The sequence below is a fragment of the Acinetobacter sp. YH12137 genome, from assembly GCF_013418535.1.
Lineage (GTDB): Bacteria > Pseudomonadota > Gammaproteobacteria > Pseudomonadales > Moraxellaceae > Acinetobacter.
In genome coordinates this window covers 1-57,671 of sequence record NZ_VPBW01000001.1, presented here as the reverse complement: position 1 = coordinate 57,671, position 57,671 = coordinate 1, and the positions used below count along the sequence as shown (strand labels likewise).

Annotated in this window: 46 protein-coding genes and 8 tRNA genes (1 of these 54 running past the window's edge); 18 read left to right on the top strand and 36 right to left on the bottom strand. The window is 42.8% G+C overall.

All coding sequences use genetic code 11. The features are described from left to right. The 3 genes from FTU72_RS00270 to FTU72_RS00260 form a co-directional block, all read right to left on the bottom strand. A protein-coding gene (locus FTU72_RS00270; protein ID WP_103799665.1) for an MgtC/SapB family protein crosses the window boundary here: on the bottom strand, positions 1-193 show its 5' end (the start). It extends 431 nt beyond the left edge of the window; only the first 193 of its 624 coding nucleotides appear in the window; it begins with the start codon at positions 191-193; its stop codon lies off the left edge, out of view. Between the two features lie 89 nt (positions 194-282). Beyond that, on the bottom strand, positions 283-813 hold the full coding sequence (locus FTU72_RS00265; protein WP_159123391.1) for a YaeQ family protein: 531 nt from the start codon (positions 811-813) through the stop codon (positions 283-285). A 67-nt stretch (positions 814-880) separates the two neighbouring features. Next, positions 881-1,918 (bottom strand): GTP-binding protein, encoded by a 1,038-nt coding sequence (locus tag FTU72_RS00260; RefSeq protein ID WP_180052318.1) that lies wholly within the window; start codon positions 1,916-1,918, stop codon positions 881-883. 393 nt (positions 1,919-2,311) lie between these two features. On the opposite strand from FTU72_RS00260, the gene FTU72_RS00255 reads away from it, so the two are divergent. Continuing rightward, positions 2,312-2,566 carry a hypothetical protein gene (locus FTU72_RS00255; RefSeq protein WP_034170131.1) on the top strand — a complete coding sequence of 85 codons (255 nt, stop codon included), beginning with the start codon at positions 2,312-2,314 and terminating at the stop codon, positions 2,564-2,566. 327 nt (positions 2,567-2,893) lie between these two features. Continuing rightward, entirely contained in the window at positions 2,894-4,498 is a 1,605-nt protein-coding gene (locus tag FTU72_RS00250) for a bifunctional 3-(3-hydroxy-phenyl)propionate/3-hydroxycinnamic acid hydroxylase (RefSeq protein ID WP_180052319.1), read from the top strand. A 61-nt stretch (positions 4,499-4,559) separates the two neighbouring features. Here the strand turns inward: FTU72_RS00250 and FTU72_RS00245 are convergent, their stop codons facing one another. The 7 genes from FTU72_RS00245 to FTU72_RS00215 all read right to left on the bottom strand — a co-directional run bounded on the left by FTU72_RS00245 (position 4,560) and on the right by FTU72_RS00215 (position 10,488). After that, positions 4,560-5,174: a glutathione S-transferase family protein gene (locus FTU72_RS00245; protein ID WP_171505579.1), complete on the bottom strand. Its 615-nt coding sequence runs from the start codon at positions 5,172-5,174 to the stop codon at positions 4,560-4,562. Positions 5,175-5,297: 123 nt separating this feature from the next. Then, positions 5,298-6,194 (bottom strand): LysR substrate-binding domain-containing protein, encoded by an 897-nt coding sequence (locus tag FTU72_RS00240; RefSeq protein ID WP_180052320.1) that lies wholly within the window; start codon positions 6,192-6,194, stop codon positions 5,298-5,300. Between the two features lies 1 nt (position 6,195). Then, a complete protein-coding gene (locus FTU72_RS00235; protein ID WP_180052321.1) occupies positions 6,196-7,398 on the bottom strand; it encodes an MFS transporter in 1,203 nt (400 codons plus the stop codon). A 41-nt stretch (positions 7,399-7,439) separates the two neighbouring features. Continuing rightward, on the bottom strand, positions 7,440-8,003 hold the full coding sequence (locus FTU72_RS00230; protein WP_180052322.1) for a TetR/AcrR family transcriptional regulator: 564 nt from the start codon (positions 8,001-8,003) through the stop codon (positions 7,440-7,442). 141 nt (positions 8,004-8,144) lie between these two features. Beyond that, the gene (locus FTU72_RS00225) at positions 8,145-8,666 is read right to left on the bottom strand and encodes an acyl-CoA thioesterase (protein ID WP_004784949.1); all 522 of its coding nucleotides are present in this window, start codon (positions 8,664-8,666) and stop codon (positions 8,145-8,147) included. A gap of 316 nt (positions 8,667-8,982) precedes the next feature. Beyond that, positions 8,983-9,159 carry a hypothetical protein gene (locus FTU72_RS00220; protein ID WP_162835329.1) on the bottom strand — a complete coding sequence of 59 codons (177 nt, stop codon included), beginning with the start codon at positions 9,157-9,159 and terminating at the stop codon, positions 8,983-8,985. Between the two features lie 333 nt (positions 9,160-9,492). Then, positions 9,493-10,488, bottom strand: coding sequence for a patatin-like phospholipase family protein (locus tag FTU72_RS00215; protein WP_180052323.1), 996 nt, complete (start codon positions 10,486-10,488; stop codon positions 9,493-9,495). Positions 10,489-10,609: 121 nt separating this feature from the next. Here FTU72_RS00215 and chrA point away from each other — a divergent pair, with 121 nt between their 5' ends. Next, positions 10,610-11,824 (top strand): chromate efflux transporter, encoded by a 1,215-nt coding sequence (gene chrA, locus FTU72_RS00210; RefSeq protein WP_180052324.1) that lies wholly within the window; start codon positions 10,610-10,612, stop codon positions 11,822-11,824. Positions 11,825-11,876: 52 nt separating this feature from the next. Here the strand turns inward: chrA and FTU72_RS00205 are convergent, their stop codons facing one another. Together FTU72_RS00205 and gltS are read right to left on the bottom strand one after the other, a co-directional pair. Further along, complete coding sequence (locus FTU72_RS00205; protein WP_159123382.1) at positions 11,877-13,352, bottom strand: sodium:alanine symporter family protein; 1,476 nt, start codon at positions 13,350-13,352, stop codon at positions 11,877-11,879. 42 nt (positions 13,353-13,394) lie between these two features. Beyond that, entirely contained in the window at positions 13,395-14,633 is a 1,239-nt protein-coding gene (gltS, locus tag FTU72_RS00200) for a sodium/glutamate symporter (protein ID WP_034701739.1), read from the bottom strand. A gap of 926 nt (positions 14,634-15,559) precedes the next feature. On the opposite strand from gltS, the gene FTU72_RS00195 reads away from it, so the two are divergent. Next, the gene (locus FTU72_RS00195) at positions 15,560-16,267 is read left to right on the top strand and encodes a nitroreductase (protein WP_180014575.1); all 708 of its coding nucleotides are present in this window, start codon (positions 15,560-15,562) and stop codon (positions 16,265-16,267) included. A 79-nt stretch (positions 16,268-16,346) separates the two neighbouring features. On the opposite strand, the gene FTU72_RS00190 is transcribed toward FTU72_RS00195, so the two are convergent. Further along, entirely contained in the window at positions 16,347-17,558 is a 1,212-nt protein-coding gene (locus FTU72_RS00190) for a multidrug effflux MFS transporter (RefSeq protein ID WP_180052325.1), read from the bottom strand. A gap of 145 nt (positions 17,559-17,703) precedes the next feature. On the opposite strand from FTU72_RS00190, the gene yccS reads away from it, so the two are divergent. The 4 genes from yccS (at position 17,704) to FTU72_RS00170 (ending at position 24,303) form a co-directional block, all read left to right on the top strand. Further along, on the top strand, positions 17,704-19,878 hold the full coding sequence (gene yccS, locus FTU72_RS00185) for a YccS family putative transporter (RefSeq protein ID WP_159123379.1): 2,175 nt from the start codon (positions 17,704-17,706) through the stop codon (positions 19,876-19,878). An 85-nt stretch (positions 19,879-19,963) separates the two neighbouring features. Continuing rightward, positions 19,964-20,524, top strand: coding sequence for a YcxB family protein (locus FTU72_RS00180; RefSeq protein WP_004784963.1), 561 nt, complete (start codon positions 19,964-19,966; stop codon positions 20,522-20,524). A 184-nt stretch (positions 20,525-20,708) separates the two neighbouring features. Further along, a complete protein-coding gene (locus tag FTU72_RS00175) occupies positions 20,709-23,411 on the top strand; it encodes a sulfite reductase flavoprotein subunit alpha (RefSeq protein ID WP_180052326.1) in 2,703 nt (900 codons plus the stop codon). A gap of 97 nt (positions 23,412-23,508) precedes the next feature. Further along, positions 23,509-24,303: a YdcF family protein gene (locus tag FTU72_RS00170; protein ID WP_034590168.1), complete on the top strand. Its 795-nt coding sequence runs from the start codon at positions 23,509-23,511 to the stop codon at positions 24,301-24,303. 17 nt (positions 24,304-24,320) lie between these two features. Here the strand turns inward: FTU72_RS00170 and FTU72_RS00165 are convergent, their stop codons facing one another. From FTU72_RS00165 to FTU72_RS00115, 11 genes are all read right to left on the bottom strand, one after another. Then, complete coding sequence (locus tag FTU72_RS00165; RefSeq protein WP_004784968.1) at positions 24,321-24,782, bottom strand: DUF2750 domain-containing protein; 462 nt, start codon at positions 24,780-24,782, stop codon at positions 24,321-24,323. Positions 24,783-24,852: 70 nt separating this feature from the next. Continuing rightward, positions 24,853-24,928: transfer RNA gene (locus FTU72_RS00160), tRNA-Val, on the bottom strand. Between the two features lie 101 nt (positions 24,929-25,029). Further along, positions 25,030-25,106, bottom strand: a tRNA-Asp gene (locus FTU72_RS00155). 23 nt (positions 25,107-25,129) lie between these two features. After that, positions 25,130-25,205: transfer RNA gene (locus FTU72_RS00150), tRNA-Val, on the bottom strand. 30 nt (positions 25,206-25,235) lie between these two features. Then, positions 25,236-25,312: transfer RNA gene (locus FTU72_RS00145), tRNA-Asp, on the bottom strand. Between the two features lie 13 nt (positions 25,313-25,325). After that, positions 25,326-25,401, bottom strand: a tRNA-Val gene (locus tag FTU72_RS00140). 21 nt (positions 25,402-25,422) lie between these two features. Then, a tRNA-Asp gene (locus tag FTU72_RS00135) sits at positions 25,423-25,499 on the bottom strand. 49 nt (positions 25,500-25,548) lie between these two features. Further along, a tRNA-Asp gene (locus FTU72_RS00130) sits at positions 25,549-25,625 on the bottom strand. 30 nt (positions 25,626-25,655) lie between these two features. Then, positions 25,656-25,731, bottom strand: a tRNA-Val gene (locus FTU72_RS00125). Between the two features lie 510 nt (positions 25,732-26,241). Then, positions 26,242-26,754, bottom strand: coding sequence for a cell wall-recycling L,D-carboxypeptidase ElsL (elsL, locus tag FTU72_RS00120; protein ID WP_180052327.1), 513 nt, complete (start codon positions 26,752-26,754; stop codon positions 26,242-26,244). Then, positions 26,751-27,188: a YbaN family protein gene (locus FTU72_RS00115; protein WP_125278257.1), complete on the bottom strand. Its 438-nt coding sequence runs from the start codon at positions 27,186-27,188 to the stop codon at positions 26,751-26,753. Before FTU72_RS00115 ends, elsL begins: the two co-directional genes overlap by 4 nt. Positions 27,189-27,276: 88 nt before the next feature. On the opposite strand from FTU72_RS00115, the gene FTU72_RS00110 reads away from it, so the two are divergent. The 3 genes from FTU72_RS00110 (at position 27,277) to dapE (ending at position 29,677) form a co-directional block, all read left to right on the top strand. Next, positions 27,277-28,152, top strand: coding sequence for a DUF1853 family protein (locus FTU72_RS00110; protein ID WP_004784973.1), 876 nt, complete (start codon positions 27,277-27,279; stop codon positions 28,150-28,152). Positions 28,153-28,267: 115 nt separating this feature from the next. Continuing rightward, positions 28,268-28,417 (top strand): entericidin A/B family lipoprotein, encoded by a 150-nt coding sequence (locus tag FTU72_RS00105; protein ID WP_004784975.1) that lies wholly within the window; start codon positions 28,268-28,270, stop codon positions 28,415-28,417. A 123-nt stretch (positions 28,418-28,540) separates the two neighbouring features. Further along, positions 28,541-29,677: a succinyl-diaminopimelate desuccinylase gene (gene dapE / locus FTU72_RS00100; RefSeq protein WP_004784977.1), complete on the top strand. Its 1,137-nt coding sequence runs from the start codon at positions 28,541-28,543 to the stop codon at positions 29,675-29,677. Between the two features lie 60 nt (positions 29,678-29,737). Here dapE and FTU72_RS00095 read toward each other — a convergent pair whose 3' ends face one another. The 6 genes from FTU72_RS00095 to pilG all read right to left on the bottom strand — a co-directional run bounded on the left by FTU72_RS00095 (position 29,738) and on the right by pilG (position 38,317). Continuing rightward, positions 29,738-30,196, bottom strand: a complete 459-nt coding sequence (locus tag FTU72_RS00095; protein ID WP_004784978.1) for a hypothetical protein — start codon at positions 30,194-30,196, stop codon at positions 29,738-29,740. Continuing rightward, entirely contained in the window at positions 30,197-34,714 is a 4,518-nt protein-coding gene (locus tag FTU72_RS00090; protein ID WP_180052328.1) for an Hpt domain-containing protein, read from the bottom strand. Positions 34,715-34,881: 167 nt separating this feature from the next. Then, positions 34,882-36,951 carry a methyl-accepting chemotaxis protein gene (locus tag FTU72_RS00085; protein WP_180052329.1) on the bottom strand — a complete coding sequence of 690 codons (2,070 nt, stop codon included), beginning with the start codon at positions 36,949-36,951 and terminating at the stop codon, positions 34,882-34,884. A gap of 46 nt (positions 36,952-36,997) precedes the next feature. Then, a complete protein-coding gene (locus FTU72_RS00080) occupies positions 36,998-37,534 on the bottom strand; it encodes a chemotaxis protein CheW (protein ID WP_159123371.1) in 537 nt (178 codons plus the stop codon). 5 nt (positions 37,535-37,539) lie between these two features. Further along, a complete protein-coding gene (locus FTU72_RS00075) occupies positions 37,540-37,908 on the bottom strand; it encodes a response regulator (RefSeq protein WP_004784985.1) in 369 nt (122 codons plus the stop codon). Between the two features lie 25 nt (positions 37,909-37,933). Beyond that, the gene (gene pilG, locus FTU72_RS00070) at positions 37,934-38,317 is read right to left on the bottom strand and encodes a twitching motility response regulator PilG (RefSeq protein WP_180011986.1); all 384 of its coding nucleotides are present in this window, start codon (positions 38,315-38,317) and stop codon (positions 37,934-37,936) included. 283 nt (positions 38,318-38,600) lie between these two features. Here pilG and FTU72_RS00065 point away from each other — a divergent pair, with 283 nt between their 5' ends. The 4 genes from FTU72_RS00065 (at position 38,601) to FTU72_RS00050 (ending at position 45,366) form a co-directional block, all read left to right on the top strand. Next, positions 38,601-39,245: a hypothetical protein gene (locus tag FTU72_RS00065; RefSeq protein ID WP_159123370.1), complete on the top strand. Its 645-nt coding sequence runs from the start codon at positions 38,601-38,603 to the stop codon at positions 39,243-39,245. A 51-nt stretch (positions 39,246-39,296) separates the two neighbouring features. Further along, complete coding sequence (locus tag FTU72_RS00060; RefSeq protein WP_166139290.1) at positions 39,297-40,424, top strand: efflux RND transporter periplasmic adaptor subunit; 1,128 nt, start codon at positions 39,297-39,299, stop codon at positions 40,422-40,424. Between the two features lie 18 nt (positions 40,425-40,442). Further along, the gene (locus FTU72_RS00055) at positions 40,443-43,550 is read left to right on the top strand and encodes an efflux RND transporter permease subunit (RefSeq protein WP_180052330.1); all 3,108 of its coding nucleotides are present in this window, start codon (positions 40,443-40,445) and stop codon (positions 43,548-43,550) included. A gap of 97 nt (positions 43,551-43,647) precedes the next feature. Beyond that, on the top strand, positions 43,648-45,366 hold the full coding sequence (locus FTU72_RS00050; protein WP_180052331.1) for a proline--tRNA ligase: 1,719 nt from the start codon (positions 43,648-43,650) through the stop codon (positions 45,364-45,366). 57 nt (positions 45,367-45,423) lie between these two features. Here the strand turns inward: FTU72_RS00050 and FTU72_RS00045 are convergent, their stop codons facing one another. From FTU72_RS00045 to FTU72_RS00020, 6 genes are all read right to left on the bottom strand, one after another. Continuing rightward, on the bottom strand, positions 45,424-46,839 hold the full coding sequence (locus FTU72_RS00045; RefSeq protein ID WP_180052332.1) for a hypothetical protein: 1,416 nt from the start codon (positions 46,837-46,839) through the stop codon (positions 45,424-45,426). A 16-nt stretch (positions 46,840-46,855) separates the two neighbouring features. After that, on the bottom strand, positions 46,856-49,030 hold the full coding sequence (locus FTU72_RS00040; RefSeq protein ID WP_159123365.1) for a DUF6160 family protein: 2,175 nt from the start codon (positions 49,028-49,030) through the stop codon (positions 46,856-46,858). 29 nt (positions 49,031-49,059) lie between these two features. Then, the gene (locus FTU72_RS00035; protein WP_166139299.1) at positions 49,060-49,776 is read right to left on the bottom strand and encodes a hypothetical protein; all 717 of its coding nucleotides are present in this window, start codon (positions 49,774-49,776) and stop codon (positions 49,060-49,062) included. An 11-nt stretch (positions 49,777-49,787) separates the two neighbouring features. Continuing rightward, positions 49,788-51,857, bottom strand: a complete 2,070-nt coding sequence (locus FTU72_RS00030) for a hypothetical protein (protein ID WP_159123363.1) — start codon at positions 51,855-51,857, stop codon at positions 49,788-49,790. Positions 51,858-52,091: 234 nt separating this feature from the next. After that, complete coding sequence (gene dcd / locus FTU72_RS00025; protein ID WP_004785008.1) at positions 52,092-52,661, bottom strand: dCTP deaminase; 570 nt, start codon at positions 52,659-52,661, stop codon at positions 52,092-52,094. Between the two features lie 122 nt (positions 52,662-52,783). Continuing rightward, on the bottom strand, positions 52,784-53,377 hold the full coding sequence (locus tag FTU72_RS00020; protein WP_166139304.1) for a LysE family translocator: 594 nt from the start codon (positions 53,375-53,377) through the stop codon (positions 52,784-52,786). A gap of 647 nt (positions 53,378-54,024) precedes the next feature. Here FTU72_RS00020 and FTU72_RS00015 point away from each other — a divergent pair. The 3 genes from FTU72_RS00015 to FTU72_RS00005 are packed head-to-tail and all read left to right on the top strand — an operon-like array spanning position 54,025 to position 57,526. Further along, on the top strand, positions 54,025-55,029 hold the full coding sequence (locus tag FTU72_RS00015) for a TAXI family TRAP transporter solute-binding subunit (protein ID WP_180052333.1): 1,005 nt from the start codon (positions 54,025-54,027) through the stop codon (positions 55,027-55,029). Further along, on the top strand, positions 55,029-55,514 hold the full coding sequence (locus FTU72_RS00010; protein WP_180052334.1) for a DUF1850 domain-containing protein: 486 nt from the start codon (positions 55,029-55,031) through the stop codon (positions 55,512-55,514). Before FTU72_RS00015 ends, FTU72_RS00010 begins: the two co-directional genes overlap by 1 nt. Then, positions 55,511-57,526, top strand: a complete 2,016-nt coding sequence (locus tag FTU72_RS00005) for a TRAP transporter permease (protein ID WP_180052335.1) — start codon at positions 55,511-55,513, stop codon at positions 57,524-57,526. Before FTU72_RS00010 ends, FTU72_RS00005 begins: the two co-directional genes overlap by 4 nt. Positions 57,527-57,671: the final 145 nt, after the last annotated feature.

Sequence of the window (57,671 nt, the reverse complement as noted above, 5' to 3'; positions counted from 1 at the left end):
TAAGGATATTGGCTGCAATCCGATCCTGACTATCCAGACCAATTTTGATTGACATAATCGTGAACAAGCAGGAACTCAGACTGACCATGATCATAGTCCGCAAACCGGCAGACTTACTGCGATATTCGCGTTCTGCACCAATAATTGCACCAATACCGAGGGCAATGAGCAAACGATAAAGATCCGGATGCATATATTTATCCCTGTTTCATTTTTATTATTGTCAGGTATACGCAATTTCTGAATCAGGATACAAGCCGAGACTTGCATCCTTATTGGCTGTTATTGTAACTGTTCCCATTCAATTACAGCTTGGGCCTGATCACCGATCAAGGTCCACTCACCATCCATAACATTTAGTTGCAGCTGCATGGTACGTTCACATAACTGTTGTACCGCTTCAGTGCTGGCAGTTGAAATTTTCCAGACCTCAACATTCGACAGCGTTTTCAGTTTGGAATTACGTTTATACCATTCATCAACTGAAGAACCATAAGCAACTACTGCGACCTGTTTGCAACGTGCGCTGGCTTTTTTGACTTTATCTTCGTCAGGACAACCCACTTCGATCCATTTCAATAATTGGCCAGTCAGGTCTTTTTCCCACAGCGCTGGCTCATCAGTCTCAAACAGATCCTTGGTAAATTCAAGCGCCTCGCCAGCAAAACGTGCATAAGCCAAAACACGTACCATCAGACGTTCAATGGTTTCCGAAGGATGCAGCGCCATCGTCAACTGATAGTCTTCATAACGATGGGTATCCATATCGGCAACGTTCAAATCTGCCTTATAAATTGTCGCTTTTAACGCCATAATACAATCCTCAAATTTGGCGCCTAGCATATAAGATTTATTGCATTTTTGCTGAACAGATTTCATCTTATCCAGCTATTTTCAACACGCAGATTCGAAGTGATTTTTCCTGAACAATCCGGCATTGCATTAAGGCGGTTTCAAATTCCAGCCAGTCACGTGAGGTCTGGTAAATCACTTCTACCCGGTTATCAATGCCTTCTTCGGCAGACTGATAATTAAACTGATCAGGATTGAAATTAAAGCTTTTCCAGCCCTGATTGGTATTAAAAATCCCTTTGATTCTGAGCCAATCCTGCTGCTCACAAAGCAGATCCAGCAGATCATAAAAATCAAACTGCCAGCGTTTTGGCAATTTCCAACCTGCCACCTGATAGCCTTGTGCACTTTCAACATAATGATAAGGCAACTGATGTACGACAGCCGGCACCTCTCCCAACACTTGGCGCTGTTGCTTGAGCAGTGGCTGAATCTGACGTGAAGTACCCTGATAATCCTGTTTGATTTGCTCAATATCCAGCTGTCCGTTTTCTATCATCAGCCAGTGCTGGGCATATGGCTGATACTCAGACTTGAGTTCAGTTAAAGCAGCATGATCAGTTTCAGTCATCAAATCAGCATGGGAAATAACCACGATATTGGCAACTTTCAGCTGATCCGCATACAGGTTCTGATGCGTCCAGTCCCGATCATGTAAACGTGAGCCATCGACTACCGTGACCAAAAATTGCATCTTTAAATGGCTTTGCCAATGCGGTTCGGTGAGCTGTTCCAGCAGTTGCCCGGGATGTCCGAGTCCTGTAGGCTCAATAAACAGTCGGTCCGGTTTGGTTTCTGACAATAGCCGGGATAAAGCAATCTGCATCGGCAACTGACTGCTACAACATAAACAGCCACCCAGCAATTCTTTTACTGCATAGCCCTGATCCTGAGGTAATAACTGCTGGTCAACGCCAATCTGACCAAATTCATTCATCAGCACAGCCCAGACTTCTTGCTCCGGTTTCTGGCTCAGTAAATATTTTAATAAAGTGGTTTTACCAGCACCCAAGAATCCGGAAATGATGTGTACAGGAATAGGCTGCTGAGCGGCAAGAACTTTCAAAATTGATTCTCTCTCAAAGATAGAATTAGAATGAGTAAACCTGACTATTATAGAACACTGGACTCTTGCAAAAATGTTCATTCTTGGATGATTAGATTCTATTTATCTCGGTTCAAATAAAAATAACAGTCTGTAGTAAGTACTTTTTAACCGTTAACTAGTTCACTTAAACGCTATATTTGAAATATTTACACACATTTCCAGCTAACAATTTCCTATACATTTAACAGAAGAAAACAAATTTACAATGATTGTATTTGCTTGGTTAACAGCTTCGTGCGGCTTTTGTTAATTGCTTTGCTCCATAAAATTTTCATGCTTAGGATGAATTCCTGCCGGATTGATGTGATGGTCATTCGGCAGTTTATAAATGTAATAAAAAGGATGCTCAACATGAAATATGCACAAATCTTACTTGCAACAACGCTTACTGCAGCCGCAGCTACCAGTTTTGCAGCAAACAACACCACTGACACGAAGACCACTGAGGAACAGAAAGTCACTGTGACAACTCAGGAACTTCCTGCAACGAATAACCCAAATCCAAATGTAACCACAGCTGGACCTGCTGACCAGCCTGCTGCGTCTGAAGCTGCTACAGAAGACAAAGATGGTAAAAAAACGACTAAGTCGACATCGACTCGCTAATCAGGTTTAAAGCAACATCTGGTATAGTAAATCTCCAGTAGGTTCAACCTATGCTGCCGGATGTAGACTAAGGCTGAATCATGCAACTGCGTGATTCAGCTTTTTTATACCTTATAGGCTATTCACTATAGCCAGAAATGATCATAGGATTCATTCATCTTATGAATAAATTTAAATATTATTATTTATTATCAATAACTTATTAAAATAAAATTCTTTTCAACTAAATCTTTTTGATAGACATGACCTACTATGGACTAGCTTGTTTAGCGCTATTGATTGTTCCTTAATAGTCTCAATCCTGAATTGATGGAATGGACATTCGCGATGAGCAATACAAATTACACCACTGAAGTGGCGATTTTGGGGGCTGGCCCAGTAGGCTTAACGATTGCCAACTATTTAAGCAAACAGGGTATACAAGTCACCTTAGTTGAACAGCTAGATAGTCTGATCGATTATCCGCGTGCCATCGGCATTGATGATGAATCCTTGCGTACCATTCAATCTTTGGGACTGGTTGATCAGGTCTTGCCGCATACTACCCCGAATCATGCCATGCGCTTCCTGACACCCAAAGGCCGTTGCTTCGCAGACATTCAGCCACTGACTCGTGAATTTGGTTTCTCCCGCCGTAATGCTTTCATTCAACCTCAAGTAGATAATGTTCTGCTAGAAGGCCTCAAACAATATAAAAAAACTGAAGTACTTTTCTCTCGCCATCTGGCACATTTCAGCCAGGATGCTGAGGGTGTAACTTTAAATGTTCAAACTAAAGACGGTGGCGCGGAAGTTGTACATGCTCAATATCTGATTGCTTGTGATGGTGGAAACTCTTATGTACGCCGTACGCTGAATATTCCATTTGAAGGTGAAACTGCACCAAATCAGTGGATCGTGATTGATATCGATAATGACCCATTGGCAACCCCACATATTTATCTATGCTGTGACCCGGTGCGTCCTTATGTATCAGCTGCCCTGCCGCATGGCATTCGCCGCTTCGAATTCATGGTTATGCCAGGCGAAACTCAGGAAGAACTCAGTAAACCGGAAAATATTGCCAAGCTGCTGTCTAAAGTTTTACCGAATACCGATGGAATCGAAGTAATTCGTCAACGTGTCTATACCCACAATGCACGTATTGCAGATAAATTCCGTGCTGACCGTATCCTGCTTGCTGGTGATGCTGCGCACATCATGCCGGTATGGCAAGGCCAAGGCTATAACAGCGGTATGCGTGATGCCTTTAACCTGGCCTGGAAAGTTGCATTGGTGATCCAGGGTAAAGCAAGCCATGAATTACTGGACTCTTACCAGGTAGAACGTAAGGATCATGCCAAGGCGATGATCGATCTTTCAGTCATGGCAGGCCACGTCCTTGCTCCACCAAAAAAATGGCAAGGCTTTGTTCGTGACGGTATTGCTTACGCATTGAACTATATCAAGCCAATCAAACAGTACCTGCTGGAAATGCGCTTTAAGCCTATGCCGAAGTATCATGATGGTGCCCTGCTGGCCAATACTCAGAAAGACTCTCCAGTCGGCAAGATGTTCATTCAGCCGCAGGTGAAACTGGAGTCTGATGAAACTGTATTGCTGGATGAAGTGATTGGCAATGACTTTGCCATCATTGCCTGGGGGGTGGATCCGAAATGGGGCTTAAGCAAGCAAACGATACAACAGTGGAAAAAACTTGGCGTAAAATTTATCCAGGTTATTCCTACAGTTCAATTGTCTAATCAACATCGTAAGCAATACGAAGATGTGATCACCATTGGTGATATCGGTACGGACATTCGTACCTGGTTCGGCAAGACCAAGGACTCTATCGTCATCCTGCGTCCAGACCGCTTCGTGGCAGCCTTAGCGATTCCTCAATCTATAGAAAGCACAAGTCAGGCGCTATTTAACAAGCTCCATGTCAAATAATTGACCTCAGTCAAAAAAACCACGCTACGGCGTGGTTTTTATTTATAGATGAACATAGAAGCTAAGTTCGGTATTGCTCAAACCATGAAATATCTTTGAGAGAATCACGACGTGCCATTTGCTGTAGGAAAGGTTTAAATTCTTCCAACGGCGGCAAAATTTTGGTACTAATTGCGAAGATCAGACAATAGGCCACATATAGATCTGCAGCAGAAACTTTTTCACCTAAAAGATAAGGCTTGGCCTGCGACAAACCTCGTTTAAAAAAATCAAATACCGCGGCTTCGTTACCAAAACTTAAACTGGTTCGGACCTTTTCAATCTGTTCTTGAGATACTTGTAAATTTTTTACATCAATATATTCAGTCAGTGGCCCATGACAGAAGAAAATCCATTTTAAATAAGTACCACGCTTGGGATCATCTAAAGCGGGTGCCAATCCTTTGTCCTGATACTTATCTGCCAGATAGATGATAATAGCCGCCATTTCTGAAATTACGACGCCTTGATCAACCAGACAGGGAACTTTACCCATCGGATTGATCTGAAGATATTCAGGTTGATGCATATCTTTAAAAGGAACTTCCACCTGCTCAAGCTGGTCTTCAATCTGTAGTTCTTTAAGGATAGGCAGCAAGGTCATGCCGCGTGACTGAGGGTTGTTATAGAGCTTCATCATTCTGCTTCAACCGATTTCTTATTTTTTGAATTTCAGTATAAAGCGATTTTCCTCTGCGATTAAAAAGCATGTGCTACAGATCATTTCTGTAGCACATTTCATTTATGGAAAATCAATAGTTTACTTAAAAAGGTCTACACAAAACTTTTCTTTGAGCACTTTCAGAATCAGTTCAATCGCAGGATGCTGGTTATTTTTACGGTAACTGACATAGAGAGCAATCATCGGTAAAGGTTCCAGCGTTTTCTTCACCACAATATTATCGCCGAGTAAAGGAATCACATAGGCTGGTACCAGACTCCAGCCAACCCCCATGCCGACCAGATTGACATTCAGCAGAATATTGGTGGAATACTGCACCACATTCACGTTCAGTTTCGACTGCCTAAAGAAATCATCAATAATCTTATGCAGCTGTGGTGAGGCTTGTTCATCACTAATCACAAAGTCCTGATTTTCAAACTTCTTGATGCTGACATAGGGCATTTCTGCGACCGGAGAATTTTTCGGCACAATCAGCGTCAGTGGCTCATCAAAAATCTGAACGGACTCAAACTCATCCGACTGATCTCGGTAGCGGGTAAAGGCAATATCAATACTGCCCTGTCTCAGCGCGCTAAACTGTTCTGCATCGGTCAGGCTATGAAACAGTGCTTTCAGTTCAGGAAAATGTGCACGGATATTCGGCATGATATAAGGAAAAATTTTCATTTCCGCAACCGGCACGAAGCCGATATTCAGCTGACCCTTATGTACATGTGCGATCTGTCGAGCTGCCTGCACGGCACGTTCTGCATGTTCTAAGCTCAGTAAAGCTTCCTTTAAAAAAGCCTGTCCAGCCTCGGTCAGCTCAACCTTGCGGTTATTCCGCTCCAGCAATTGCGCATCCACTTCACGCTCCAGATCCTTAATCTGCTGACTGAGTGAAGGCTGAACAGTATTCAGTTTTTCAGCTGCACGGGTGAAATTCAGCTCTTCAGCCACTGTAACAAAATAGCGTAAATGTCTTAATTCCATTTTATTCTTCCGGTAAAGATGCTGAAATCGAAGGGCATTTCCTGGCCACATATTGACGGTAGATCAATAAAGTGAAAATCACCATCACTGCACAGAACATATAGGTCTTTTCAAAACCGTATTGCGCAATGATCATACCCATCACTACTGAACCCACTGCCAGTCCAATATCAAACAGGGTAAAAAAGGTAGAAATTGCATGGCCCATACGCTGTTTTTCGACAGATTGAATCGCCAGCGTCTGTAAACATGGAAATAATGAACCGTAACCAATTCCGATAAATACCGCAGACAACCACATAGTCCATTGGCTGGACATGACACTGACAATCATCATGCCAATCGCAAAGAAAATAAAGGAAGGATAGATAACTGCACTTGGTCCTTTACGGTCGTAAATTTTGCCCACCCAAGGCCGTACCAACAACATTGAGGCAGCAAAAACAATAAAGAAGATGCCGGTATAAGCCAGTAGTTGCTTGGTTTCACTAAAGGGCGTGATAAAACTCATGATACTGGAGTAAGCAAAAGCAGTGAGCAGTGCCACAAAACTGACCGCCAGCACTTTGACTTCAATAATGTCATGCAGGCTGAATTTTGATTTTTCGACCACTGTAGCTTGAGGTTTTGCTAATTCGGTAATTTTCAGCATGAAGGAAAAGATCAAGCCGATAGAGATAATCACGGCAAGCAAGCCAAACAGCACTTTAAAGCTGGTGAATTGAACCACGGTTAAGGCCAGTAATGGACCAAATACCACACCCAGATTAGTCGACATGACAAAATAGCCCATGCCCTCACCCTTACGAGATTCCGGAATAAACTCATTTGCAACGGGAACGGTGACCGTCGTCAGGATGCTGAACCAGATCCCATGTAAAAAACGTACTGCCAATAATGACCACATGCTATCGACCAGCAGATAACTAAAGGAAAATAAGGCAAAAATAACTCCGGCTCCGCGCATTGCCAATTTCTTGCCGAGTTTCTCGATGATCATGCCAGAAAAAGGTCGAATGGCGATGGATGAAACTAAGAACAGGGTCAAAGCTAAACCTGCTTCTTTGACTGATCCGCCCAGATCTTTCATGATATAAACCGGCAGAATGGTCAGTAAGGCAAAGTAATAGACAAACAGGAACAGATTGTTCAATAAACACAGAATAAAGGAGCGATTCCATAAGCGCTCAGGACTAGCAGACATAACACGCAACTTTTAAAAACAAATTTAAGAACTGACTAAACTCAGGGAGAAATCAAAGCTGGGCTTAAGGCCAGATCTACCAGATTCTGGATATATTGATCATCCGGCATGCGGTTGAAGAAAATGATCTGGTAATGAATCGGCCCGTATAAGGTGTCCAGCATCAGATCAAAAGGATAATCAGCACGTAATTCCCCACGCTCGATGGCCTGTTGAATCAGTTGATGAGTCTCCTTTCGACGTGGTAACAGATATTGCTGAAAAAAGTCTGCAGCCAGTTCCCGATGGTTGGCCATAACGACCAGCAAAGCACGGCCTACCGGATGATTAAGCGCCTGAACCAGCAAAGTTAGCTGTTGAACCAGATTGCTGCGCAAGCTTTGTGAAGCATCCAGTTCAAATACCCCTGCTGTGCGCTGCTTGAAAACATCTAGTACCAGTTCAGATTTATGTTTCCACCAGCGGTAAATCGTAGATTTGCCAACCCCTGCCCGTGCAGCCACATCTTCAATCGTTAGCTGATGATATTCACCTTCTGCCAATGCATCCGAAACTGCTTGCAGAATACTGTGCTGACGCCGTGAACATTTTTCCTCTTCACTCATGCTTAAAACCAAAAACGAAACGATACGTATCGTTTCATATTAGATTAAAAAAGAGGCTTAAGCCAGAGTTGAATGAATTTTTAGGTAAAAAAAAGACCTCACATTCAAGGTCTTTTTAACAAGCAAATTAAGTTTAAATACTTAACTATGCGCTGATTTTTTATAGATACTGCATGAAGGGTGATGGTTTTCCTGCAGACGGGCAACTTTACGTTGTTCAGCTGCTTCAAAACGGCAACGTTTCCAGTCATTGTCCAGATTCAGTGGGGGAATCTGTTTAGGCTTACCATTTTCATCTACAGCGACCATCGTAAAGTAGCAACTATTGGTATGGCGTACAGTACGTTTCTGAATATTTTGTGCTTCTACACGAATACCGATTTCCATTGAAGTACGACCTACATGGTTCACACTTGCCAGGAAAGTCACCAGCTCACCCACATGAATCGGTTCTTTGAAATTTACTTTGTCTACAGACAGGGTTACGACATAACTACCCGAATAGCGACTCGCACAAGCATAAGCAACCTGGTCCAGTAATTTCAGAATTGTTCCACCATGTACGTTTCCTGAAAAATTTGCCATATCTGGCGTCATAAGAACCGACATCGTTAACTCTGACTGGTCATCCGATGCTGTTGCAATTTGATCTAAAGGGGCCATCGTTTTCTCTGAACTCTTTGAATGACAATGATATAGACCATTATTATAGCGTTTTTGGTCTAAATAAAATGTTCAATTCGGCAAATAAAACATCATAATTCTTGATATGAAATTTTTCTCCATACAAAAAAAAAGATATTCCTCTGAGGATCCATAGAAATCATCAGAAAGTTATTTTCAGTAAATATAAAATAAACAGGAATTTATCCACTAAATCATTTTCTTGAATCAATGCACTGCGCTTAAGAAGTTTTTCATTAAGCATGCAGAACTCGGTTTAAGAAAACCGTATGCATTAACAAAAAATAACCTCGAATTAAGCAGGCACCTGTCTCAGCATTTCTCGAGCCACATTCTCATAACTTAAAGTCTGCTGGCCATGCAATATAGTTTCAACGGTAAAAGAACCATCGGGATGAACTTTAGTTACAGTAAAAATCGTATTTTCAAACTGAGCTAGTGTGACTTGCTGGCCAATTTCGATGTGATTCATGTGGTTTTTACATTTATTAATCTGTCGATTTTTATTCTGTCATGATCTTCTAAGCTTTTGAACAGTTGTTTAACTTAAGTCTGTGAATAATTTTGTTAAAATCAAAAAATAGCCTTAAAATACATTCATAAAATCACTATATTTTTATAATTCAAATATTTATTTCCCATTGAAACTTGGGCTTTAAGTGACTTTCAATAGGTAGAAAACATCAGCTCATCGCTAAAAACGATGAGCAAAAATGAGCCGCTTTTCCCTCGACTGAGAAAAGCGATAAATATATTTATACATCTATTTGAAAAATAAATATTTTGTTAAAAATATCAGAGCAAACTATTGTTGCTGGGCCAAGAGTAATGGAATCTGATGACCTTGGCTGTAATTATGCTTCTGATAGACCTGGGCAATTTCTGGTAGCTTGAGTTTAGCCGCCTCAATCCCGGCATCCATGGTCAATTCTCTGCCGCGTACATCAAAGATATGACCTTTTTCACGTAAGTCTGGCTGAATAACAACATCGGCGTATTGCAGTTCCTCAGAAGCTAAACGTTGCTGCATGATATTAATATTCTGGTTGAATAGGCCCCAGACATTGGTGGTTTCAGTATGGATTGGCTGCGCCAGAATATCGACAGCAATGACAATATCAGCGCCCAATTCACGAGCTACTTTAACTGGCACCGGACTGACCAGCCCTCCATCCACATATTCTTTTTTCTGGATGACAGTCGGAATAAACATGCTTGGAATAGAAACAGATGCACGTACTGCCTGACCAGTATTACCATAATTGAAGACTACCCGCTTACCCTCTTTCAAGGCTGTTGCTACCACAAACATCGGAATTTTCATGGCTTGCAAAGGCGTCTGATCAACCTGCAAATTCACATAATTTTCAACTTTTTTGCCATCAAAAAAGCCTTTACGGTCCAGCTTGATGTCGCGAACATCAGTCGCTTTCATGCTTAATGCAATATTACGCAGTTCAATCGCTGGTTTACCACTGGCATAAATGGAACCAACAATACTGCCTGCACTGGTTCCCACAATAAAGTCAGGTTGTATGCCTGCCTGTTCTAATACTTCAATCGCACCAATATGCGCATAGCCACGCGCACCGCCACTGCCAAGAACCAGTGCAATCACTGGACGGTTTTCTGTTTGCTTGATTTTGCGGAAATTGATCTGGTTTGGACGTGCCTGGGCTTCTGCTACTGAACTGGCAGATTTAATATGACTAGAGTTAGGTTGATTAAAACCAGATGTCGTTTGGCAGCCGCTCAGACCTACCATTGTCATCGCCAATATACTCAGTACATATTTCTGCATGCAGAGCACGTCCTCATTTTGTTAAAGCAGCATAGTGTATAAACACATGCTTAAATAATCTGTAGAATTTCGTAAAACTGTCATACAGTTGCACTAATGTCTTTCAATTTTCAGCCACTGTATGAATACACCTTCACTGTACCGGATCTTTCTCACCTTCCTGCAACTGGGCTGTATGGCATTCGGTGGACCGGCGGCGCATCTGGTGTTTTTTCACCGTAAATTTGTCGACCAGTTACAGTGGTTAAATGCGACACAATATGGCCAGCTGGTTGCATTAGCGCAGCTTTTACCAGGCCCAAGTAGCAGTCAGGTAGGCCTCTCCATCGGCTATCTGCAAAGGGGTTATGCTGGGGCATTCATGGCCTGGCTTGGGTTTACCTTACCTTCAGCGCTTTTGATGAGCTTGATCGCCGTACTTGGTCAGTACTATTTCCATATTCTAAACTCAAACAGCTTTCATAGCATTCAATTGATCGTTTTTTCTGTAATCGTCTGGGCATTCTGGCAAATGCTTAACAGCTTCTGCAAAAGCATCTGGCAATATGTACTGGTCTTCATTTCCGTCCTGATTCTGAGCTTCATTAGTATCAGTTTGAACCAGCTACTGGTCATTATTTTAGGGGCAGTTTTTGGTCTCGTAATGGCAAAATTTTCCAATTCTCCTCAGGAAAATAAGCCTGCTTCAAATTCATCTACCATTCACTCAAGCTATATTCGGCCACGTCATGCACCTTACTGGTTCATCGCATTTTTATTACCATTTTTTCTGATTCCTATACTAGTCAAATCTGGTTCTTGGCCTGAACTCGCATTTTTTGCTGATTTCTATCAAACTGGCTCATTGGTCTTTGGTGGCGGGCATGTCATTCTGCCTTTGCTGCATCAGGACTTTGTGGCGACCAATTTACTTTCGCCCCAATCTTTCGATCTAGGTTATGCATTTGCCCAATTGATGCCAGGTCCATTATTTAGTTTTTCCAGCTATGTCGGTGCTCTGTTGCCTTGGACAGGTTCATCCTGGATTAATGCACTGTTAGCAACCTGTGCCATTTTCCTGCCTTCGTTTTTTCTGATTTTTGCTACTTTGCCTTATTGGTCATGGTTAATGCAGCAACGTATTATTTTTCAGGCGGTAAGCGGGATTAATGCAGCAGTGGTCGGACTGCTTTTATATTTGCTGATTGATCTCTCTCAGGCATATTTTCGTTCCTGGTCTGATCTGGTTTTTGTCATCGTGATGATTTTACTGTTACGCTCGAAATTACCAGTCTGGTTCAGCCTGATTGCTGGCTTTATCCTATATCAAAGCTATATTAATTTTGTGTCATTCTAACAATTTAAGCTCATAAAAAAGCCCCGAACCAGTCGGGGCTTTTGCTCAAGCTTTACCAGATATCTGATTTAACTTTATCTTTAAATTTCGGATGATCATCGAGCTTAAACTCTGGTTGCTCGATGCCACGTTTCAGCTGACCGGTATAGTCCTTGAGCAGCATCAAAATAAATGGCATCAGCAGCACAATCGCAATCAGGTTAATACTGGCCATGACGCCCATGAACAGGTCCGCCATATTCCAGATCAACGGTACACTGGCAATCGAGCCGAAATACACCATAAACAATACCAGCAACCGGAAAATAAACATGACCTTGCTGTTATTATTGATGAACTGGATATTTCCCTCTGCATAGGCATAGTTACCAATGATAGAAGAATAGGCAAACAGGAACAGAATCAAGGCCAGGAAGTCATCACCCCAAGCACCAATCTGGCTTTCAAGTGCCATCTGGGTCAAGGTCACGCCTTCAAAACCGGCATTTTCATATAGGCCAGAAACCAGAATCACGATAGCGGTACATGAACACACAACGAAGGTATCTACAAATACGCCAAGCATTTGAACCAGACCCTGATTCACCGGATGTTTCACGTCAGAGGCAGCCGCCGCATTCGGTGCTGAACCCATCCCCGCTTCATTCGAAAATAAACCGCGCTTAATCCCCATCATCATGGCCATCGAGATCATGGCACCGAAGAAACCGCCTGCAGCTGCTTCAAACTCAAATGCTTTGCTAAAGATCAGCTGAAAAATAGACGGCAACATATCGTAATTGATGACGGCGATATATAAAGCTACACCCAGATAAAGAACTGCCATGAAAGGGACCACCCCTTCAGCAACTTTTGCAATCCGTTTGATCCCGCCAAAAATAATCATGGCCGTAATCAAGACCAAGACCAGACCAATCCAGGAAACTTCCAGATCGAAACCACCTAATGGCAACATCAGATTGGCTTCATTCCAGCCCCAGGCATGTGAGGTTGCACCCGTAATGGCATTGGCCTGCACGGCATTGAACACAAAGCCATAGGTCGTAATCAGTGCAATTGCAAAGACAATTCCCAGCCATTTCTGTTTAAGACCCTGAGTAATGTAATACGCAGGTCCACCACGGAATTGCTGATTCTTGTTATCCCGAACTTTAAACAACTGGGCTAATGACGATTCTACAAAAGCAGAACTCATTCCCAGAAATGCAGTAAACCACATCCAGAACACAGCACCTGGACCACCGACAGCAATCGCAATGGCAACACCTGCAACATTACCCACACCGACCCGGCTAGCCAGACCTGTTACAAAGGCCTGAAACGGCGTAATACCATGGTCATCATCGACCTTGCCACGACTACGTTTCATGACTTTGATACTGTGCCAGAATAAACGGATCTGTACTGCACCGGTCATGATCGTATACAAAATACCGACTGCGACTAGAAACACCACCAAAAAGTCCCAGAGTGGACCATTTAAGGCATCGACCCAGCCCAGTAAGGTTTCATTTAGCTGATCATTCATGTCATATCCTTATGAGCTTATGACTCATTATCAAGCTTAAAATTAGACGAAAAATTTCAAGATCATCTGGATGATCGTGGCATTAATCAAGTCAACGAAGAAAGCACCACATAATGGAACGATCAGAAAGGCTTTATGCGAAGCGCCATACATATTGGTAATCGCCTGCATATTGGCAACAGCCGTTGGGGTTGCACCCATCCCGAAACCACAGTGACCTGCAGCAAGTACTGCGGCATCGTAGTTTTTGCCCATCACCCGGAAAGTGACAAATGCTGCATATAAAGCCATAGTCAAGGTCTGTGCACCGAGAATCACCATCAATGGTCCTGCCAGATCCGCCAGTTGCCATAATTTTAATGACAGCAGCGCCATGGCCAGATAAAGCGACAATGAAGCATTACCAAACACATCAATCGCACGGTCGAAGATCTGGATTTTCAGGATGCCTTCCAGCACGTTACGCAGAATCACGCCGCCTGCCAGTGCCCATACAAATGTTGGCAGTTCAAATACTGTATCTTTACTGAAGCCAGTCATCAGCTCCGCAAATGCCAGACAGCCTGCAAACAGACCAAGTGTGGTAATGGCATTATCGGCAGTGATCAGACGGACACGATGTGGATATTCAAATTGCACATATTCATCTGTCGTGCTGTCCATTGGCGTATTGTCACGTTTTTCGATCTGCTGATCGGTACGTGCCACAGCAAGATTATGACGGTTAATCAACAGTTTCGCCAAAGGCCCACCGATAATTCCCCCAATAATCAGACCGAAGGTCGCACTTGCCATACCGAGCGCCAAAGCCCCCTGAATACCATGCTCAACCTCAAGAATTTCACCCCAGGCGCCAGCAGTACCATGTCCACCAGTCAGCGTAATCGAGCCGGCAATCAGACCGATCAGAGGATCAATACCCAGTAAACTTGCCAAGCCCATACCCACTGCATTTTGTAGGGCAATAAATGTTGAGATGGCAACCAGGAAGATCACCAGTCCAATCCCACCTTCACGCAATTTGGCGAAGTTCGCGCTCAGACCGATCGAAGCAAAGAAAATCAGCATAAAACTGGTTTGTAGTTCCGCGCTCGTGGTAATGCTATAGCCCCAGAACGAATGAACCAGCAGAGAGATAACCGCTGCAACCAGACCACCTGCGACAGGTTCAGGAATGTTGTAACGTTTTAGAAAATCGATTTTATCTACCAGAAACCGGCCCAGTAATAGCACAATTACTGCAGCGATCAGGGTATAAAATGCGTTAAAAGTAAAATCCATAATTTTTTTGTCCAAGATGGTTCTGAATTTTTGTCATTCTAAAAGTCGTGTTGCGATTCATTTCCACAGAAGAAAACCTTACATTACCCCATGTAATTGTCATCTACTTCATTCATCCATCGCCTTTAGAATCAACAAAGCATTCCGCATCTGTTTCAAACTTATGAATATCATCGTGATGATCATATTCAGTGAGAGATTTATAAAAGCGAAAAACGGCCTTTTGCTGATTGCATAAGCTACGCCAGATGCGTAAATTCATCTAAACGTGCAACTCATAGTGATAACATCCAGCCTATATTTTTTACTTCTCAACCAGCATGAATTGCTGCATGAGTGCTTTTAACCTAACTGAGTTCATCAAGTCATTTGCAATAAGATATTTCAAATAGAGCTTGACCATGCAATCTTCATTATTTCTTCAAAATGCATGTATTCAACTGAAAAGTCGCACATTATGCTGTTTCTTTGTATAAAGTTTTATTGTTTTTTATTAACTATAGTTAGTAAATATATAAAAAATAATTATAACTTCTTATTTTTTATAGTTTACTACCCCCAAATTTTAATCGAAATAAAATATTAATTGAACGTAAAAACGGATATTTAATTTTATTTTTAAGATTGAATTTTATTCATTCTATTTTGTTCTTAACTTTACTTTTAGTTCCAGCCATCGATGTTAATTGCTCAAGATATCAGCATCTAAAATATCTGTTGCATTTTTAGAAGGAGTTTTGTTTAAGCATTCAATAAATTTCTTAGGCTATTTATATAACTTCTATATCTCTTAAGTGCATTCTCATTCATGTGATTTTTATTAATCATCATAATTCACTGTGAAACTAAAATTCCCCCTGCCCGACAGAGTTTGTTTGGTTTATAGTCAGTTCACCATCATTAAGGATATGAGATTGGAAATTAGAATGGATCAAAACCTCGTTCATGCTGTAGATCAAACCATTACTTCCCGGCATTCGGTTCGTGCTTTTCTGGATACGCCGGTCAGTACCGGCATGCTCAAAGACATTTTGACTGTGGCCAGCCGCGCCCCTTCAGGGACCAATACCCAGCCATGGAAAGTATATGTGCTGACAGGGAAAAAGCGTGATGAGCTGGTGCAGCGTGTCTGTCAGGCGCAAATGGAGCTTTACCAGAATCCGGCACTGGCCGAGCAATATAAAGAAACCTTTGCCTATTATCCCGAACAATGGTTCTCTCCTTATATCGACCGACGCCGTGAAAATGGCTGGGGCTTATATGGTTTGCTGAATATCCAGAAAGGCGAAAAAGAAAAAATGGCGCGCCAGAACCTGCGTAATTTTGAACTGTTTGATGCACCAGTGGGGCTATTCTTCACCTTACATAAAGATTTGGGCGTAGGTTCAAAAATGGATATTTCCATGATGATTCAAAACGTGATGCTGGCTGCCAAGGCACGTGGTCTGGATACCTGTCCGCAGGCTGCCTGGAATCATTTTCATAGCATTGTGCTAGATGTACTGGGAGCAGGTGAAGATGAAGAGCTGGTCTGTGGCATGTCACTAGGCTATGCAGATCCAGACCATATCGTAAATACCTTTATCACCCCACGTGTCCCGGTAGAGGAATTTGCCGTTTTTGTAGATGAATAAGATTTGATAAGCCATGATCCAAGCATCAACTTTGAGCTGCTTGGATTGTCTGACAGAGATATAGAGTTCTTGCAGCTCCTTATTTCTGTTTAACTCTAGGCAGTTCTAATTTCAATAAAGATCTAAAGGCTATAACTACAAAGATCGCCATTACCAAGGCCATATTGAATAAAGCATCCCACAGCATAAAGTTCAATAAAACCCCACCCAACAAACCGCAGGCAAATTGCATACTGCCCATGATCGCACTGGCGGTTCCCGCACGCGCGCCCTGTTCTGCCATGGCCAGCGCCATCGCATTCGGTCCCACAAAACCAATCGAGGCCACAACGACAAATAAGGCCGCCATAACTAGGACAACAGATTCAATATTCAGATAGCCTAAAACCAGTAAAGCCAGGACACCGATTCCCTGTAAAGAAGCACCTAGTTTTAAGCGACTTAATACTGAAAGATATTGAGCCAGATGCTTATTCAGGGTCGAGAACAGCATGATTCCAACGGCATTCCCCCCGAAAGCATAAGCAAACTGCTGCTCGGTCAGATGATAATGATCCATCAGAATGGCTGAAGAAGCGCTGATATAGCAGAACATCACCGCCCCAGAAAAACAGCCCACCAGCATCGGTCGTCTGAAACTTTCATCCTGAAAAATGGTTCGGTATAAACTCAATACCTGTTGCAAATTCAGTTTAAGACGGCGTTCCGAGGGCAAGGTTTCCTGAAAGAAAAAATGCACACAGACCAGACTAAACAAACCACAGCCCATCAGCACCAAGAAAATAATATTCCACTCAAAGAACATCAGTACCCATGCGCCGAGACTTGGCGCAATAATCGGTGCAATGGTCGTTACAATCATCATGCTGGCAAAGGCCTGGGCAGCCGCCTGCATATCCAGCCGATCACGAATGGTTGCTCGGGCAACCACGACTCCTACACATCCTCCTAAGGCTTGTAATACCCTTGCTGCAATCAGGCTCCATTCATTCTGTGCAAACATACATAACAGGCTGGCCAGAATATACAGACTCAATCCAAAATAAAGCGGTGGCTTACGTCCAATCCGGTCACTGATCGGACCATATAGCAACTGCCCAACCGCCAGTCCAAGGAAATAAGCTGGCAGACTATTGGAGACCATCTGGGTGCTGACACCAAAATCCGCTGCCATTTCTGGCAAGGCAGAGAGATACATATCAATGGATAAAGGACCAAGTGCAGTCAGTGAAGCCAGCAAAATAATCCAGGACATGGCATAAGGTCGTGGTGCTGTCGTATTGGAGTTCATGTAATTAAAGATTTTAATGCGCAGTAGGCAGACAAATTAACATAGCGCATAGTATGATTTACATGGAAATTAAAAGTTATAAATATACTTTTTCTCATATGTATATTCAGCTTTGCAGCAAAGACTGCAAGAGAAAGGATCACCGTTGAAATCTTGGCTCAATCGTCTTAAGCACGCGACTTATAATACGACCCTGATGTATAACCTGCGTATGCTGATCGCTTTTGCAGGCACTGCCTTTGTTCCCTATTTCATGGGACAGCAGTTAATGACTATTCCACTCACCCTTGGGGTGGTGGCCGCAGGTTTAAGCGATATTGATGACCGCTTTTCCGTACGTATCCTGAATCTGTTCTATACCTATTTAGGCTTCTTCATTACCGCAGTGGCAGTCTATCTGTTATTTCCTTATCCGCTGCTGTTTGCTTCTGCCCTCATTGTTTCTTGTATTGTCCTGATTCTGCTCGGCTCGCTTGGTCGACGTTATGCCACGATTTCCTATGGCTGTCTGGTGATTTCTGTCTATTCCATGCTGGGGGTTGAACTTTTTGATGGATGGTATCAGCAGGCAAGCTTGCTGCTGATTGGTGCGGTCTGGTATGGCTTTTTGTCGACCCTGAGCTTTCTACTGTTTCCTGCGCGACGTGCACAGGATAACTTAGCCAAGTGCTATGCTTCACTGGGTGATTTCCTCTATGCCAAATCGAATCTGTTCGATGTCGATATGACGGCAAAAAGTTATCAGCAAAGTATGATCGAGCTATCACTGGAAAATGGCAAACTGATTTCAATTTTTAATGAAATGAAGACTGTTCTTTTGACCCGTCTGAAAGGTGATCGTGGTCAAAAGGATACCCGTCGTAGCCTGCAATACTATTTTGTAGCGCAAGATATTCACGAGCGTGCCGATTCTGCGCATATTGATTATCAGAAACTGGCCAAGATTTTTGAACACAGCGACGTTTTGTTCCGTTTTCAGCGCATCCTGTCGATTCAGGGCAAAGCCTGTAAAGACCTGAGTGAAAGCATTCAGCAGCGCAAAACCTATAAACATAATAAACGCTTCAAACATGCCTTTGAAAACCTGAGATTGTCCCTGGAAAAATTGCGTACAGAACAGCAGTATGATCAGGTCTGGATCAATGCCCTATTTGCTTTATTCCAGAATCTGAAATCCATTGATGCGCAGTTACGCAACCTGGAAACTGAACGTAATATCAAATTTGATCGTGCTAAACATATTGAAAACCAGCTCAAAGATGACGACCTGAAAGGCTGGGAAGATATCAAGATTCGGGTCAAGCAGCATTTGACGCCTGAATCCGTGTTGTTCCGTCATGCTATTCGCCTGTCGATTGTGCTGCTGATCAGCTATATCTTTGTCCAGCTGACCGATATTCAGTATGGTTACTGGATCCTGCTTACAGCACTATTCGTCAGCCAGCCTAACTTTAATGCTACCAAGCGCCGCTTACGTTTACGTATTGTCGGGACTCTGGCAGGTATTCTTTTGGGATATGCCATTCTGTACTTTATTCCTTCTGTTGAAGGACAATTATTGCTGCTGATTTTGAGTGGGATTCTGTTCTTTGAATTACGCAGTAAACAGTATGCACAGGCCACTGCCTTTATTACCATTCTGGCCCTGATCAACTTTAACCTGGACGGTATGGGCTTTGCCGCAGCTATTCCACGTATGATTGATACCCTGATTGGCTGTGCGATTGCCTGGTTTGGTGTGAGCTTTATCTTTCCAGACTGGAAATTCCGTCGCTTGCCACGCAGCATTAGCCGTAGTCTGCAGGCAGAATGTGACTACTTGAGTGAAGTGATTGAACAGTATAAGTCTGGACGAAATAATGGTCTGACCTACCGCGTGGTACGTCGTGCAGCTCATAATACGGATGCTGAAGTTGCTTCCCTGATTTCGACTTTGGCCACTGAACCTGATTTTGATCCGGTGCAAAAATCACAGGCTTTTGAGTTCCTGTGCCTGAATCATACTTTTATCAGTTATATTGCCGCGCTGGGTGCGCATCGTGAAAAAATTCAGGATCAGGATGTGCTGGACTTGCTGGATCAAGCCCTAGAAAATATTCGTGGTGCCCTGCTCTATGATGAAGTCCCCGACCTAAGCACCCAGAATATGATCCAGAATATCCGTCAGCGTCTGTCACAACAGCAGGAAGAAGACCAGAAACCATTGATTATTTTGCAGCAACTGTCTTTAATGTTTAGTATCTTGAAGCAATTGAGTCAGTTAAAGCAAAGTTTAAGTCACGAACGTGATGAACAGGCCACTGAATTGGCTTCATTATAATTTGGCCGATTTTGGAACAATATACTCACTGAATCAGCACAATTAATGCTAAACTTTTTACAGTTTTAAATCTGTTAATTTCATTATGACCGCGAAAAATTTATACGCTTATACCTTACAGCCTGTGAACTATGAAATTTCAGAAGCTGAGCAGCGTCATGCTCAGCTGATGATCTGGCGTAGTACCAATAAAATTGGCATGAAAGCCTGGCTGATCATGGGTGCTATTGTTGCCTTGTCTATTCTGGGAATTATCCTGATCAAGAACTACTCGACTGTCATCTGCTGGGTGGCGATTGTCTGTGTAGTCCTGTATTACCTGATTCGTACTTTCGGTCTGGAATGGTATGTTAAACGCAAGATGAATGAATTTCCGGTACAGGAAATTAAAGGCATCCGTCTGGGCGTGCAACCGCATGGTATCGTGATGCGCCAAAAAATGGGCATGCAGGAAGGCGTGGGTGCTATTGGCTGGAAAGACATCTATGAATGGTATAATACGCCGGAATTCATGCTGATTAATTTTAAAGTCAAAGGTCAGCAAGGTGCTTATATCCTGCCTAAACGTTTAGACAGTAAAAACTTCTCTTTCGCGACCATTCGCAAGCATCTGCAAGAAGAAGTGGGCGCACCAAAAGAAATCTAAGACATATCCCGATTTTGAAAGACCTCCTGTTTCGACATGGAGGTTTTTTTATGACTATCTTTTATCCAACTCATCGACACAAATGATAATGAGAATAAATATTATCATCATAATCTATAATTTGTTCTGATTCTTCAGTTATAATTCGCCTACTTTTACACATACCACCATAAATCTGACCATCATGTTTAAAAAGACATTTTTCCAAATCCACTGGTTTCTGGGGATTACTGCAGGTTTGATTCTCTCAATTATGGGAGTCACGGGTGCTATTTATTCTTATGAGCCGCAAATCTTAAAATGGATGAATAGCGACAGTTATACTGTACAGGTTCAAGAGCGAGACAAGCTTAGCCCTGCCCAGCTGTATCAGCATTTCCAGACCCAAAACCCTGAAATGAAAATTAACAGTATTACCGTGGCACAGGATCCAAGTGCCTCCAGTACGGTCAATATTGCGAAAGAGGGAGCACGTCGTGGTTATAACATGATGGTCAACCCCTACACGGCTGAAGTATTGCCTGAAATTAAAGGCCGTGAATTCTTCCAGTTTGTACAGCAACTACATCGTAATTTGACTGTAGGACCCGTCGGTAAGCAGATTACCGGTGCCTGTACCCTGATGCTGATCTTTTTCGTCTTGTCTGGCCTGTATTTACGCTGGCCAAAACGTCATTCGATCAAGCAATGGCTGGCAGTGAAGCCGCAACTGAAAGGCCGTAACTTTATCTGGGATCTGCATGCAGTGGTGGGTACCTGGGTGGTAATTTTCTACCTGATTCTGGCTTGTACCGGTCTTACCTGGTCTTATGGCTGGTGGCGTGATGGTATGTATAAAGTTCTGGGCGTAGAACGTCCACAACCAGAAATGCAGGCCAATGGCGGTCGCGGCGAAGGTGGGCCACGTGGTGAACGCGGACAACGTGGCGATGGTGAAATGCGAGGTGAAGGTCGCCAAGGTGGTGAACGTGGACCTCGCGGTGAAGGTGAAATGCGTGCCGAAGGTCGTCCAGATGGCGAACGTGGACCTCGTGGTGAACGCGGACAACGTGGTGAAAGCCTTGAAGAAGCTGGCATGAGTCCAGAAAGTATTTTACGTGCGCTGGATCAGAGCTGGACTGGCTTCAGAACTCAATTCGCAGGTAAATATTCGACTGTGACATTTAACCTGCCGAAAAAACCGGATGGTGAAATGCAGTTGAGTTTTGTTGACCCTGTGGCACAACATGAACGTGCCCGCAACAATGCGACTTATAATTATCGCAGTGCTGAATTTACCGAAGTCCAGCTCTATGAAGATAAAAAGCTCAATGAAAAAATCATGAGCAGTATGTTACCGGTGCACCGTGGCAGCTTTTTTGGTCCTATTTACCAGTTCCTGGTCATGATTGCTGCATTATTAATGCCATTGTTCTTCGTGACCGGCTGGATGCTCTATCTGAAACGTCGTAAGCAGAAAAAACTTACTCTGGCTGCACGCCAAGGGGCAACTGCCCTGCCTCTGGATCCAAATGCCAAGCCTTGGCTGATTGCGTATGCTTCACAAACGGGTGTCTCTGAACAACTGGCATGGCGCACAGCTACTGCCTTACAGGAAGCACGTCAACCTGTCAGCGTTAAAGCAGTACAACAGTTAAGCCTTGCAGATCTGCAACAGGCAGAACAGGTTTTATTTGTAGCCAGTACTTATGGCACAGGTGAAGCGCCTGACCTGGCTTCATCTTTCGAAAAGAAAATTCTGTCTGCCAAAGCAGATCTCAGCCATCTCAATTATGCAGTTTTGGCTCTAGGCTCTCAGGAATACCCGGACACCTATTGCAGCTTCGGTCATCGTATTGACCAGTGGTTACAACAGAATGGTGCCAAGCAGCTCTTCAAGATTATCGAAGTGGATAATGCAAATAATGAGCATATCCAGCAATGGACCAATGCCCTTGCCCATGTGACTCAATTTGAATTGCAGGATATGGGTATCGATAAAACCTTTGATCAATGGACTTTGAGCAAACGTGAATTGCTGAATCCAGACAGTCTGGGTGCACCTGCGTTCAATATTGAACTGGTTCCACAGCATGAAGCCGTGTGGCAGGCAGGCGATATTGCCGAAATCCAACCAGGAAACAGCCCTGAACGTATCCGTGCATTTATGGAGAAATACCGTATTGCCGCGAGTACACAGGTGCCTTCTCTGAAGCAAAGTATCGAACAGGCACTATGGGATCGTGATCTGACTCAAGTTGATCCTTTTGATTCAGTAGATGAGCTATTACAGCAATTACCAACTCTTGCTACACGTGAATATTCAATCGCCAGTATTCCAAGTCAGCAAGTGCTACGTCTGGTCGTGCGTCAGCAATCTGATGCACAAGGCCAGTTAGGTCTGGGCTCAGGCTGGTTAACACAGCATACTGCCCTAAATTCACCGATTGCCCTGCGTATTCGCAAGAATGAATCTTTCCATCTGATTGCAGATAACCGTCCGATTATCTGTATTGGTAATGGTACGGGGATCGCAGGTTTGATGAGCTTGCTGAGTGCGCGTAACCGTCAGGACTATACTCAGAACTGGCTCATCTTTGGTGAACGTCAGCGTGCCCATGATTTCTTCTTTGAAGAAACCATTCAGGCCTGGCTGCAAATGGGTACATTAAAACGACTGGACCTTGCTTTCTCTCGTGACCAGCAGGAAAAAGTTTATGTGCATCATAAATTGCGTGAGCAAGCTGAAGAATTGAAACTCTGGGTCGCTCAAGGCGCCGTGATTTATGTGTGTGGTAGCATTAATGGCATGGCCAGCGATGTCGATCAGGCTCTGATTGAAATTCTCGGTGAAAGCACAGTAGATCAATTACGTCTGGATGGTCGTTATCGTCGTGATGTATATTAAGATCAGCTGATCTATAAAAGACCGGGCTTCATGCCCGGTTTTTTATTAATAAGATAGAAGAAAAGATAAAAAGATTAATAAAAATATGAGTATCCAAATATCCAGCCCACTTAAACGAAGTCTCAGCCTGATCTTTGGTTTGATCCTTGGCATAAACAGCCTCTGGTTAATAAGTCAGGGACAAAGACATTTCGGTGTTCTTTTGCCAATTTTCATTAGCGTAGCACTGATCCTGTATGCTCTGCTCTTTTCAGGCATTCAACGCTGGAAACAGCATTCCAGATTTAGAATCTGGTTCTGGAACAACCTCTGGGCCGGATTTCTACTCTGGATAATCAGTGTCGCAATCTTCTTCGCTTATATCCAGATGTCCATTCATTCAAATGAATCTACACAGCCTCCTGCCGCTATTCTGGTTTTAGGCAGCGGGATTACGAATGGACAGCCCTCACCCATCTTAAAAAGCCGTCTGGATACTGCAGCTAAATATGCAGCACACTATCCAGATGCTTTAATGATTATGACAGGTGGGCGTAATTATCGGGAAAGGCAAAGTGAGGCTGAAGTCATGCAACACTATATCCACACCACCTACCCAGAACTCATCAATCCTATCCAACTTGAAGATCGAAGCAGAAGTACTGCTCAAAACCTGATGTATTCTCAAGTGATATTGGAACAACAAAATATAAGTCAAAATGATCCGATTGCGATTGCAACCAGTGATTTTCATAGTCCCCGTGCACGCGCCATTGCCAGACACCAAGGTTATCCGCAAGTGATTAGTTTGAGTGCCAGCACTCCTCTTTATCTGCGCTATAACTCCTGGTTAAGAGAATATTTTGCCTTTTTGAGTGGCTGGTTGCTCAATGAATATTCACTATCTGAATAAGTGACTTAAGCATTAAATTAATTTAAACGGATATGCCTTGGCGAAGGAATCGCTGGATTTTTGAATAGTTCAGGTTTCTGTACATAGACCTGATACAGGTAATTTTTAAGATCCAGCAAAAGTTTTTCAGGCGCAACCAGAATATTCTGCCCTTCCGGTGTCAGATCCAATGACACAATAGTGCTTTCCTGACGTAAGAAAGGAATGACCTTTTCAACAAAATCTTTGAGGGTAATTTCCTGAATCTGGTAATTGGCCCAGTTATCTTTAATGAGTAGTCTGGCCAGACCTTTGCTTTGCCAGGTCGCGAAAGCTCGCTGTCCTGTCGGCGTGGCACATAAAGCCCAGCCCTCTTGGTAAAGTGCAAAAATGCCACCTTGGGCAACAATAGCTTCAATAAAATTTTTATAAACTTGTAGCGGATCGTAGGCGGTATTTTGCGATTTGATCGCTGCCTTGCGCTGATATGGATTTCTCATAGTCTGAAATCTTCAAATTATTATAGACTTCAAATTCTATGAAATATTCAGGATTTAGGCAAGAAAGATATGGTGGGCGCTGACGGGATCGAACCGCCGACATTCTGCTTGTAAGGCAGACGCTCTACCAACTGAGCTAAGCGCCCTGAAGAGTAAAAAATAACATCGTTATTTTTTATGATGCAAGACAAGCGTAGCGCGTAGTCTTGGATTTTGAAACACATTTTCCACATCAGGGAATGAAAAATGGCGCAGCGGACGGGACTCGAACCCGCGACCCCCGGCGTGACAGGCCGGTATTCTAACCAACTGAACTACCGCTGCATCGCGTATATCTTTAGAAGATATGGTGGGCGCTGACGGGATCGAACCGCCGACATTCTGCTTGTAAGGCAGACGCTCTACCAACTGAGCTAAGCGCCCTTAAAGGGTCAAACTGTTTGATTCTTAGGATGGCGCAGCGGACGGGACTCGAACCCGCGACCCCCGGCGTGACAGGCCGGTATTCTAACCAACTGAACTACCGCTGCATCACAAAAAATCTGGTGGGCGCTGACGGGATCGAACCGCCGACATTCTGCTTGTAAGGCAGACGCTCTACCAACTGAGCTAAGCGCCCTCAAAAGGTCTATCATGTAAATGGCGCAGCGGACGGGACTCGAACCCGCGACCCCCGGCGTGACAGGCCGGTATTCTAACCAACTGAACTACCGCTGCACTTACACAATGTCGCTATTGTGGCAAACGATTCATCAAGAACTTAAAGTGGCGCAGCGGACGGGACTCGAACCCGCGACCCCCGGCGTGACAGGCCGGTATTCTAACCAACTGAACTACCGCTGCACTATAAGTGTCTCAACTTTGAAAGAAGCTTGGTGGGCGCTGACGGGATCGAACCGCCGACATTCTGCTTGTAAGGCAGACGCTCTACCAACTGAGCTAAGCGCCCTTTCAAATCGACTTCATCGCTTGATGAGGTGCATTATAGAGAATCTTCACAGACTGTCAAACGCTTTTCTGACTGTTTTCTGCTTTTTCGGTGTGAGTGATTAAAAAATAGGTTGATTGTTAAAAAAAACAACACTTTTTGTTTATTTTTTAAGTCTATACCGATTTTTTAAAGATGCTCTGTGAAACTAAAAGCCGGATTTTTACGGTTTTACTCATGAAAATTGAGACCAGAACATGCAACAGCCTTCAGTATTGCTGAAAGATTATACAAAGCCCAGCTCACCGCAACGTTGTGATCCTGTAATCTTTATTTTAAGAGCTTGCAGCCCTCTAAAAACAAATCGATGACTTTTATTGGCAGACTATAAATCATGTTTCTAACTCTATTTGGCTGTTAAAGTAGACTACATAGATGATCGATGACCTCATCTACTTTCCCTTATTTAAATAGAAGATATTTCAATTAATTTTAAATCATCCACAAATTTTCTTATGTCATTTAAGTCATTTAAACAGTCAGATTCAGCGGCTGTTCTGAAATATAGACCAGTGCATCTTCATTCACCAGTTCAAACAGCTCGGCCACATCCGTATTCCGCATGCGGATACAGCCATGTGACATTGCAATACCCATCGGCTCAGAATCAGGCGTACCATGAATATAGATATAACGTTGGTAAGTATCACAACCCTCGCCCTGGTTAAAACCTTCTTCAAGCCCACTTAGCCATAAGATCCGGCTGAGAATCCAGTCTCGCTGCGGGAATTGCTGTGCCAGTTCTGCATTATAAATTTCACCTGTCGCTTGACGGGCAATAAACACACTATTTAAAGGTGTCTGCTGGCCAAACTTTTCAGCGACTTTATGCCATCCACGAGGCGTCTTGCCACTATTTTCTGCTTCACCTACGCCATTCTTACCCGTAGAAATCAGGTACTGCTTATTATATTTTGGCAAATATAGTTTTTGTTGGGCGAGATCAATCAGGATTTCTGCCTGATCCAGCTGCAAATGGCTCATGACTTCTCTTTCTCTGTCTTGATAGTTTCTAGTTCTACTTTCTTTGTGGCCATGTGTTCTGGATGGATTATGTCCTGAACTGGTTCGGGTCGACGCCATAACCAGATCGCCACAATCAGCATGGTCACATCAGTAAAGATTTTGACTGCCAGCGGTGCTGTCGTAAATAACATGATAATGCCACTGATGAACATCATGATACTGGCCAGCCATTTGGCCTTGCGTGGCACAGTACCATTGGCACGCCAGGCTCTTAAAGTCGGACCATATTTTGGATGATTCAGCAGCCATGCATCCATTTGCGGCCAGCCTTTAGATGCCGCCCAAGCCGCCAGAATTAAAAATACTGTTGTTGGCATGCCGGGCAAGATTGCACCGATAAAGCCTAGTACGACAAACAGTACGACCAGGCTTCGCCAAAACAATATTTTCATAAATCGATCCTACCCACAAAATTAGGGGTAGTATAAAGTGTTTTTAAAATCTGTCCGTTGTATTTGTGCACTTTTCACAGGATGTGCTATGCCCTTTTCCAGTCTAAATCATCATCTTGTAGAAGCATGGCAATATTATCAGCATCCTTTGGTGCGGCAACTGGCATTTGCTGTCGGCAGTCCAAACCTTCTGTCTCAAATTCCAGACGAACTTGAAGTCGTCCATGCTTTTGACTTACATGATTCTGAGACTTGGCAACATCACCTGCAAAATTATCATCCACGTCTGAAATATCTGGACCGGCATCCAGAAGAGCTGGAGCAATTCGTGCAGCAGCTTAAAAGCACCCGGCTGGGTTTGCGCTTTGAAATGCTGGTCTGGTTCTGGCTGCTGGATGATGCCTATCATCCTTATAAGCTTTTAGGTCATAGCATTCAGAAAATTGACGGCGCTAAAACACTGGGTGAACTGGATTTTCTGTTATTCAATACAGAGGCTGGTCTGACTGAACATTGGGAAGTGGCGCTGAAATACTACCTCGCAGAAGCCGATTTTAGCCTGCCAAACTGGTATGGCCTAAACCGCACCGATACTTTAATCCGTAAAATGAAGCATTTTACCCAGAAACAGTTTCAGTTTGATGAGGCTCTGGATCAGCAGATTGAGCAGCGTTTCTGCATGTTAAAAGGCCAGCTTTATCTTCCAGTACATCGTGCAGATCAGACCTTACCTGACTGGGTCAATACCCAACGTCGCATAGGCTTATGGGGTCAGCAGATTCCCGACCCAGCGGCTAACTTCTATCGTTTACAACGTCATGAATGGATTTATCCTAATGCGCAGATCAGCAGTTCAAGTCCCTATTGGTGGACAAATGGACTTTATAAAAAGGCTGATCAAGAGGATTTTTATATGTATCGCAGCCCGCTTCTACTACCCTTTCCTGCGCATAAACCCTTTTAAAACATTACATTTATTAACCGAAGCACTATGAAAACCACATATTTTTTATGTCGTATATTTTCTAATCTTAGTTCCACATCATAATAATTTTATTATCGATAATACGGAGATGATGATGAAAAAAATTCTTGCTGCTTCATTGGTAATGGCTTTTGTTTTAACTGGCTGTAACACTGTCAAAGGTGTGGGTAAAGACGTTTCTAAAGCAGGCGAAGCTGTAACAGGCACTGCAGAAAAAACTTCTGAAGAAATCCGTCAAAACTAAACTCTTTCTAGCTTCTCCACAAACCCTATCTCAGATAGGGTTTTTTTATGCGGAACATTCACATTACAGGCCATATTCGCCTATCATAGAGCCGACAAATTTATCGACTTATGAATTCACCATATGACATCTTCCGCGACTCTTGATTTAAGCCTGCAATTATTACGTCAGCCTTCTGTGACCCCTATTGATCATGACTGCCAGAATATCATGGCAGAACGTTTGAAGAAGGTGGGTTTCAATATTGAATCAATGCGCTTTGAAGATGTTGATAATATTTGGGCGCGTAAAGGTACTGAAGGCCCGGTTTTCTGTTTTGCTGGCCATACCGATGTTGTGCCAACCGGCAACCTGGATGCCTGGAACTCTGACCCATTTGCTCCAGAAATTCGTGACGGCAAGCTATATGGCCGTGGTAGTGCCGACATGAAAACCGCCTTGGCTGCGATGGTTGTAGCCACTGAACGTTTTGTCGAAAAATATCCGAATCATAAAGGTTCAATTGCCTATCTAATCACTTCAGATGAAGAAGGTCCATCGATCAATGGTACGGTAAAAGTGATTGAAACTCTGGAAGCCCGTAATGAGAAAATTACCTGGTGTCTGGTAGGTGAACCATCAAGTACCAACAAACTGGGTGATATTGTCAAAAATGGCCGTCGTGGTTCATTGAATGCCAACTTGACTGTAAAAGGCAAACAAGGTCATGTGGCTTATCCCCACTTAGCAGTAAATCCAATCCATACAGCGTCTAAAGCCATTGCCGAACTGTGCGAAACAGTCTGGGATAACGGCAATGAATACTTCCCTGCGACGTCTTTCCAGATTTCAAATATCAATGCCGGCACCGGTGCAACCAACGTTGTTCCGGGCACCATGAATCTGCTCTGCAACTGGCGTTATTCAACAGAAGTGACTGCTGAAGAACTAAAGGCACGTATGCTTGAAATTCTGGATCGTCATGGTGTGGACTATGATATTTCATGGACTTTATCTGGCCTGCCATTCCTGACACCCGTTGGTGAGCTGGTGAATGCCGCTAAAGATGCCATTTTAACTGTGACTGGTACTGAAACTGAATTATCAACTTCAGGCGGCACCTCAGATGGTCGCTTTATTGCGCCTACCGGTGCACAAGTCCTAGAACTCGGTGTACTGAATGCCACAATCCATCAAATTAATGAGCATGTCGATATTGCAGACCTTGAACCACTGGCTGAAATTTATGAGCAGATTCTGGTGAACCTGTTAGCCAATTAATCACCAGATGTAAAAAAAGGAACTCAGAAGAGTTCCTTTTTTTATGTGCTTTGTAATGAATTACAAGCCAATTGAAGACTGAATATAACCCATTTGCGGGATGTGAAATAACTGATCCCCCATACGCACATACTGGAATACTGCGGGGTCAGTCACTTGCTGATCGGCATCAACCACTTCAGAAATACGCAGACGAATGGTTTTCGGCATTTCATTACACATCAGGGCAAAACGCTGATGCACCTCATCTCCTTCAATCACCAGCGCCACACCACTTTTACGTGTAGGATCATTAACTGCATAAACCGGTAATTGCGCATCATGCCACTCAACCACTTTAACCTGGGTATCACTATCCAGTGCAGACAGGACAATATTTTGTGGTAACAGCATTGGATCTTTGCCGTGACAGTCAATAATATAAGCATCAATAAATCCGGTAGATACCGTAATTAAATGCTGAAGTTCCTGCTGACTTATCTGATCAGCCATTTTGGCATTAGTCGTATTCTGACTCATTTATGACCCCTGTTTTTCAGCAATTAACTGTTGAATATTCGCCAGTAATTCAGCTTCCTGGAACGGTTTGCCCATGTAGTGGGTTACGCCCAGACTGAAGGCACGTTCACGGTGTTTTTCACCAGTACGTGAAGTAATCATGATGATTGGCAGGTCACGGTGAATATCGTGGTGACGAACCAGGTTCGTGACCTCAAAACCATCCATACGCGGCATTTCAATATCCAGCAGCATCAGATCCGGACGGACATTTTCAAGCTGCTCAATCGCATCTACACCATCTTTGGCGGTGACAATATCATAACCCTGACGCTCAAGCAGACGCGAGGTCACCTTACGTACAGTCACCGAGTCATCCACGATCATCACCAGACGGCGAGCATTGCCAGAACGTGAACCATCGCGTTGATCCTGCATGTGTTTCACACGCTGCGTACCATGGATCTGACGGGCAATATTCTGACCATCCAGAATCAGACAAACCTGACCATCACCAAGAATCGTCGCACCAGTGACTACACCAATATTGGCGAACTGATGGCCGATTGGTTTCACCACGATCTGTGCACGTGAACCTACTAACTGATCCACAAGTAAGGCAATGGTTTGACCACTGTTGCCTTTAATCAGCAATACTGGCAGTGAATGCGCTACGTTGTTCAGACGAGGAATTGGCTGATTCGATACGAACTCAGACAGGTAACGCAATTTGTAATTAACGCCATCAATCTTGAAGAAATCGTCTTTACTGTTGAAGTAAGTTTCCAGAGTAGATGGTGCAATACGTACAATACGGTCGATTTGCGCCAGAGAAACGGCGTATTGCTGATCGCCCACTTTTACCATCAAGGCATCGCTGACCGCTACAGTCGTCGGTACGCGAATAGTGAAGGTTGTGCCTTTGCCAACTTCAGAGCTGACAGATACGTGACCACCCAGAGACTTGATCTCGCTTTGTACTACATCCAGACCCACACCACGACCTGAAATCTGGGTTACAGATTTAGCAGTACTGAAGCCTGGGTGGAAAATGAATTGCAGTAGCTCTTCCGAATCCAGTGTCTGATCTTCTTTGATCAGGCCTTGGCTGAGTGCTTTTTCACGAATCTTCTCAGCATCAATACCTTTACCATCATCACTAAATGAGACGATGACATCTGTACCCTGACGGCTGATATTTAACAGGATTGAACCGACTTCCGGTTTGTTCAAGGCAATACGATCTGCTGTATCTTCCAAACCATGGTCAATCGCATTACGCAGCATATGCTCGAAAGGCGTTACCAGACGCTCCAGAATATTACGGTCCAATTCACCTTCACTGTTCTGAACAATCAGTTCGGCTGGACGGTTCAAGGTAGTAGAAGTCTGACGTACGATACGTTGTAAACGTGGCAACATCCGGTCAAACGGTACCAGACGAGTACGCATCAGGCTTTCCTGAATCTCGGCCTGAATTCGTGATTGTTGCAATAACAAACCTTCAGTTTCACGAATCTTGTCAGATAGAGTGCTCTTGAAGTCAACCAAGTCCGAAGCAGATTCCGCAAGCGACTTGGACAACTGGTTCAGGGACGAATATTGGTCCATTTCCAGCGGGTCAAAGTCTGCATAACGCGAGTTTTCTGAACCGTGTTTGGCAATAATTTGAGATTCTAGCTCGCCTTCCATTCGGCGCAACTGATCCGCCAGACGCTTGATCGCCAGTTCCATCTCGTTCAGAGTATTACCGAGCTGACCCAAATCCATCTCGATACGCGAACGGTTAATTGCATTCTCGCCTGACAGGTCGATCATCTTCTCAACCAGATCAGCAGAGATACGGATCATCTCGTGGCTGGTATCGGTATTACCGGTATCAACCCATTCGCCCATCATACGTGGCGGCTCAGTACCATCACCTTCGACAAACTCGAAGCTATTTTCTGTGACCAGCGTTTCTGTTTTAGCCAGACGTTCTGGCAGCTGCGCAGTAACATCCACATAAGCAATCTTTTTCAGACTGCTTTGGATCTGTTCAAAATTGCTATAGTCACGCTGGAAGATCGCTTGTCTTAACCAGGCCAGCGTTTTTTGCAGCAGACCATCATAAGCGTTCGAGTTAAAGTGATATACCGCAAACTGTTCGAATGTGGTTTCCAGTTCATACGCAATGCTGGCCACCTTTTCGTTTTCAACCATGCGCGCACCACCCTTGATACTGTGGGCAGCACGTTGTAATTGAAGCAATAAGCTACGGTCACTACGCTGATCAAACCATTGGTTCAGCAGTTTTTCAGTATTGTCGAGAATCTCTTCTGACTCTTCAAGGAAAGTCTCTTCAACAATTGACTTCAGTTCATCTTCTTCAGAGCGCTCTTCTGCTACAATTTCAACTGGCTCAGTCAAAGTTTCTGTTTCAGTCAGCTCAACTTGTTCATCTTCTAAGTTTAGAGCTGGTTCTAGATCTGAACTTGTATCTTCTAATGCAATCTCTTCCGATGCTTCATCCGCTGTTTGTTCGGAATCAGCACTAGCTTCTGCATATTCAAACTCGACAACAGGAATCGATGTTTCTACCGGAGCTGCAACAGCTTGACCAGCCACCAAGGCCTGAATATTTTGCAGAATCGAAATTGCTTCAACAGCCGGATAATCGATACCTTCATCACGGATCGACTGGATACGGTCAGAAACGTTATCTTGCACCAGACGAATGATTTGAATCAGCGCTGGAGTAACAGCGATCTGCTGACGGATGATTCGCTCATAAATACTTTCTAGTTCGTGCGAAATCGAACCGATATGAGAAGCGGTAATCATGTTTGCACCACCTTTTAAGGTGTGCAAGTGACGCATCAGGTTATTCAGTGAAGTCGTATCATCCTGCTTTTTACTCCAGGTATTCAGATCTTCATCAATACCTACCAGTAATTCATCCGCTTCTTCCAGGAAGATATTCAGTAGATCCTCATCGAAATCACGCTGAGTTTCTGCGCTGTCGATGTACTGGCGGTCAGAGGCAATACGCTGGCTTAAAGCAGCAAAGTCAATGCTGGCTGTGGTTGCAGCTTCAGGAATAGAAATTTCTTCTGATACTTGTTCAGCAGGGACATTGTCTTCGGCAAAGATTTCCAGATCCTGCTGTACGAATGCAGCAAGTTCACTCAAGGTTTTTTGCGTATCATCATTTAAAATGACACGCTGGCCTGCTGCCAGGGTATCGAATAAATGAATGAATTCCTGATGTGCCTGGGCAAACAGCTCATAGGCATAATCGCTGTTCAGCAGTACCGGTTTTTCTAGTAAGGCATCATAGGCAGATTTTAAATCTGTCGTAAACTCATGAATACCCAGTGCGGCACGGTTATCTGTATGTGCAAGCAGCTCGGCAGCCTGCTCGCTTAAAGCCTGAATATATTCTGGATAATCGACTTTAGCGCGTTTATCGAATTCAAACTCGGCATCCAGTAACAGGTCAATCTCCAGTTCAACCAGCTTGGTCACCAGACCTTGGGTTTCAACTGTTTCCGTTTCAGTGGCTGCGAAGCCATAATCATTCCAGACACGCTCAAAAGTCGCATACACTGCTGCAAGTTTGCTGCTATCACCCTGACGTAACAAATGCAGATAGTCGCTGACAAATTCAGCATACTGAATTAATACAGCAGTTTCTTTTGAGGTGGATGCAATTTCATCCTGAAGCAGTGTTTTAAACAGATGTTCTACTTTAGAGCTGGCCTCGAAGATTTCTTCGATCTGTGCCATGGACGAACTGCCGCGCAAAGTATGAATAGCACGAATCAATGCATTATAATCCTGCACTTTTTCATTTTCGCTACGCAGGAACTTGGCAATCGTTTCGAGATGCTCTTCCGCTTCCTCGATAAAGATCGCCACGGTTTCTTCTACATCACTACGTGCAGCATCTTCACTATCAGCTTCTTCAAGCTCAAATTCTGTTGTGCTTATTTCTATTGCTGCAGTTGTATCTTGATCTTCAGCCGAATCACCTAGCTCAAGACCTGTGATCTGACCCTCGGCAGTCAGACTGTCTGCTAGTTGCAAGAGTTCTTCTAAAGCCGGTTCAGGTGTTATTTGTTGTTGTAATTGCTGACCTAAAAGCACGACTGGGCGCAGGTCAACATCGAGTTCCTGCACCTGTTTGAATTTTGGATATAAAGTAAACTGGTAAATGTTCAGTACAGCTTTGGCATACTGTTGAATCGTAGGCGTTAATTGGATTGAACCTGAAAGTACCCGGTTTAAAGTATCTTCCACTGCCCATGCAATTTCACCCGCAGATTTAGCCCCTACCATACGGCCTGAACCTTTCAGGGTATGAAAATGGCGGCGAATGGTTTTCAGGTTTTCCTGATGAGCCGGATCACTCAACCATTCTGGAAATAAAGCATTTAACTCAATGAAAATCTCTTCGATTTCCTCGACAAAAATTTCAAGAATTTCTGCATCTTGATCAAGATAACTGTCTTCAGGAAGCGTTGTCGTTTCAACTAAATTTTTTAATATTTCTTTCATAGCTAATGCTTCTTACGTTGTGCCGCCAAGAAGGGCGCTCAAACTTAATTGTGACCGTCACGCGAGACCTAACCTTAATAATTAGGTCCATCTTGTCGAGGCTTTATCTGTATTTCTGAATGTGCCTCAACCTGGGTTAAGGCACACTCCCCTCATACTTTCTGACTTTATTCTGGTAGTTTAAAGTCAGATACAGATTCACGTAATGCATCGGCCATGTTCGCCAATTCAGATACCGAACGTGCTGTATCGAAGGTTGCACTCGTAGTTTGTGAAGTAATTTCCTGTACGACATTCATCGTAGTTGCAATATGACCTGCAGATGCTGACTGAAGTTTCGCAGCATCAGAAATGTTCGCAATCAGTTTTGCCAGGTTATTCGATACGGTCTGAATCTCATCCAGTGCCACACCGGCATCTTTAGACAGGTTCGCACCACGTACAACTTCGGCTGTGGTTTGTTCCATCGAGATTACGGCTTCGTTAGTATCCGTTTGAATGGTTTTTACCAGGCCTTCAATCTGTTTAGTTGCAGAGGCAGAACGTTCCGCAAGACGCTGAACCTCATCCGCTACCACGGCGAAACCACGACCAGCTTCACCCGCCATCGACGCTTGAATCGCTGCGTTCAATGCCAGGATGTTGGTTTGGTCGGCAATATCGTTAATCAGGGCTACAATGTTACCAATTTCTTGTGAAGATTCACCCAGACGTTTAATACGTTTAGAGGTTTCCTGAATCTGTTCACGAATCGTATCCATACCTTCAATTGAACGGTGTACAACGTCTGCACCATTTGCAGCAATTTGTACTGAACGTTCCGCAACGACTGCAGATTCTTCCGCGTTGGCAGATACCTGGTCAATGGACATCGCCATTTCGTTAATCGCAGCAGATGCACCGGCAATTTCTTGTGCCTGGTGTTCAGATGCTTCAGCTAACTGGTTGGTAATGCTTTGAGTTGTCGCTGTATATTGCGCAACTTCCTGAGAAGTTTCGGTAATACGAGATACCAGGTCACGTAACTGGTCGATCGCGAAGTTAATCGAGTCGGCAATCGCACCGGTAAAGTCTTCCGATACTGTTGCATATGAACGCAAGTCACCATCCGCAAGGTCGGCAATCTCGTCCAGTAAACGTAAAATCGCATTCTGGTTACGGTCATATTCTTCTTGAAGACGGGTTACACGCTGTTTATCCGATGCACCACGTAGGGTTAACAGACGGAATACACACAGCAGGAAGCCGATCAATAACAGAATTAACAGAACTGCTGGAACGATTGTTTTCAGACCAGAGTTACCAGATAGTTTGTTCAGGTTATCGAGCAGGACATCCGATTGCGAGAAAATTGACGCAGATGCCTGACGTACTTTTACGATTTGCGCAGAGTTTTTCAGGATTGTCGCAGATGCTGATTCAAGTACATCATCATATTCTGCTTTAATGCCTTCAAGAGACTCGCGCAGGTTTGGATCAGTAATCCGTTGTACACCCAGTTCAGCAGAACCGTTTAACTGTGCATTTAAGTATGAACCGAAAGTTTCGGTATCGGCACTGAAGTCGTCCGCTGATTCACGTGAACCGTCGTTACCGGTCAATACCAAGCTGATCGAACGTAAAATACGTTCCGCAATGAATACCTGGTTTTTCGCAATGACCACCTGGTTTGACGGCATGTCTTGACGCGCCATCTGGTCGACCATCAAGTTATATTCGGCCTGAATCCCCGGGATGGCTTCACCAATTGCGATGTTGGTGTCATATAACTGGTTAATGATTTTTTGTTGCGATGCAATCAGGTCAATACTAGAAGACACTTCTGTCCATTGTTTATCTACTGCTTGTAGCGCTTCATTATTGGAGTGAATATTTTTTACAGTCTCAAGGTTTTCAGCAAAAGCTTTTTGAGAATCTGTCAGGTTTTTCATCGCCTCAGGTGTACCAGAAGCCGTTGCTTCAGTCGCCTGACGAGAAATGGTTTGTGAAAGCAGACGTAAATCACCCAGACTTTGTGTCAGCTGGTTGGCACGTGGCACACTGTAGAAAAGATACAATAAAGTGATGGTTGCCGCTAACAGACAGCCAGCTGCGCCATAAATAAACGGTTTAGACTTTTCACTATCACCAAATACACGTGACAACTGATCTGTTTGTGATTGAATCTTGGATAAAAAAGTATTGCCACTTTTGCGGCTACCTTCACCTGTATTTTTCTTTTTAAGTTTAAAGCCCATGCAGCCTCTCCCCGATTTACGTCTTTATTACTTTCGTGCGCGACGTTTAATTTATAAATTTTATAGATGCGTTCATAAATTTTGGATTTTGCAACAGACGACTGAATAAGAACACATGCCATTGTTGGTTATGCTGGTGGAAAAATCCCTGACAGTATTCTTGTAAGTTATTATCCAATTCAGTTGTTTTAGAAAAAAAACTTTTCTTATTAAAATGTTGTATACCCAAAACTTGATCAACAACCAAACCGACATATTGGTCATTATGGTGAATACATAATACTTTTTGAGTCGGTGAAAACTGGCTACTCTGTCCTGATACATATTGAGTCAAATCAGAAACTGATAATAACCTTCCCCGAATATTGGCCAACCCTAAAACCCATGATTGAGTATTAGGAACTGGCGTATATTTTGGAGGATAGATCACTTCGGATACTTCCCCCAGCGGGGCAACAAAATATTGCCCCATCATCTCAAAAGCAATGCCTGACCATCGGTTGACTTCATTTTCATTAGAAACGTAGTTTTTATTTCCCCGTTTCGCAATGCGAAGCAATTCGATAAATCCATTTGCTGCCATAGAGCTTATCCTGCGTTGAGGTGGTGCTTAATCACTTCAATCAACTGTTTTTCATCTACCGGTTTTGTAAGATAATCTGCGGCGCCCTGACGTTTACCCCAAACGCGGTCAGTGGCCTGATCTTTGGTACTTACAATCACAATCGGAATATGCTTGGTGGTTGCACCACGTGCAATTTGACGTGTTGCCTGGAAGCCATTCACGCCTGGCATGACCACATCCATCAATACCAGATCTGGCAACTCAGCCTGAGCCATGGTTACCCCATCTGCACCATTGGATGCTTCAATCACCTCAAAGCCATGTTTAGAAAGAATCTCTCTAAAACGGAATGTTTCTGTCGGTGAGTCATCTACGATTAAGATACGCGCCATGCCAATTCCCCTAAAAAATCAATTATTAAGCACTAATATGGTTACGGATTGCGTTAAGCAATTCATCTTTACTGAAAGGTTTAGTCAAGTATTCGTCCGAACCAACAACACGACCTTTGGCCTGATCAAATAAGCCATCTTTACTCGAAAGCATAATCACAGGAATATTCTGATAATTTTGAGAATTTTTAATCAATGCACAAGTTTGATAACCATCTAGACGAGGCATCATGATGTCTACAAATACGATATCCGGATTGGTTTCTGCGATTTTTGACAAAGCTTCAAAACCATCTACCGCAGTCACGACTTCATATCCTTCGCGCTGTAGAAGAGTTTCTGCTGTACGACGAATGGTCTTTGAGTCATCAATGACCATAACTTTTAGATTTTGGAATTTATCGTCCATTTTGACCCTTCCCATTTTAGAAACGATGCGCCATAAGGCTCATAGGATTATTTTATTACGATCGATAAACATTTTTAACACAAATCCACTTGTATTATCAATGAACATTTTCTACACAAGTGTGCATAAATGGCGGATTTTCATTAACCATTTCACATTTTTATTTTGTCATTGCTTTTTTTTTGACTGATGGTAGTTTTTAATTCGTGAATTTGAGTCTAATATAGCATTATTATTACTTTAAAATAAGTAATTTAGTCAACTTTCAATTGGGGAGCCAATGATGAGTCAGTTTTCAGAAAAACTTGCTTTCATTGATAAAAATAAAATGACTGGCCGATTCATATTTGCAGTGACACTTTTTCTTCAGGTCACCATTTCTTATGCCTCAACTAACCAGCCACCAAAAGCCACCTGGTACCGCTATTATGATAATAAAGGTGTGGCCAATATCAGCACTAACGTTACCCCCAACCATATCCGCTATGGATATGAGGCACTTGACCAGAATATGCAGGTCATTAAACGTGCACGTCCTTATAATGTCGATAAAGATATTAAACAGGCGCCGCAACGTGCCCAGCAGGCTCAGCGCATTGCAGAAGACCAGAAACTGAAACGTGCCTATACCAATAGCCATGTTGCTCTACAAAAAAAGAATGAAAGTCTGAGCCAACTTAAAAAACAGATTGCCTTTCAGCAAGAGCAGATGAAACAGTTGCAGCAAGACCGGGTTATGTTTTTACGCCAAGAACGTGAATATTTACGTAAAGGCAATAATCCCCCGGCATCTTTGAAAGCCAACCTTGAAAACAACCAGAAAAACCTCATTTCTCAAAAAGAAAATATTCAATCTTTACAAACTCGCTATCGAAATATGGAAGCGGAATACGACAGAATTATTGCCCGTTTAAAAGCACTTGAATAAACACAAATAACTTGTTGTTGCTTTAAACGATCACAAGTGAAAAGGATTAATATGCCATTTGCACAGCATTTTCATATTTCAAAGACCCCTTCTTCGCGCTCTGTATTGATGGTGAGTGCACTTTGCTTAAGTCTTTTTCTAAGCGGCTGCAATAAAAATGAATCTACACCACAAGCCGAAAGTCCCAAAACAATTGAACTAATTCTTCAGGATCTGGTAGCTGTAAAAACAGGTACTTCAATCCAGAAATCCGCATTTACCGGCACTATTCGCGCAGTCAACCAAAGCAGTATTCAAGCGCAGGTTTCGGCCACTGCCACCAGTGTTAATGCTCAGGTCGGTGACAATGTAGCTAAAGGTCAGGTACTGGTTCGCTTAAATAATCAGGACAATGCCGCACGTCTGGCTCAGGCCCGTGCCAATCTGGCATCTACCCAGGCACAGGCCAATCAGGCGCGTAACATGATGCAGCGCAAAAAGCGCCTGCTCGACCAAGGCTTTATTTCTAAAGTTGAATATGAGCAAAGTCAGGTTGACTATCAGGCCCAGGTTGAAAATGTCCGCGCACAGCAAGCCAATGTCGATATTGCCGTAAAAGCCGATCGTGATGGCATTATCACCAGCCCGATTAGTGGCGTGATCACCCAGCGTCAGGTTGAGCCCGGTCAAACCGTGGCGATCGGACAAACCCTGTTTGAAATCGTAAATCCAAATCAACTGGAAATTCAGGCCCGTGTCCCGAGTGAGATGCAGTCCAGTCTGCGTTTAGGTAGCAAAATTGAATACCAGATTCAGGGCAATCCAAACACATTTACCGCTGCTATTAGCCGGGTATCTCCAATTGCTGATCAGGCTAGTCGCCAGATTGAATTCTTCGCCAGACCAAATGAAAGTATTCCCTCTTTAAGTATTGGCTCTTTTGTTGAAGGCAATATTCTGAGTTCTCAACAAGTTTCTGGTCAGATTATTCCCCTCGATACCATTCAGGATATCCAGAATAAACCTTATGTCTGGGTTATTCGCCAGAACAAAATTATTAAAGTGAATGTTCAGGTTCTGGAACAGCGCTATAACCAGAATACTGCAGTGATCCAGGGTCTGGAAACAGGTGATCAGGTCAGTCGCATTCCATTTACCGAGGCAGATCTCAACAAGCCAGTGACAGTGCGTTCCAACTAATCAGACAGGATCATTAATATGTGGTTTACCCGAATTAGTGTGAAGTATCCCGTCTTCACTATTATGATGATGTTCTGTTTGATGGTACTTGGACTGGCTTCCTGGCAGCGCATGGGTGTGGAAGAATTTCCGGATGTCGATTTCCCCTTTGTCGTAATTTATACCAACTATCCAGGTGCTTCCCCAGAAACCGTTGAATCAGAAATTACCAAAAAACTCGAAGATCAGATCAATACTATTTCCGGTTTAAAACAGGTGATTTCACAATCCAGTGAAGGTCTGTCGATGATCACGGCTGAATTCAATCTGGAAGTGCCTTCAACCACGGCAGCACAGGATGTCCGTGACAAAATTGCTTCAGTCACCGCTGAATTCCGTGATGAAATTCAGGAGCCAGTCGTCGAGCGTTATGATCCGACTGCCAATGCAATCATGTCGATCGTATTTGAATCTGACAATATGGGCTTAAAAGCACTAAGCTCCTATCTGGATCAGCGCATTGTTCCACAACTACGGACTGTTCCGGGTGTAGGTACAGTCAACCTGCTCGGTGATGCACAGCGCCAGATTCGTATTCAGGTTGAACCACAGAAACTGCAAGCTTTTGGCATTGGCGTGGATAGCGTCATCAATACTCTGAAATCTGAAAATATCGAAGTTCCGGGTGGTACATTAAAATCCGGCAATTCGGAACTGGTGATCGAGATCAATTCCAAAGTGCTGCATCCCCTCGCCTTTGGTGATCTGGTCATTGCCAATAAAAATGGTGCACCGATCTTTCTGAAACAGGTCGCAGAAATTGAAGATAGTCAGGCAGAACTTGAAACTGGTGCATTCCTGGATGGCAAGGCTGCAGTTGCCGTTGATATTCTGCGTAGCTCTGATTCTAATGTTATTGAAGTAGTAGACAGTACCTACAAAACTCTTGAAAGCATTAAAGCCCAATTGCCACAAGGAACCACCTTAAAAGTTGTGGTGGATTCTTCAAAAAGTATCCGCGGCACCATTGGTGATGTGGCGCGTACCATTATTGAGGGTGCGGTTCTTGCTGTGCTGATTGTTCTATTATTTTTAGGTTCTTTCCGCTCAACGGTCATTACTGGCCTCACTCTGCCGATCGCTTTACTCGGAACTTTGACCTTTATCTGGGCTTTTGGTTTCAGCATCAATATGATGACCTTATTAGCCCTGTCTTTAAGTATCGGTTTGCTGATTGATGATGCAATTGTAGTACGGGAAAATATCGTACGGCATACCGATATGGGTAAAGATCATGTCACTGCCGCGCTGGACGGCACCAAAGAAATTGGCCTTGCCGTTCTGGCAACAACACTGACCATTGTCGCGGTATTCTTGCCTGTTGCCTTTATGGGCGGAATCATTGGCCGTTTCTTCTATCAGTTCGGTGTAACGGTGAGTACCGCCGTTCTGATTTCCATGTTTGTTAGCTTCACTCTAGATCCAATGCTATCTGCGCATTGGGCAGAAAAGAAAAAAGATCCCAATAAAAAGCCGGGCCGAATCAAACGCTTCTTTAACTGGATTTCAGGCAAATTAGACAATTTAAGTCATGTCTATGAAAAGCTATTGAAACTGGCTTTACGCTTTAGGTTCATTACCATTGTGATTGCAGTGGCTTCTCTGTTTGGCGCTTTAGCACTCTCAACACTGATTGGTACCGAGTTCGTACCTGTCCCGGACAAAGGTGAAATCCGGATCAAATTTGAAACTCCAGTCGATGCTTCACTGGAATATTCACAAGCCAAACTGCAACAGGTCGATAAAATCGTACGTCAGCATCCTGATGTACGTGCAACTTATGGCGTAATTAATGGTGTGACCGATCGCGGTAAAAATCATGTCAGCTTACGTGTCACTGTAACTCCGCGGACTGAGCGTGAAAAAAGCTTGAATGATCTCAATAATGAATTCCGTCAACGTTTACAATCTGTGGGCGGCATTACCATTACCTCAGTTGCTTCCGCGGATGAAACCGTATCGGGTGGTCAAAAGCCGATTATGATCTCAATCAAGGGCCCTGATTTGAATGAACTACAAAAGATTTCTGATCGCTTTATGGTCGAGATGGCTAAAATTGATGGCATCGTCGATCTGGAAACATCCCTCAAAGAGCCAAAACCGACCTTAGGTGTACAGATCAATCGCGTTCTGGCCAGTGATCTTGGTTTGTCAGTCAATCAAATTGCCAATGTAGTTCGCCCATTGATTGCCGGCGATGATGTCACCACCTGGCAGGATGAAAAAGGTGAAACTTATGATGTTAACTTACGCCTGACCGAAGACCGGCGCACCCTGCCGAGCGATCTGCAAAATATGTATATCACTTCATCTAAAATGGATGGCAATAATCAGCCGATTTTGATCCCGCTTTCTAGCGTCGCGAATTTTGAGGAAAAACTGGGAGCTTCTCAGATTAATCGTCGTGATCTGGCGCGTGAGGTGCTGGTTGAAGCAAATACCTCTGGACGCCCTGCAGGTGACATCGGTACTGACATTAGCAGACTTCAGGATAATTTCGACATGCCACCGGGTTATAGTTTTGATACCCAAGGTGCCAATGCAGATATGGCAGAATCCGCTGGTTATGCGTTGACTGCGATTACCCTGTCGATTGTATTTATTTATATTGTGCTGGGTTCACAGTTCAACAGCTTTATTCATCCTGCTGCCATTATGGCTTCATTACCTTTGTCATTAATTGGTGTATTCCTGGCGCTGTTCCTGTTTAATTCGACCATGAACCTGTTTTCGATTATCGGGATTATTATGCTGATGGGTCTGGTAACCAAAAATGCGATTCTGCTTATCGACTTCATCAAGAAAGCCATGGATCGGGGTGAAGCCCGGTATGATGCGATTCTAAATGCTGGCAAAACCCGTTTACGTCCGATTCTGATGACCACCAGTGCCATGGTGATGGGAATGGTACCGCTCGCTCTGGGCTTAGGTGAAGGTGGTGAACAAAGTGCACCGATGGCACATGCCGTGATCGGCGGGGTAATTACCTCCACCCTGCTGACATTGGTCGTGGTTCCAGTGATTTTCACTTACCTGGATGACTTTAAGAATTTTATGCTGCGCCAAGCCCGTAAAATCATGGCATAATTTAAACCATCACAATGAGGTGACATTCACGAATGTTCACCTCATTTTTTATTGTATAATCTCTGCTTTAACGCTTAATTTTTTTAGGACAGTTTCCATGCGCGCGAGTCGCTTTTTATTTGCAACGTTGAGAGAAACCCCGAACGATGCTGAAGTTATTTCACATCAGCTGATGCTTCGTGCCGGTATGATTCGTAAATTGGCTTCAGGTTTGTACACCTGGCTGCCGATGGGCGTTCGCGTATTAAATAAAGTTGCAGCGATCGTTCGCGAAGAGATGAATAACGCGGGTTCACTCGAAGTCTTGATGCCTGTGACCCAACCAGCTTCTCTTTGGGAAGAATCTGGTCGTTATGTGCAATACGGTCCTGAACTATTACGTTTTAAAGATCGTCATACCAATGACTTTGTGCTTGGCCCAACACATGAAGAAGTGATCACTGATCTGGCACGTAATGAGCTAAAAAGTTACAAACAACTGCCTGCAAACTTCTACCAGGTTCAAACCAAGTTCCGTGACGAAATTCGTCCTCGTTTTGGCGTAATGCGCTCACGTGAATTCATCATGAAAGATGCCTATTCTTTCCATGCGGATCAGGAATCTCTGCAAGAAACTTACGACAAAATGTACGAAGCGTACTGCAAGATCTTTACCCGTTTAGGTCTGGATTTCCGTCCAGTACAAGCGGATACCGGTTCAATCGGTGGTTCAGGTTCACACGAATTCCACGTCTTGGCTTCAAGTGGTGAAGATGATATCGCCTTCTCAACTGAATCTGATTATGCGGCTAACATCGAAATGGCTGAAGCGATTCTGGTGGGCGAACGTGCTGCTCCGGCTCAAGAACTGAAAGTGGTTGATACCCCAAATCAGAAAACCATTGCTGATGTATCAAATTTCCTTGGTACTGATCCTGTGCATTCAGTAAAGGCATTACTGGTTCAAGGCGTTGCAGCTGAAGAAGGTAAAGCAGCTCCTGTCGTTGCCCTGTTCCTTCGTGGTGACCATGAACTAAATGAAATTAAAGCCGAAAAGCATCCAAAAATTGCTGCGCCTTTGGCTTTTGCTACTGAAGCTCAACTTGCTGAACTAGGTTTGACTGCTGGTTTTGTAGGTCCGCAAGGTTTAGTAGAAAAAGGCCTAACAGTAATCGTTGACCGTGCTGCTTCTGTACTGTCTGACTTTGTTGCAGGTGCAAACGAAGCAGACAAGCACGCAACTGGCGTGAACTGGGAACGTGATGCGCAGTTTAGCGAAGTTTATGACCTGCGTAATGTGGTTGAAGGCGATCCTTCTCCAGATGGTAAAGGTACACTTCAAATCAAACGTGGTATCGAAGTAGGTCATATCTTCCAGTTAGGCAAAAAATACTCTGAAGCTTTAGGCTGTAAAGTCTTAGGTGAAGATGGCAAACCATTCACTGTAACGATGGGTTGTTATGGTATCGGTGTGACACGTGTCGTAGCATCTGCAATTGAACAGAATTACGATGAAAAAGGTATCATCTGGCCGGCTGCGATCGCTCCATTTGAAGTGGCAATTGTGCCAATGAATGCGCATAAATCACCTCGCTCTTTAGAAGCAGCTGAAAGCTTATATGCAGAACTGCAAGCTGCTGGTTTTGACGTATTGCTTGATGACCGTAACGAGCGTCCAGGTGTGAAATTCTCTGATCTTGAATTGACTGGTATTCCACATCGCATTGTGATTGGTGAAAAAGGTCTGGATGCAGGTACTTTTGAATATAAAGGTCGCCGTGATGCAGAATCAGTAAATCTTTCGAAAGAAGAACTACTGGCAAAAATTGCGAAATAATATTTTCTAACGAACACAAAAAATCCCGCCTAGAGCGGGATTTTTTATATGTCTGAATTAGCAGAACTTATGTCCGCCAAAGCAGTTTGAGGTCACATTCTGGTTCTGTAGCAGCTTGTCCATTAAGGTTAAAGTTGCAGGAGTACCATCTACATAGTTAGTAAATTTACCCACATCAATATTCAATTTACGCACCACCGCGACATTCGCCAGAGACCCTAAAGCCTCGCCCACACTGACATCAATCAAGTTTTCAGGACGTAAAAGAAATTCAGAAATAGCAGTTGCTACCTGAGGTAACACGAATGAAATATCAACTTCATCTGTAGTTTTTAATACACCCAGTTGAATCGGGTCTTTAAAAGATAGCCACCAACCTGGTTTGGCAATATCAGCCGCGTCCGCACCTTGCCAATGCACATTCTGACTCTGTAAAGACAAATAACCGCCTGTACCATTTAATGGAATATTATGGATCATATTTAGAGCCTGAACAAAGGTGATGTCCATATTCAGGTTATCCAGACTTGAACCAGCACCCATTTGAAAGAAAGAATGTGTTCCTAAATTAAGAAATCCAATTAATGGATCAAACTCTACATACAGCTTATCTTTTGAAAAATCTGGTGTACCAATCACATCACTTGGCAAAGTTGAACCCGTTAAAGCCTTTGCTAATGGAATCGAAGCAATAGTAGAACGGATATTACTTACAGTCGCTGACTTTAAGCGTTGCCCAGTCACGACAGTTTCTGGCATAGTAAAGTCTACCCGCATGGAAGGCACTGTAATCCCGGTATGGCCATCAGCACCTGGCTTACTGGTAAAAGTACGTGTTTGTCCTAAAGCCTTTAGATTCCCTGAGATTTTTTCATCATTTGCAATACCAAAGGTTCCCGCTTTTGTAACAGACTCACCAGTGGTTTGCGCCATTTTCATATAACCACTAAAACTTTTGAGGCCATCATTCGGATTTTCGATGTTGTCAGTCCCCATGGTTAAGAGTCCGACAATTTTATCTGCACCTAGACGAAAACCGACCACTTCACGGGTAGAAGCACTTCCACCATTTTTAATTGCAAACTCAACAAAGGGATTACTCACACTGGCACTGGTATTAGCACGGTCGCCTGAAAAGACAGGGTTACCCTTATTATCAAGACTGGTATTTAAGCCACTCAATGCCAGGTTAGAAATATCAATATCACAGCCATTAGTATTCCCAATACTGTTATTCGTTCCACCACAACCGAGCTGCAAAGTTTTGATATTAATGTTCAGTTCCATTAAAGCTTCAATACTTAGCTTATGGAAGTTAATCCCTTGTGATGAATCATAAGCATTTTCCAAATTTAATAAGGCCTGTGCATCAACTGCCGATAAAGCCTCATCGTCTAAGGCTGTCATTGCCATCGCCTGTTGAGTAAGGCCCATTAAAGTGACAATCAAGCTATTCAATATTATTTTTTTCATGAAATCATCCCTTATTTCAGCGCGGTGTAATGCCTAGCGTACTGCGCATGGTTCCGCCTGTGAGTGCAATTGTTGCTATATTCTGCATATTGCCATTTGTGGTCATGGCCATGTTGGTTCTAAACGGCTCGATAATCTTCTGATCTTTATTAAATTTAATTTGATTATCTAAAGTAACAGTATCTTCACTCACGCCTATTTTGGTGATTAATCCTAAATTCCCTTCCATACGATTAAAGTTAATCGCAGAAGTATGAACTGCACCTGTGCTATCTACATCTTCATTAATCAGACTAAAATAACTACCAAGATTATTAACATCACCTTTTTCTGTAGAAGTTAATGTTCGGAACTTAAAGTTTGCATCCAACGATAAATAATTTTCGCCTGCTACATCCAGTCCCGGAATAATCATTAACTCACCACTACCATCAAGCATCATGGCAATTGTTGTTAATACATCATCGCGTTTAGAAAAGTTGTCATCAGGAACAAACTGATCACATTTATTGCCTGATACACAGTTATATTTAGATCCCGGTAATTGGCCAATTGCCACTTCAGCTTTAGCTGCGATCAACAATTTATCAGCTTTTACATAGATGCCTTCATCTTCATAACCAATAACCCCTTTGGATTCAATAAAGGCATCAATATTTCGAAGGCCAGCATAATAGTTTCGCGCATGGCCATTCTCTACACCACCATCAATTAAAAGAATTGAAGTTGTACTTGGTGCTCCAGTTTTGGCATCCTTTCCATAACCTTCAGTTGATGCCATCACGTTATAGGCAATACCATTCTTGTCACCGTCATATTTTGTACCCGACAAAGCAACATTGGCATTCAGGTTGTAAATTGGAATACCAATTCCCCAAGAACCACTATTCCCGGAAATAATACCAGTATCATTAGAAATAAAATTTGCTTTGGCTGCAATCGACTGGAAATCCATACCCCGTATGGCGATTAGTGCAAAATCCTGATTAGCAGACGTACTGCTTAAAGTTTGCTGCAAAATCGGATTACTTTGTCTAAGTGTTGACTTAATATTGTCATTAACTAAAAATTCTAGGCTCTGCGCCTGAATTGTATTGATATAAATATCGCCAAAATCGATATATGCATTATTTTTTCCAGTTAATGAACGTAATTCATTAAACTGAACTGCATAGCTTCCTTTACCCGTATGACCAATTTCCAAAGTCGTTGGTTTTAAACCCTGTGCTGCTGCCACTTCCTGATTGGTAAAATCAGCTGATAAACCAAGATGCAAGCCGCCTTCACCTGCGTTATAGCTTGAAACACTGCGATCTTGTCGCGTCAGCACACCACCAACTTTATTACTTATATCAAAAGAGTTCAGTTTTGACTGATCAGCACCTAACGACAAACGTGCATTACTCACTGCACCCGAAATACCATAGCGCATGATATTTTTTAAATCGCCATCTCCATTCTGATAGCGTAAATCAAAGTTTAATCCAGCTGTTTGCGCACCAGTTGTTCCTACAGCCACTGGTTTTAAATTAATTAGATGGTCTTGTGTGCCACTTTTACTGGCGAGTACGACGCCTTGTATCGGGTCTATATACATATAGCCCGTACCAGCGAAGTTAAAATTAAAGTTATCTAGAACTAAGCTATTTGTACCTAAAGTATGTTTGATCGTGGCATCTTGCAAATTGAAATCGATAGTAGCTGTTTCATTCTTATTGAATAAACCTGCTGTCGTATGAAGCACCATTTTAAATGGACTATCAATCGCAAGACCTAATTTGCCCAAATTTTGATTGTTTTCGACACAGCTTGTTCCAACACAATCCTTACTCACAAGTTTAAAATCTGCATTGGCACTAAAGGGAGCTACGCTTGCTTCTAGACGGATCCCTGCACCAGCATCGGTCGCACCGACATCAAACTTAAGCTGGCTTAAAATCGCATTTTGATCTTTGCCTAAGATTTCTACTTTATGCAATCCCAGTCCCATCTTGGTATTTACATCAGCATTCGGGTCATACCAATTGAGCTGTTCAACTTCTACTTTTGATACCTCGTGTGTAATCGTAATACCGTCTTGACCAGTGATATGACCCAATTCTTGTTCTTCAATCAGCTCTAGTGCATAACTATGCTGTGCTAAACAGACACATGCCGTTAATAATTTAATTTGTGATTTTATTTTTTTCATTCTTTCATCCCTATACTGCATCCATGCAGTTAGCAACGGCTTTGTGCACTCCCAGCTGAGCAGTTAAAGCCAAATATTTTTAAGTTTCCTGACATGTGCATGTTGCCGTGCATATTGAGACCCATAAACCCCTTCTCACGCCCCCGGTCAAATTCCGGAACATCTGCTGAGGCAGTGGTATATGTACCGTCCGCTTTATAAACACGATTGGTGAAGGTCGTATACCTCTCTGAATTGGCATAGCCTTCTTTATCGCCCTCACCGGTTCCGGTTTCAATAGCCAAAGTATTAAAACCCAAGTTTCTGATTTTTAAAGGTTTATCATCATAAAAAGTGATTTTCATGGCTGTTTGAGGATCGCCTGCCACATTAGTAATTGTAGTGCCATCGATAGAAAACTTATCAATTTGCAGGGTGCCTTGTATGCCTTTAAATACCAGCCATTTTTTATTGCCTTGAGCATCAACATGATTGTTCGGAGAAATAGCCAAGCGACAAAACAAGGTGTTAATTCCACAATCTGTTGTTGGCTTGTAATACACCTCTAACTTATTAGCGACCGTTTCAGAAATTTGAGATTTCGTTAAATCAGTAGCGTATTGATGGTTGAGTGACAAGGTCCAGCTTAAATCTGCTCCGCCTTGACCCGTTTCCGCTGTCATTTGCTGCGGATCAAGACTGACCAAGCCGGCTTGTGTCGCAAAAGAAATCCCAAGAACTGTAGCAAGCATTAACTTTTTCAACATTGCCCTATTCCTTATAGACCTGTAGTTTTTATTTTTAGATGTTGAATCAACACACCATCAATCACTGCTGAACCAAAATTCCTCATTGAGTTATCAGTAGCCCCCCTAAATACCACACCAGTAGCATTATTATCATCTTTTGCCTTCAGCATATTAGTATTGGCAATACGTTCAACAGAACCAATGGCGATACTACTGTGAGTTGCATCGCGTCCTTGATACAAGGCAATGCTATCTGAAGCTTGAGCTTTAATTTCAGTACCACACGTATATACATTACATGTAGAGCCTAAAAGTGCTTCTGATCCTAAAAAGCCACCTTTTCCATCTGGATAACGCTGATAAATCCGGTTGTAAATATCTGGAATTTTAGGAATACGTGTCACTTCCAAAATAATATTATTTCCTTCCGAACCCACAACAAAAGGCTGATACATACTTCCTAGTACCAAATTGATATTCGGGCTATATAAATACAATCCCTCGGTATCATGAAATATAGGAGCTGCAGAGCCATTTAAAGCAGGAGTCGGACCATCTCCATCAAGATTATTCTCTTTTGCTGCACTACTAATACGAATCCCTTTACTGTTCAAATTGTTTGAATCACTGGTCAAAGTAGAGGGATCATCATTAGTATTGAGTCGGATCAGACTCGCCAGGCCCAAGGTTTGACTATATGCAAGATCAGGCGATGTAAGGGTTTGAAATAATCGGACTTGTGAACCATTCATGCTCAAACCATTAGCAATAAACTGTGCACGGAAACGTTCAGAAATATCTAAGCCTGAAGTAGGTGCTCCGGTAGCATAATCTACGGTATTACTTGAATTTAAAGAACGTGAGAAAATATCAGTCCAGAAACCAAGCTTAATATTATTATCTGCTTCATTTGCAACAACTGTTGCAAGAGGTGCTTCCAAAGCTAGATAGCCCACTTCTTTTCCAGTATCCGTAAACTGTTTTACCGTTTCAGACCCTGCATGAAATAACCAGGGATTGCTGGCTGTTCCCCAATTAAATCCCTGATTGCTATAACGTGTACTTAATGAGTCATCACTTTTAGAAAGAGCCAGACCGTAAATAAAGACGTCAGCTTTAGTACGTAAAGACCCAACCGTTGCAGTTAAAGCAGCACTTTTTGCAGTTTTTTCTGCATTTTCTACAACAGTTAAATGCGCTTTATCGCTTTCAGTTTTTGCATACTGTGACGCATTTGCGGCTGCTTCATCCTCTAATCTTGCATTAATTGTATCTGTTAATAACTTATCAACTTCTTCTTTTATTGCATTCTTACGACCATATTTTTTATACTCTTCTGATTTTAAATAGACATTTTTATAAAAATTAGAATTTATAAATTCTGATGTAAGTGTAGTATTGGTACTTTTCTCTCCGAATAGAATTTCAATCATTTCATAGGTATTTTTAATTGCTTGTGCTAATGATTTTTCTTCATTACCTCGTGTGCCACTCGTATTATCATCTGTTCCATCATCAATAACGCTCCAAGGCCACGTAACACCATCTTTATAATCTGCTTTACGTTGTGTCAAATATGATTGCATTAAAGAAGAATTAAATAAATTCTCAACGGTCTTCGTACGATATGGTGTAGTTAAATCCCTATCAACTACAGTTTTTATAGCTTCTTTTTTAGTCGGATCATTAATATAAAATGTATAACGCTCTTCATATTTTTCCCCGTAAACATGATTGTATAACCGCCCCCTTTCATTGAGGTATTCCCTGTCGTAGGTACTCTGATATACTTTACTATATAGATTCGCTCCGAGCTTATTGTAGTTTTCACCTGTCGGAATAATACGAATAAAGCCAGTGTCTGCCTGACCTGGATTGGCAATACCTCGTGCATAGCTTGAACCACTGGAAGCATCATTCGGTGCCTGAAAAACCATTTTAAAGTCATCAAGTACCAGGGCAACACCTTCACCGGTAGTATCAGAAAGAGAAGAATCAGTTAATTCCTGCATTGCATGTGCAGATGGCAATAATCCTAAACCGATCATCATTGCCAAAAAGCTTTTACGAAATTGAAATTTAGCTTTTATTTGAGCCATCTCGACCTATCCTTCTTATCTGATGCTCCGCATCTTTATCCTTCAGCTTCCCAGCCTTCAATTTTTGATTTTTATGATGCTTGGCACATCTTTTTTATATATTCATTCTTCATTATGCTTATTTTTAGCAGGATTACCAAAGCCAAAAGACCAAAAACCCCGAGTTTCCGATGAATGAAACAGCAAAAAAAATAAGCGAGGCATTAGCCTCGCTTATTCAATGCTTTAAAACTATTAAGCTTTAGGCAAAGTAACGCCTGTCTGCCCTTGGTATTTACCACCACGATCTTTATAGGAGGTTTCACAAACTTCGTCTGATTCGAAGAACAGCATTTGAGCCACACCCTCACCCGCATAAATACGTGCAGGCAGGTTAGTTGTATTTGAAAACTCCAGCGTGACATGACCTTCCCACTCAGGTTCGAGTGGAGTCACATTCACGATAATGCCGCAACGTGCATAAGTCGATTTACCCAAGCAAACGGTCAGTACATTTCGTGGAATACGGAAGTATTCTACTGTACGCGCTAAAGCAAATGAGTTGGGTGGAATGATACAAACATCCGATTCAATATCGATAAAGCTTTTTTCGTCAAAGTTTTTCGGATCGACAATTGCAGAGTGAACATTGGTGAATACTTTAAACTCACGCGCACATCGCACGTCATAGCCATAGCTTGAAACACCATAAGAAATCAGCTTTTGACCATTTTCATCCAGACGAATCTGGTTTTCTGCATACGGTTCAATCATGCCGTGTTTTTCGCTCATTTCGCGAATCCAACGATCAGACTTAATTGCCATTGATATAATCCAAAAATCTTAAAAATAAGTAATTGCGACGTACTTTAACTGAAATTGACACTAATGAAAATAAGCGAAATTCTGACAGCTAAATTTCAGGAAATTTAGCTGCTTTTTCAGGTTTAAAGACTGAGGAGTGCTGAATAGGATAAAGGTACAGAAAAGCTCATTAAAATAATGGAAGCGGTCTTTTGTAAGTTCTTTTGATTCAGCCAGCGATTGTTTTTTCTGGCCAATAAGCTACCTAAAAAGGTCCAGAAAAATGCGATAGGAATAAGTAATGCCAAGAATGCCAGCATATAAGTCACATAATATTGACTGCTTTTCCACACCATGACCGGGAAAATAGCCGAAGCAAATAATAATGCCTTAGGATTCAGCAAAGTCGCCAAAAATAGTTCCCGTGCCCGAATCGAAATACATTGAAAATTTTCACCAAGTTCTGCGGTACGCCATAATTTTAAAGCTAAAAATAGAATATAAGCAGCACTACAGAGTTTGAGAATATGAGGTAATTCCGGTAAATAGACCGAGATTTTACCAATCAAAAAGCCCCAGAATGTAATTGCGATGAGATAGCCGAAAGCTTCTGCAGGAATAAGGCGAAAAGTTTTTCTAAATCCAACTTGAATACCTGACGATGCCAATAAAGTATTGGTTGGGCCCGGTGTTAATAGAATGGCTGCCACTAAACCAATAAATAACCATGAAATCATAGTTTGACCTCGCTCTTAGGTATTAAGCATAAAATAATCCGGTCAAATCTGCAAAAAAATAATTGTAAGAGAACATATTAAAAAAAAATATATTTTATTTTTTTATTTATTTTCATATAATTATATAAAAATAAAAGAAAATTTTATTTCAGTCAATTTTGTCAATTTATAAAGCTATAAGCTCATCATAAAATTGCTATAAAAGTAGAAGTTTCAATAGAGTATTCGGACTTAAAATTCCTGAAATACTAGTCTCTACAACATGAAAGAAAAATCATCCAAAACTTTAAAATCATTATTTCTAGTAATCTTTGATTGAATTTTAACTAACTAAAAATCCCTGCTCTTGCATATGAACTTTGCACACTTCTATAGAAAGATTTAGTGATGGGAGCAACTTTTACCTAACTCCTAATGATTAAATTTCCACTCTCCATTTAAGATGTCTATCTTGCTCAATTTGTTCAACATATTGATAAAGCAAAATTTCGAAAAAAATGTTATTAAAGGTATTCAGACAAAATAATTGCTGTTAAATTGTACAAGGACAACAATTGATAATTCACATTTTTTAACATCCAGACGGTTTAGTATATTGTTGTTTTAATTATATTTTAAGAACTACAGAATAATATCAGGAGTCATATATGAATAAATGGATCAAACTTTCAGTCATGAGCTTAGCGTTATCAGGCGTAGTTGCCTGCTCGAATGATAATGCACAAAATAAATCAGATAATCAGGCTGCATCTGGCGAGAGCGTAGCTGCAGATAAACTGCAAACCCGATTTGTCAATATTGCGACAGGCGGTGCCTCAGGCCCTTATAATGTCATCGGAACAGGATTGGCTGAAATCTATAACAAGACCTACGGCGTAAGTTCCAAAACCCAGACCACAGGGGCTTCTGTCGAAAATCTAAATTTATTAAAACAGAACAAAGTTGAAATGGCCTTTGTCATGAGCGACAGCTTAACTGAAGCAATTAATGGTCAAGGCAGTTTTAGCACCAAGATTGACAACGTGCAGCAGATCGCTGCTCTTTATCCGAACTATGTACAGATTGTCACTTCAAAACGTTCTGGCATCAAAAATATTGAAGATCTCAAAGGCAAACGTATTGCAGTGGGCGCCCAGAATTCAGGTGTAGAAGTGAATGCCCGTACTCTATTGAACGGTTTTGGTATCACTTATAAGGATGTCAAAGTAGATTACTTAGGTTATGCCGAAGCAGCTGATGCCTTGAAAGGCGGTAAACTGGATGCAGCCTTCCTGACCAGTGGTCTTCCAAACTCTTCACTGATGGAGCTGCAACAGGGCTTTGATCTACAACTGGTGAGTATTAATCCAGATAAAGTGAAAGCGATTGCCAAAGATCAGGCGTATTTCCTGCCAATGACCATTCCTAAAGGGACCTATGGCAATGCTGAAGATATTCCTACAGCTGCGATCATGAATGCGCTGGTGGTTCGTTCTGATCTCTCTACAGATGATGTATATAAGCTAACCAAGACGTTCTTCTCCAGCTTGGATCAACTCGCCAATTCACATCAGGCTGCTAAAGAAATCACTTTAGAAGGTGCACAAAAAGGTCTGGTTGCTCCACTGCATCCGGGCGCGCAAAAATTCTATGATGAGAATAAAGCGAACTGATGAAATGGATACAAGGTGCAGCGATTGCTGCACTTTTTAGTTTGGCTGCTTTTTTTATTACCTATGTTTGGACGACATTTCCGTATATTTTTGTGGAAGTGAAAGAGCAAAATTTTCAGTGCAAAATTGACCAGAAATCTTTTCAGCTCAGCTGGATGCATTCGGTAGAAAGAACACAGTGGAAAGAACGTTATCTTCTAGACAAGGACCATTTCATTCTGACAGATACTCAGTTCATTTCATTTGGTGCGGGTACACCTGATCAAGGTACTATTACTCGACAGGATGATGGCAACATCCATATGCAAATCAACCGAGAGATGAAAGAACTCAACTGGGTCATTTCACGCAGAATGCAGGGACAAATTGAGAGTGCTGATCGGATCTGGAATATTTATCAGGATTTTCCCGACTACAGCACGGTACAACTTTCTATAAAAAAAGACAGCCCATGGAAAAAAAGAGGTTTAAATGATTGCCTATGAATCCACAAGAAACAAGAAATGTGACCGAAGCACTGGATGATCAACAGCAACAAGAATTATTAGAAAAATTTGACCGTGAATCTGTCACTCGCAACCCGAATAACAAATCGGTTCGCTGGTTTATTGCTGCCTTGGCAATATCCTATTCGTTATTTCATCTTTATATTACTTTTAATCCCTTGCCAGAACTGATTCAACGTGCAGCCCATGTATCCATTGGTCTGGCGCTGATTTTCTTGTTGTATCCAGCACGTCAGGCCAGTAGCCGGCAAAAGGTAGCATGGACGGACTGGATTTGGGTCATTGCCTCTTTTGTTTCTTTCTTTTATCTGTTTAAAGAATACCAAGCCATTATGACTACCCGGGGAGGCATTCCCAATACGCTGGACATTGTCTTCTCAATTATGACGGTAGTATTGGTGGTTGAGGCTGCTCGAAGGGTAATGGGCTGGATGTTGCCGATCTTAGGACTGATTTTCTTAAGCTATCCATTTGTCAGTCATTTTGAATGGATGCCGGATCGCTTGCTCACTCGCCCCTATACATTCAGTGATATTTTCGGACAAATGTATCTGAAGACTGAAGGTTTATATTCTTCAGCCATTGGTGCTTCAGTCACCTTTATTTTCCTGTTTATCCTGTTTGGTGCCTTTCTGGCGAAATCAGGAATGGGAAAATTATTTAATGATCTCGCCATGGCACTTGCGGGACATAAGCAAGGTGGACCAGCCAAGGTCGCGGTGATTTCCAGCGGTTTTATGGGCAGTATCAACGGGACGGCGGTTGCCAATGTCGTAGGAACAGGTTCATTTACCATTCCTTTAATGAAGAAAATTGGCTATCACAAAAACTTTGCCGGTGCAGTGGAAGCCAGTGCTTCTGTCGGCGGGCAGATCTTGCCGCCAGTAATGGGTGCCAGTGCCTTCATCATGGCAGAAACCACGGGTGTCAGTTATGGCACGATTGCCTTAGCTGCGGTATTACCTGCCCTGCTGTATTACCTCGGTGTGATGGCACAAGTCCATTTCAGAGCAGGTCGAGATCACCTGAAAGGCGTACCGAAAGCCGACTTACCACGAGTCAAAGAAGTCCTGAAAGAACGAGGACATTTATTATTTCCAATCGTTGCTTTAGTGTTCTTCCTATTCCAATCCATTCCGGTTAGCTATGCGGCTGTGTATACGATTTTGTTGACCATTGTGGTGGCAGCATTCAGAAAATCTACCCGTATGGGACCTAAGGAAATTCTGGAAGCTTTGGCTGATGGCGCTAAACAGTCGCTCTCTGTGATGGCGGCCTGTGCCGTCGTCGGGATCATTATTGGGGTGGTGAGCTTGACTAGCTTTGGCTCGGTGATGACTTCTTCAATCATGAGTATTGGTGCTGGCAGTCTGTTCCTCACTCTGTTCTTCACCATGATTGCATCGATGATTCTGGGCATGGGTCTACCATCGATTCCTGCCTATATCATTACCGCGACGATGGCAGCACCTGCTTTGGCCAACTTTGATATTCCAATCCTAGTCGCGCATATGTTTGTGTTTTATTTTGGCCTGTTTGCCAATATTACCCCACCAGTTGCCTTAGCCGCCTTTGCTGGTGCCGGGATTGCAGGTGGTGACCCAATGCGGACTGGATTCCTGGCACTACGCCTATCCCTAGCCGGATTTATTGTGCCCTTCCTGTTTGTCTATAACCCGGCGATGCTGATGATTGATACAACAGATATTGCCGTGAATGCCAAAGAATTTGCCTTACCGGCATGGAATGTCATTTTAAGCATTACCGTGACGTCCATTGTCGGCATTCTGGCACTTGGCGCTTCAGTCGAAGGGTATTTTAAAGCTAGCATGAACTGGTTCTGGCGCATTTTCTTGGGGGTTAGTGCACTCATGATGATTGTCCCTGAGACCATGACCGATATTATCGGCACCATCATGGTGATTATTGCGATAGGCTTTAATATCCTTCAGGCAAGAAAAGAAAATACAATCACGACTAAAACCTCATAAAAAAAGAGAGCCTCGGCTCACTGCTGTCCCATAGTTTGCTTTAAATAAAAAAACCTGAGTCCTAACAGTTAAAATATGAGTGCAAACAAACACTTTAACGACCAGGATTCAGGTTTTGTCACATCAGAATACCGTATTTCATGAG

What these genes read in the sequence shown, in the direction of transcription:
- FTU72_RS00265 (WP_159123391.1), bottom strand. Translation starts at nt 813, where the DNA reads ATGGCGTTAAAAGCGACAATTTATAAGGCAGATTTGAACGTTGCCGAT.
- FTU72_RS00255 (WP_034170131.1), top strand. Translation starts at nt 2,312, where the DNA reads ATGAAATATGCACAAATCTTACTTGCAACAACGCTTACTGCAGCCGCA.
- FTU72_RS00250 (WP_180052319.1), top strand. Translation starts at nt 2,894, where the DNA reads ATGAGCAATACAAATTACACCACTGAAGTGGCGATTTTGGGGGCTGGC.
- FTU72_RS00245 (WP_171505579.1), bottom strand. Translation starts at nt 5,174, where the DNA reads ATGAAGCTCTATAACAACCCTCAGTCACGCGGCATGACCTTGCTGCCT.
- FTU72_RS00240 (WP_180052320.1), bottom strand. Translation starts at nt 6,194, where the DNA reads ATGGAATTAAGACATTTACGCTATTTTGTTACAGTGGCTGAAGAGCTG.
- FTU72_RS00235 (WP_180052321.1), bottom strand. Translation starts at nt 7,398, where the DNA reads ATGTCTGCTAGTCCTGAGCGCTTATGGAATCGCTCCTTTATTCTGTGT.
- FTU72_RS00230 (WP_180052322.1), bottom strand. Translation starts at nt 8,003, where the DNA reads ATGAGTGAAGAGGAAAAATGTTCACGGCGTCAGCACAGTATTCTGCAA.
- FTU72_RS00225 (WP_004784949.1), bottom strand. Translation starts at nt 8,666, where the DNA reads ATGGCCCCTTTAGATCAAATTGCAACAGCATCGGATGACCAGTCAGAG.
- FTU72_RS00220 (WP_162835329.1), bottom strand. Translation starts at nt 9,159, where the DNA reads ATGAATCACATCGAAATTGGCCAGCAAGTCACACTAGCTCAGTTTGAA.
- FTU72_RS00215 (WP_180052323.1), bottom strand. Translation starts at nt 10,488, where the DNA reads ATGCAGAAATATGTACTGAGTATATTGGCGATGACAATGGTAGGTCTG.
- chrA (WP_180052324.1), top strand. Translation starts at nt 10,610, where the DNA reads ATGAATACACCTTCACTGTACCGGATCTTTCTCACCTTCCTGCAACTG.
- FTU72_RS00205 (WP_159123382.1), bottom strand. Translation starts at nt 13,352, where the DNA reads ATGAATGATCAGCTAAATGAAACCTTACTGGGCTGGGTCGATGCCTTA.
- gltS (WP_034701739.1), bottom strand. Translation starts at nt 14,633, where the DNA reads ATGGATTTTACTTTTAACGCATTTTATACCCTGATCGCTGCAGTAATT.
- FTU72_RS00195 (WP_180014575.1), top strand. Translation starts at nt 15,560, where the DNA reads ATGGATCAAAACCTCGTTCATGCTGTAGATCAAACCATTACTTCCCGG.
- FTU72_RS00190 (WP_180052325.1), bottom strand. Translation starts at nt 17,558, where the DNA reads ATGAACTCCAATACGACAGCACCACGACCTTATGCCATGTCCTGGATT.
- FTU72_RS00180 (WP_004784963.1), top strand. Translation starts at nt 19,964, where the DNA reads ATGACCGCGAAAAATTTATACGCTTATACCTTACAGCCTGTGAACTAT.
- FTU72_RS00175 (WP_180052326.1), top strand. Translation starts at nt 20,709, where the DNA reads ATGTTTAAAAAGACATTTTTCCAAATCCACTGGTTTCTGGGGATTACT.
- FTU72_RS00165 (WP_004784968.1), bottom strand. Translation starts at nt 24,782, where the DNA reads ATGAGAAATCCATATCAGCGCAAGGCAGCGATCAAATCGCAAAATACC.
- elsL (WP_180052327.1), bottom strand. Translation starts at nt 26,754, where the DNA reads ATGAGCCATTTGCAGCTGGATCAGGCAGAAATCCTGATTGATCTCGCC.
- FTU72_RS00115 (WP_125278257.1), bottom strand. Translation starts at nt 27,188, where the DNA reads ATGAAAATATTGTTTTGGCGAAGCCTGGTCGTACTGTTTGTCGTACTA.
- FTU72_RS00110 (WP_004784973.1), top strand. Translation starts at nt 27,277, where the DNA reads ATGCCCTTTTCCAGTCTAAATCATCATCTTGTAGAAGCATGGCAATAT.
- FTU72_RS00105 (WP_004784975.1), top strand. Translation starts at nt 28,268, where the DNA reads ATGAAAAAAATTCTTGCTGCTTCATTGGTAATGGCTTTTGTTTTAACT.
- dapE (WP_004784977.1), top strand. Translation starts at nt 28,541, where the DNA reads ATGACATCTTCCGCGACTCTTGATTTAAGCCTGCAATTATTACGTCAG.
- FTU72_RS00095 (WP_004784978.1), bottom strand. Translation starts at nt 30,196, where the DNA reads ATGAGTCAGAATACGACTAATGCCAAAATGGCTGATCAGATAAGTCAG.
- FTU72_RS00090 (WP_180052328.1), bottom strand. Translation starts at nt 34,714, where the DNA reads ATGAAAGAAATATTAAAAAATTTAGTTGAAACGACAACGCTTCCTGAA.
- FTU72_RS00085 (WP_180052329.1), bottom strand. Translation starts at nt 36,951, where the DNA reads ATGGGCTTTAAACTTAAAAAGAAAAATACAGGTGAAGGTAGCCGCAAA.
- FTU72_RS00080 (WP_159123371.1), bottom strand. Translation starts at nt 37,534, where the DNA reads ATGGCAGCAAATGGATTTATCGAATTGCTTCGCATTGCGAAACGGGGA.
- FTU72_RS00075 (WP_004784985.1), bottom strand. Translation starts at nt 37,908, where the DNA reads ATGGCGCGTATCTTAATCGTAGATGACTCACCGACAGAAACATTCCGT.
- pilG (WP_180011986.1), bottom strand. Translation starts at nt 38,317, where the DNA reads ATGGACGATAAATTCCAAAATCTAAAAGTTATGGTCATTGATGACTCA.
- FTU72_RS00065 (WP_159123370.1), top strand. Translation starts at nt 38,601, where the DNA reads ATGAGTCAGTTTTCAGAAAAACTTGCTTTCATTGATAAAAATAAAATG.
- FTU72_RS00060 (WP_166139290.1), top strand. Translation starts at nt 39,297, where the DNA reads ATGCCATTTGCACAGCATTTTCATATTTCAAAGACCCCTTCTTCGCGC.
- FTU72_RS00055 (WP_180052330.1), top strand. Translation starts at nt 40,443, where the DNA reads ATGTGGTTTACCCGAATTAGTGTGAAGTATCCCGTCTTCACTATTATG.
- FTU72_RS00050 (WP_180052331.1), top strand. Translation starts at nt 43,648, where the DNA reads ATGCGCGCGAGTCGCTTTTTATTTGCAACGTTGAGAGAAACCCCGAAC.
- FTU72_RS00045 (WP_180052332.1), bottom strand. Translation starts at nt 46,839, where the DNA reads ATGAAAAAAATAATATTGAATAGCTTGATTGTCACTTTAATGGGCCTT.
- FTU72_RS00040 (WP_159123365.1), bottom strand. Translation starts at nt 49,030, where the DNA reads ATGAAAAAAATAAAATCACAAATTAAATTATTAACGGCATGTGTCTGT.
- FTU72_RS00035 (WP_166139299.1), bottom strand. Translation starts at nt 49,776, where the DNA reads ATGTTGAAAAAGTTAATGCTTGCTACAGTTCTTGGGATTTCTTTTGCG.
- FTU72_RS00030 (WP_159123363.1), bottom strand. Translation starts at nt 51,857, where the DNA reads ATGGCTCAAATAAAAGCTAAATTTCAATTTCGTAAAAGCTTTTTGGCA.
- dcd (WP_004785008.1), bottom strand. Translation starts at nt 52,661, where the DNA reads ATGGCAATTAAGTCTGATCGTTGGATTCGCGAAATGAGCGAAAAACAC.
- FTU72_RS00020 (WP_166139304.1), bottom strand. Translation starts at nt 53,377, where the DNA reads ATGATTTCATGGTTATTTATTGGTTTAGTGGCAGCCATTCTATTAACA.
- FTU72_RS00015 (WP_180052333.1), top strand. Translation starts at nt 54,025, where the DNA reads ATGAATAAATGGATCAAACTTTCAGTCATGAGCTTAGCGTTATCAGGC.
- FTU72_RS00010 (WP_180052334.1), top strand. Translation starts at nt 55,029, where the DNA reads ATGAAATGGATACAAGGTGCAGCGATTGCTGCACTTTTTAGTTTGGCT.
- FTU72_RS00005 (WP_180052335.1), top strand. Translation starts at nt 55,511, where the DNA reads ATGAATCCACAAGAAACAAGAAATGTGACCGAAGCACTGGATGATCAA.